Genomic DNA, 48,846 nt, shown 5'->3' with positions numbered 1-48,846 from the left:
GGTGCAGCTCGTTGTGCGAGTGCTTCCACTGGTCGGCCGCCGCGTTCCTGCGCTGGCACCGGCCGAGCCGGTGGCCCGCAGGACGCCGGGGTCAGCGGTCGGTGCCGCGACCGCTGGTCGGGGCCACCTGCCCGCCACCGCCGCTACCGGCTGACGCAGCGGCGTCCGCGTCATCCCACAGCTGCAGCAGCAGGCGGTTGACCTCGTCCGGGCGCTGCTGATGCGGGGCATGGTCACCGCGGTAGCGGTGCGGTGATCTCCAAGCCCTTGTCGACTGCCGCGACGAAGCGATCCGCCTGCTCAGGGGCGACTTCATCGACCCAGGCGCGCAGCACCGTCAGGAACCCGATGAGGTCGTGCTGTGCTGCTCGCAGCAGGTCGGGCAGGGCCGACCGGTCGAGGTCGACGTACTGCCGGCTGTCTTCGGGCTGTGCGGGCTGCGGCTCGGGGCGGCGACGAAGGCGGAGGACGTCCAGGACCCCGCGACGCGGTGGCTGGCGTGTGATGCTTCCGTCGTCGGTCCAGACGCGCACCACGTCGCCGAGAAACTCGAACTCTGGGCTCGGGTAGTCCCCCAGGAACACACCGCGTCCGTCGAGCGTGTGGAGCCACTCGCGCCAGTCCCCGATGTCACAGCAGCAGCCGGGCTCCACGGTCACGCCCGTCGTCTGGTCCACCACGAGGAACCCGCCCGGGAGGTACAAGTGGTCGAGGTCGCTGAGGAGGCTCAGTGCCGCGGCCGGCGTTTCGCGGACCGGCACCTCGTCAACGGGACGACTGCCAAAAAGAATCGCCCACACCGCCATGCCCACCTCAGCCGGGGTCATCTGGCCGTGCAGGCGAAGCCACGCGGGATCAGGCGACGCGACCGGCCAGAGGTCGAACGGCACGACGTCCACCGCCACGGGGCTGGCAACTGGTTCCAGGGTTGGCACCGCGCCACGATATCGGCGCGGCGCGCCTGAACGCCCGTCGATGCCTGCTTGATGTGACGGCGAGACGGCCCGCCCTGGCAGGTCGGCGGCAGACAGTGAGGATGGCGGTGTTTCGTTGGGCAGCCATCGGCCCTGGACCGGGTGGCTACGGGTTGACACGATGTGCCCCGTGACTGAGGTAGAGGTTGAGGATCGTGACGATCGGGCATGGCCGAAGGGTGCGATGCCCGTCTCGCTCTTGGTTGGCCCGGCGGTGGTTGCGGCCGGTATCACCGTGACAGCAGCCTCCAATCACGTGGCGCTCGCAGCGGTGTGCCTGTTGGCTGGCCTGGTGGTCGGCTCATCATTGATCGTCATCGGGATCCGTCGGTGGCTCGGCGGTCAGGCGTTCCCGGCCGCGTGCGGCATGGTTTCGGGGTTGGTCGCCGTTGGTGGAATGATTCTCACCTGGAAAACGGGGTTCGTCGGGGCAGGCGGGGCACTCCTCTTGGGGCTTGGCGGCGGATGTCTCCTTGCCAATGTCTGGGCGATCCGATCCGCACGGCGGAACCGTCGGCGGTGAGAGCAGCGCCGTCGGGGTGCGGCCCTTCTGGTCCTGCACCTCGCGGCCCACTCCTTTGTAGGTATGCCCCCTCCCCGGAGAGGCCGGCGGGAGGTACGGTCCATCGCCATGAGCTATGACCTGATCTTCGTGCCCCGAAGCGACGACCAGTCCTGGGATGACGCGTTGGACGCGGCGGAGGAGGCCGACAGCGACGAGCGCCCGAGCGGCGAAGCCTGGGCCCGACTGGTGGCGGTGGCGCGGCAGGTGCTCGGTGAGGTTTCCGTCTTCGAGGGAACCCACCACTACGAGTTGACCCACGAACCGACTGGCATCCAGGTCAGCTACTTCGCAGAAGAAGCTGGCATCACGGTTCCCTACTGGTACCGAGGCGGAGCTGCCCAGGCGATCGTCAAGGCGATGTATCAACTGGGCGAAGCCGTCCAGGCGGTCACGGGCCTGCCCGGGTACGACCCTCAGCTGGAACTGCCACTGTCGGATGCCGTCGCGCAGCCGCAGCTCGCCGTCCGGATCTTCGACGAGGTCGCAGCGTCCTTCGCGGAACGAGGGATCTCCAGTCCCAGCAACGGCTGAGTGACCACCAGGGTGACGGGAATGGTGGCTGTGTGCCGCGCATCGAGCTGGCCACGGACGTTCAGGCAGTCCCGGAAACCGTCTTCGACGCCTGCCTCGACGTTGACCTGCACACCGAGTCCATGGGGACCAGCGCCGAACGGGCGATCGGCGGCGTGACGACCGGCCGGTTGGCGGCCGGTGATGCCGTCACGTGGGAGGCCAGGCACTTCGGCCTCCCCTGGCGGATGACCGTTCGGATCACTGACTACCGCCGGCCGCACGGCTTCACGGACGAGCAGGTCAGCGGCCCGTTCGGCCGGTGGCGCCACGAGCACAGCTTCACGCCGAACTCGGCCAAGTCCTCGACAACCATCATGCGCGACGTCATCGACTTCACCGCGCCGATGGGGCCCGTTGGCGGCCTCGTGGCGAGCCTCATCCTGCGGCCGTACCTGCAACGCCTCATCGCCCGCCGTAACGCCTATCTCGCTGCCAGCGTGGGTCCCCCCACATGACGACCTCGCTGCCGCGCGCGGCCGAGTGCCGGGTACGGGGCGGGAGCCGCCGTACCCGGCACTGTGCCGGGTTCCGTCATTCAGGCAGCACCGCGCTGCCCTTCAGGAAGTTCTTGCCGGTGCCGTCGGCACGGTAGTTGTTCTCCACGTTGCCGGCCGCGTCGACCGAGAACCAGTGGATCCTGGTCCCGGCGGGCACGGTCAGCGTCTCGCCGCCCTCGCGGATGCCGGCGGAGGCGTAGAGCGTGGACGCGTAGGTCGGCGTGCTGCCGTCGAGGGTGTAGAAGACCGCCGCCGGCTCGCTGACCGTGAACGTCACGTCCACCATGCCGGGCGTGGCGCTGCGGGTCACCGACAGGCCGCTCTTCGGCCGCTGGTGGTCGGTGTCGAAGTCCCGGGCCACCCGCATCAGCTCGACGAGACCGTTGGAGAACTCCATCGTCTCGGCGTGCGCCTCGTCCCAGGCCGGCTGGAAGGAGGTGCCGACCTCGAAGTTCCAGGCGTAGATGCCGTACTTGTACCAGAGCATGTCGCCGGAGTTGCCGGCCGCCGAGTACAGCACGTCGGAGATCGGGCCGGTGCGCGCCGGCGTCACCGCCATGTTGCGGTGCCGCTTGATCGCGGTGAGGATCTGCGACGAGGCGCCCCAGAAGAACGACTCCTGGGCCAGCGTCGGCCGCGGCGCCGAGATCCGGCCGGGAGTGGCGTACGCCCCCGGCGACCACATGAAGTAGTTGCCGGAGGAGTGCAGGTTCATCGAGAACTTGATGTTCTTGTGCTGGGCCAGCCAGTCGAGGTTCTTGTCCTCCGGCTCGGACAGCTCGCTGGGCCCGGCGTAGGTGCCGCTGGTGCAGCTGCTGGACGCGCCCGAGTATCCGTCGAAGAGGCTGTACTCGGTGTAGTTGCGGTTGTTGTCCACGCCCCACGAGTTGCGGCCGAGGGCGTCGGCCGCATCGGTCAGCGGGCAGTGGTTGGTCATGTTCTTCCGCTGCGAGGCGTAGTCGTAGAACGAGTAGTGGCCGCCGTCCGGGTTGATCGACGGGGCGATCCAGATGTCCAGGTTGTTGAGCAGCTGCTTGGTGTGGCCGTCGTGGCCGTAGTTGCGCAGCAGCCGCTCGGCGGTCTCGACGGCGACCAGCGGCGGCACCCACTCCCGGGCGTGCTCCTGGGCGTACGCGAGGACACCCATCTTCGACCCGTCGCGGTGCTTGCCGATCCGGATGGCGTACACCGGGTGCGGGTCGCGGGAGACGCTGGCCGGGGCCTTCAGGTTGTCGGTGAGCACCGTCCGGGCGGCGGCCGGGACCACACCGGCACCGGCGTCACCGCGATAGGTGTACGCCCGGACGAGCGAGCCGGCGTTGGCGTTGAGCGCCGCGACGACCTGGGTGGCCGTGCTGGTCACCGTGCCGCTGGCGTTGGTCGCCAGGCTGACCCTGATGTCCTTGCCGGTCATGGTCACCGACAGCGGCCGGCCGGCGGTACCCGGGTTGACCAGCTCGACGGAGATGCCGTTGCCGCCCTCGTGCCCCCACGCCAGCGAGTCGACCGCCACCCGGTTGGCGTTTGTGGTGCCGAGCACCGCCTGCGCCTTGCGGCGGTAGCCGTTCGTCTTGTACGGCAGCTCGACGACCTCGGCGATGTCCGGGAACTCGGCGGCGAGCTGCTGGACCCGCGCGTACAGCTCGGTCGGCGTCAGATAGCTGGTGACGAAGTCCTTCTGGTAGCCCGGGCCCTCCGGGTCGTCGGCCGGGATGGGCAGCCATTCCTTCACCTGGGCGACGGCCACGCCGCCGGTCGGGCTGGTGATCCGGATCCGGTCGGGTCGGGTCGTCACCGTCGAGGCGCCGCGATGGTAGAGGTAGACGCCGGCGTCCACGAAGCGGGAGATGGTCTGGGTGCCGCCCGAGCCCAGCTCCGTGCCAGGGCCGCTGTCCCGGACCACCGTGAGCGTGCTGGTCGAGGTCTGGCCCTGGGCCCACTTCGCCTCGACCGACAGGATCTGGCTGGTGCCGGAGGTGTAGTAGTCAGCGCGGATGATTTTGACGTCCGAGGTGTTCGGGGCGTCCAGCGTCGCGGTGAAGGCCCGGTTCTCCGCGAGGTGCGAGGCGATGGTCGCCTCGCGCTCCTCGATGCGGTCCGCGGAGTCGCCGGGCCGGAGGAGGACGTCGCCGAGCCGGTAGCCCCTGGCACGCAGGAACGCCACCTCGCTGGGCGTGACCACAGCGTGGACGACGATGCCCTGCTCGGTGCGCGAGACGTGGTGGTCGAGGTCGACCCCGGTCGCGACGAGCTCGTCCAGCTCGGCACTGCCGTCGACCAGGACCTCCACCACGCTCGCTGCCTCGTCGGGGAGCCGGTTCAGCTCGACGCTCTCGCCGGCCCCCTCCTCGGCTGCGGGGACGGCGGTGGCCGGACTGACGAGCAGCAGGGCGGACACGGCCGCGACCGCGACCACGGGTGCCCGCCAGCGGCGGCCACCGGAATTGGGCATTCGCATTTCTTCCCTTTCTGTCGGTGGTGACGGAAACCTCGTGCCTCGACGGTTGGCGGAATCGAGGTCGGGTGCTCGGGGCGTGTGCTGGGACCGAACGGATGAGGGGTTGACGACATCGAGGCCGGCGCGGCGCCGGGCCCGGTGGCCGGCGTCCGAATTCACATCGGCAGACATCCAGAAGCGTGACTGTCCACGGGTTGGCCAATCCTGGACCCACCCAGCAGGCTTTGTCAACGATCGGGGTTTCCTCAATGGACCGGTCCGGGCCGGAATCGCGGAAATGTGTGGCGATCAGTGGCCCGACGGCGGTGACGACCGTGCGACAGGCGTAGGAGTCGAAGGCGGCCATCTTCCACAGGTGTCCGATGACCGGACGGAGGGTCGATTCGTAGGTTCGGTGCGACCGTCCCGGCGGTGCCCGTGTCCGTCCGGATGAGGGATCAAGATGCTGGTCGACGGCTGGTGTGGGGAGTGAGGAGCACGGATGCGAAGAGGGAGACTGGCCTGGCGGGCCTCGGTGGTGGCCATGGCGGTGGTGGCCACCGGCCTGCCGGCGAGCGGCGCGCTGGCCCGGCCGGGCGCCGACGAGCGACCCGTATTAGCGATCGACAATGGCGTCACCCAGCCGGTGTTCGGATATGCCGACGCCGTCCGGGAGCGGATTTTCGTCACCTCGGACGTCGACACGGACGGTGACGGAAAGCTGGATGTCGTGGCCATGGACATCATGCGCCCGAAGGCCAGTGAAAACGGGTTGAAGGTTCCTGTGGTGATGGACGCCAGCCCGTACTACTCGACGGTTTGCCGGGGCAACGAAAGTGAATGCAAGGCGGACGTCGACGGCGACGGGCTGAACGACAAATGGCCGCTCTTCTATGACAACTACTTCGTCCCGCGCGGCTACGCGGTGATTCTGCTCGACATGATCGGCACCAACAACTCGACCGGGTGCCCGGTCACCGGCGGCCGGGCCGACAACATCAGCGCGCCGACCGCCATCGACTGGCTCAACGGGCGCCGGCGCGGCTTCGACGCCGCCGGGCGGGAGGTCGTCGCCGACTGGCACAACGGCCGGACGGGCATGATCGGCAAGTCGTACGACGGCACCCTGGCCAACGCCGCGGCGGCGACCGGAGTCGACGGGCTGGCCACCATCGTGCCGATCTCGGCCATCTCGAGCTGGTACGACTACTCGCGCAGCAACGGCCTGGTCACCCGGGCGAACAACTACTCGGGCAGCCTCGCCAACACGGTCACCAACCCGGCCCGCCGGGCGTACTGCGCGCCGGTGCGGACGGCCCTCGGGCAGGGCGGCGACGACACCACCGGGGACTACAACGACTTCTGGGCGGAGCGCGACTACGTGCCGCACGCCGACCAGGTCAAGGCGAGCGTCTTCGTCGTACACGGGATCAACGACGACAACGTTCGCGCGGACCACTTCAGCAAGTGGTGGGAGGCGCTGGGCGCGCAGGGTGTGTCGCGCAAGCTCTGGATGACCGGCACCGGCCACGTCGACCCGTTCGACTTCCGTCGGGCGCGGTGGGTCGACACCCTGCACCGCTGGTTCGACTACTGGCTCCAGGGCATCGACAACGGGATCATGCGGGAGCCGGCCGTCGACATCGAGCGGGCGCCGGACGTCTGGGAGACGGCCAGCACCTGGCCGCTGCCGAACGCCCAGCCGACCCAGGTGTTCCTGCGGGCCGGGAGCAACGGTGCCCCCGGCGGCCTCTCGGTCCGGTCCGGTCCCGGCAACGCCAAGGCGACCTTCCAGGACACGCCCACGATGACCCAGGCCAACGCCATCCGGCACCCGTCGGACCCGGCGGCGAACACCGCCAACCGGCTGGTGTTCCTCTCCGCGCCGCTGGCGGCGCCCCTGCACATCTCGGGCACCCCGATCGTCCGGATCAACGCCACCGTCGACGGCGAGGACACCAGCTTCGCCGGCCTGCTCGTCGACTACAGCACCCGCGAGCGGTTCAGTACCGCCGGTGACGGGGTCCGCACGGTGACCGAGGAGGACTGCTGGGGTGAGACGGCCACCTGGGGTGGCCTGGCCGAGGACGCCTGCTACCGCAAGGTGGAGAAGAACGTCGCCAGCAACCCGCAGGAGCTGGTGACCAAGGGCATCATCGACGGCCTCAACCTGGATTCGCTGTCGGTGTCGACGCCGCTGGTGCCCGGGCAGAAGACCGAGGTCGACCTGAGCCTGCTGCCGGAGGACTACGTCTTCGCGGCCGGCAGCCAGATCGGGGTGGTCCTGCTCGGCTCGTACTCCGGCTACAGCAGCCGGGCCAAGCAGAGCCGGGCCAACATCACCGTCCACTTCGACCGTAGCCGGATCACCCTCCCGGTGGTCGGCGGTCGGCAGGCGGCGGTGGCGGCCGGCCTGTAGGAGATCGCGGGGGAGGGGCGCCGGACCGCCGGCGCCCCTCCCCCGGCACTACCCGGGCTGGTACTGGCCGGTCAGCCGGCCGAGCTTCAGCGCCAGGTGCAGGCAGAGCCGCTCGTTGCCGTCCTTCAGATCGGTGTCGGCGAGCAGTTCCACCCGCTGCAACCGGTAGTACAGCGTCGTCCGGTGCAACCGCAGCCGTTCCGCGGTCGCGTGGGCGTTGCCGGCCAGGTCGAGGTAGGTCTCCAGGGTTTCGAGCAGCACCTGCTGGGCCTCGTCGCCGAGCAGCCGGCCCAATCCCGGATGTACCCGCGCGACGTCCAGGTGCCGGGTGTCGACGCCCGACAGCAGCCGGTAGATCCCCAGATCGGACCAGCAGACGACCGGGCCCAGGGCGGGCAGCTGGGCGCCCACCCGGGTCGCCTGGAACGCCTCCTGGTAAGACAGCAGGCTCTCGTACAGCCGGGGTCGCGGGTCGCCGACGCCGAGGACCGTGCGCGCCACCGAGGAGAGGCCCCGGATGGACCCGCGCAGCGCCTGATCGAGGTGGGCGCCCACCTCCTCCGCGGGCACCCGGCCGGCACTCCGCCCCCCGCAGAGCAGCAGCACCCCGTGGTCGTGCCGGACCAGGTGCAGCGTCTCGCGCGACCCGACCCACTGCCGGGTGGCGACGAGGGCGTGCTCCAGGGCGAGCCGGGCGGCGTCGTCGAGCACGTCGTCCGGGGCCACGACGAGATGGGCGACCAGGGCGGTGACCTGGCCGTCGGTGGCGACCAGGCCGTCGGTCAGCAGCGATCGTACGGCCTCGCGCCGGGCCTCCGGGGACTCGACGAGGAGCGTCCGCGTCGCCTCCGCCTCCCGCTGCGAGGTCAGCTCGCCGAGCAGGTTCTCCCGGTAGAGCGCCAGCGACAGGTCCGGCATCGCCTCGGTCACCACGGAGATGTCATCGTCGGTCATCCCCTCGGCCTCGTCGATGAACCACACGAAGCCCAGCAGCAGGTCCTGGTGCCGGATCGGCACGCACACCCGGGGCAGCAGGTCCAGTTCCGGGGAGGCCGGGGTACGCACCGGCTGCCGGGCCTCCATGATCCCGATCTCCCGCGCCCAGGCGATCACCTCCGGGGTGGTGTGCCGGCGCAGGATCGAGCTGCGGCGCACCCCGTCGATCACCCCGCTGTGCTCGCTGTAGACGACGACCCGCTGGCGCCGGTCCTCGATCAGCGCCGGCCGTTTGACCCGCGCGGCGATCCGGTCGACGATGCGTTGCAGTTCCATGCGCATGCGCTTCTCCCGGAGCCAGCCCGGACCCCGCGAGGTCTTCGCTTGGCTCGGACTGGAAATGTGCTGGTAGGACGGTTGGCCTACCTTCGATGATGTTGGCTCGGTGGTCAATCCCCGTAACCTCACCGCAACATCCGTACCCGGTTGAGCCTCGGCGGTTTCGGCATATGTCGGAAGACCGCAGCGGGTCACCCTCCTAACGTGTGCGGGTGCCGGCCCGAAGGGCCAGGGCGTGCCGCCTGTCGGCGGATACGTCCGCGAGCGGAGTGTCGGGGGAAGGGAACAACGTCGTGGCCGCAACCAGGCCCTGGCAGGGCGTCATCGCCGCCGTCCCCACGCCGTTCCGGGCCGACCTCTCGGTCGACTACGACCGGCTCCAGGAGCACGTTCGCTGGCTCGCCGACGAGGGCTGCCAGGGAGTGACGCCGTGCGGCTCGCTGGGGGAGTACCGGTCGTTGTCCGACGGCGAGCGTGCCGACGTGGTCCGGGCCGTCGTCGAGGCCGCGCCGAGCGGCTGCGCGGTCGTGCCGGGCGTCGGCGGGTACGGCAGCCGGCAGGCCCGGCACTGGGCCGAGCAGGCCCGGGACGCGGGCGCGCAGGCGGTGCTCGCCCCGCCGCCGATCGGATACCCGGGCGGCGCCGCCGAGGTCGTCGCCCACTACCGCGAGGTGGCCGCGGTCGGGCTGCCGGTGGTGGTGTACGCCGACCCGGCCGAGACGCCGGTGGACCTGACGCCGGAGCTGCTCGCCCGCGTCGCCGAGACCGACGGGGTGGTCGCGGTGCGGGAGCGTGACGTACGCCGGCTGCACCACGTCCGCGACCTGTGCCCCCACCTCGACGTGCTGGTCGGGGCCGATGACCTGCTGCTGGAGTTGACCGTGTGCGGGGCGACCGGGTGGATCGCGCACTGCGCCAACGCCCTGCCCCGGTTCTGCCGACGACTGCAGCAGCTGTGCGCCGCCCGCGACCTGGCGGCGGCGCTGCCGCTCTACGCCCAGCTGCACCCCCTGCTCAGCTGGGACTCCCGGCCCGAAGTGGTCCAGGCCGTCAAGCTGACGATGGGGCTGGTCGGCCGGTACGGCGGCCCGTGCCGGCCGCCTCGCGGCCCGTTGCCGCCCGAGACCGAGGCACGGGTGCATCGGGACCTGCGGCGGGCGCTGCGGGCCGCCGCCGACGGGTAGCCGCGCCGGGGCCCGGCGACAAGTGTCCTGCACGTGTCGGAAGTGGCGGGTCCACCTGCCGACATCTGCACGGTGACCACCGAGCCGGCCGGCTCCTAGATTCGGATCGGGCGTGATCATGCCGGACGGCGAGTCCGCCCGGCTCGAATCGCCCGCCTTCAACCCCCGAGTGAAAGGTGATTCGATGCACCTTCTGCCCACCCGGCGTGCGGCGTGGCGTTCGGTGCTGGCTGCCGCGGTCACGGCCGTCCTGGTCGCCGCCGGCTCCGCCGGGCCGGCCTCCGCCGCACCGGGCGATCAGCCGGACGGGCCCGCCCCGTTCCATGCGATCGACCCGCAGCACTGGCAGAACCCGGACACGATGACCTGGGACGACTACAAGCCGGTACCGAACAAGAACTGGGCCGACCCCACCGTGCGCGGGTCGGTCCGCAACTTCAACATCGCGCTGGTCACGCTCGACTACCCGGACCAGCCGTTCGTCATCACCCAGGCGGCGAAGTCCTCGGTCTTCGGCAACCCGCAGGCGAGCGCGGCGAACGTGCCGCGGGAGCGTGTCGCCCAGTTCTACACCGAGTTCCTCAACAAGCCCAACGAGCTGAACCGGGGACACACCCTGCACGAGTACTGGATGCAGGACTCCAACGGCCGCTACGGCGTGGACCTCACCGGTTTCGGCCCGTTCAAGATGCCGTCGAAGTCGTACCAGTACGGCATCGACAACAGCTTCAACCCCGGCGCCTGCCCGTCGGGGGAGGCGTGCAGCCGGAACATCCGTACCGACGGGCTGGGCGCCTGGCGCGCGGCGGTCGGCGAGGAGGTGGCCAACAGCTACGAACTGGTCTTCATCCTCTCGGCCGGCCAGGACGAGTCCTCGACCTGGCAGGAGTTCGGCCAGATGATGTTCCAGAACAAGGAGGACGTGCCGGACGCGTGGGGCCCGCCGGACCCCAACCTGCCCAACTACGCCAAGACCCGGTACGTCGACTGGACGTCCTGGAAGGCCGCGGCCACCATCTGGCCGAACGCGGGCGGTGGCTCATCCACCCAGGCGGAGAGCTCGGGCATGGGCGTGTACGCGCACGAGCTGACCCACCTGCTGAGCATCGGGGACAACTACAACAACCCGTACGGGGTCCCGCTGCGCCGCGCGTACACCGGCATCTGGAGCATGATGTCGCGTGGCTCCTTCAACGGTCCGGGCGGGCCGCACACCCGCTGGCAGATCCCACCGGTCAACGGCGGCTCGATGGGCTCGCTGCACATGCTGCGGGACAAACTGAAGATCAAGCTGCTCGGTGAGGAGCACGTGCTGCGGCTGTCCCGGGAGGGGCTCGCCACCTCCGGCCTGGTGGTCGCCGACGTCACCGCCCGCGCGGTGGACGCCGGGGACGGCCTGACCGGCATCAACATCGCGATGAACCAGGACCGCTCCCCGGCGTGCAACGTCAACACCGACCCGCTCTGCGACGGCGGCCGGTACAACAACTACACCGTCGAGGTCGTCGACCGGATGGGCGCGGACTCGTTCACCCCGGACAGCGGTGTGCTGCTCAGCAAGACCAAGAACGCCGACAGCGCGCCGTTCGTGTGGGTGATCGACGCGAATCCGCAGGACATCGACATGGTGGACTTCTACCAGCCGAACGGCACCCCGCAGAAGATCACCATGGGCGACTACCGGCAGCTGTCCGACGCGCTGTTCCACGCCGGCGCCAACTCCGGCAGCGAGTACGAGTACGTGGACGAGGCCAACCGGCTGCACTTCTACGTGCTCAACCTCCGCCGGGACGCCGACGGCGTGCTGTCGTACACGGTGGCGGTCCGGTCGCTGGACGGCATCGGCCCGAGCGAGCACGGCGTGGCCCTCTCCAAGGGCTCCCTGATCACCCGGGGCAAGCCGGCCGGCAAGGGCGCGTTCTGCACGTTCGACCTGACCAACACCGGGACGTACGTGGCGGGCGAGCAGTCGCACCCGGAGGACGCCAGCGCGTACCTGAAGTCCGACGTGTACCGGCTCTCGGCGACCGTGGCCGGCAAGGGTTGGCGGGTGGAGGTGCCCAACGAGCTGGCCACGGCCCAGTTCGGCGCCACCACCCCGGTCGACGTCTCCGTCGGCGCGACCGGCGACGCGGCGGCGACCACCCTGGTGACGCTCACCGCCACCTCGGAGAGCGACCCGAGCAAGACCGTGACCAGCCAGTGCCGGGTCGAACGACCCCGCGCGCTGATCAGCTGACCCACGAGACGGCCCGGGGCGGTGGGGGACCCTTCGCCCCATCGCCCCGGGCTCCGTCCCGACGATCTGGGAGGACCGATGAGACGCCTGCTGGCCCTGCTGTGGCTGCCGTCGCTGCTCGCCGGCGCGCTGACCGCCTGCGGCGGCGCCGAGGAGGCCCGGTCGGCGATGACCGTGCGGGTGCTCGTGCGCGACATCAACATCCGGCCGGAGGGCGTGGCGTGCGCCGGCACCGGCCCCTACACCCACTTCCACAATCGGGCGCCGTTCCAGGTGATCGACGCCGCCGGCCGCACCCTCGCCGAGGGCTCGCTGTCGTCGGGCACGTCCGTGGCGACCTTCGAGGAGGACCTGGAGGTGGCGCGCGTCCCGACGTACTGCGAGTTCGCCGTGCCGGTCAACCTGGTCGCCCGGGACACCTACCGGCTGGTCGTCGACGGCCACCCGCCGATCGACCTGACCCCGAACAGCAGCGAGGGGCCCGCGCTGGTCGCGGTGGTGCCGTCGTGACCCGCGGGTACGCCGCCCGGCTGGTCGCCGGGATGCTGACGCTCCTCGCGCTGCTCTCCCCGGCCGCCTGCTCCGACGACGCGCCGGCGCGGCCGGAGCCGGTCTCCGGTGGGGCCGGGGTACTGCCCGGCCCGGTGCCGGCGGGTCTCGCGCTGCGGCCGGCCCCGTCCGGTGTGCCGCGTGCGCCGGCCGTCACCGGCCCGCTCACCGACGGGAGCGCGGTCGCCTTCGCCGACCTGTGGGCCGACCGTCCGGTCGTGCTGGTCTTCTTCAGCTCCTGGTGCACCCTCTGCGCGCAGCGACAGGACGCGCTGAGCGAACTGGCCCGCACCCACCGGGACCGGGTCGTCTTCGTCGGGGTGGCCACCGAGGACAAACCGCAGGATGTGCAGCAGTACCTGCGGGAACACCGGGTGGAGTATCCGGTGGTGGTCGACGGCGACGGCGCGATCTGGCAGGCGTACGCGGTCCGCGAGCCACCGGCCGTGGTGATGATCGCCAAGGGCGGCGCGCTGCTGCGCGGCTGGCCGGGCGGGGTCGACGCGCCGACCCTCGACGGCAAGCTCCGCGAGCTGGTTCTTGCCTCCTGACCGGCGCCGGTGGCCGCGCCGGTCAGGGGCGCGGCGCGACCGGACGGCCGCGTCGTCAGCCGGGCTCGTCGAGCGTTCGGCGCTGCGGGTAGACGGTCTCGCCCCGGGCCAGCATGGCGACGAACTGCGCGATCCGGCGCTGCCGGGTCTCGGCCCGCTTGGCGGTGGCGAGCCGGTGCAGGACGGCGTACCGGTTCCGGGCGGTGAGGATGTCGAACATGGCCCGGGCCCGGGGCTCGGCGGCCAGCGCGGCGGCCAGGTCCTCGGGCACCTCCGCCGTCGACTGCCCCGCGTACGCGGCCTCCCAGCGGCCGTCGGCCTTGGCGCGTTCCACCTCGGCGAGCCCGGCCGGGTGCATGCGGCCCTCGGCGAGCAGCCTGGCGACGATGCCGACGTTCCGCGCCGACCAGGGGCTACGCGCTCGGCGCGGCGTGAACCGCTGGCGGTAGGTGTGCTCGTCCCGGCGCTTCACCTGGCCGTCGATCCAGCCGTGGCAGAGGGCCTCGTCGAGCGCCTGGTCGTAGTCGAGGGTGGTCGGGCCGGCGCTGCCGCGCTTCGCCAGCACCAGCCACACGCCCTTCGGGTCGGCGTGGTGTGCGCCGAGCCACCGCCGCCAGGCGTCCGCATCCGCGACGATCAGCTCGGGCGGTTCACCGGGCGGTGACCCGGCGCGGTCCCCGGCGGTCACCGCGGTCTCCGGGTCCGTGACGGCGACAGGGTCGGCAACGGGCTCAGCGAGGGCGACCAGGTCGGCGTCGGTGTCGGCCGGTCGCTCGGGCTCGGGCTGGGGGTGGGGCTGGGGTGCGACGGCGTCGCGGTGGGCGTCGGCCGAGGGGAGAGCGTCGGGGACGAGCTGGGCGGCGCCGGCCGGTCCGTGGTGGGCGGCGGGGTGTCGCCCGGGAACTTCGGCTCGTCGAACCGGTACTTGTCCGGGTCGAGCTTCAAGGCCGCGGTCGCCTGCTCCATGAACTGTCGCCAGATCGGCCCGGGGCCGGTGGACCCGTACACCTCGTAGCTGCCGTCGCTGGTCTTCAGCGGCTTGCCGTCGGTGGTGCCGAGCCAGACCGCGGCCGCGAGGGCGCCGGTCCACCCGACCATCCAGGTGTGCACGTTCTGCGTGGTGCTCTGCCCCGCCTGCCAGGTGCCGGTTTTGCCGGCGGAGTCCCAGCCGTTGTCCAGCTTGGCGGCCTTCACCCGGCGCAGGGTCCAGTCGAGCTGGTTGATCGCCTCCTCGTCCAGGCCGAGGTCGGTCTGCGCCAGCTGCTCGGTGTAGATCTTGTCCTCGCCCTTGGTCACCGAGCGGACGAAGTGCGCCTCGGCTCGCTTCCCGCCGGCCGCGAAGGTCGCCATGCCGTTCGCGTGGTCCTGCACGGTGATGCCGTACTGGCCGATCCCGACCTCGGTGGAGAAGCGCTTGGCGGCCTCCGCGGCCGGCTTGTCGCGCAGGTCCACCCGTTGCGGCTGCGGGTTGCCCTGCTCGGTCGCCCACATCGAGTCGACCCCGGCCCGCTTCGCCATGTCGATGACCTTGGCGATGCCCAGCTTCTCGGTGAGCTCGAAGTAGGTGACGTTCAGCGAGGCGACGGTCGCCTCCCAGAGCGCGCAGTCCGGCTGGCAGGCGGCGTGCTCGGCGTTGCGGATCGGGCCGGCCGGGCTGCCCTTGGTGCGCCCCGACTCGGGAAACTCCTTGGTCTCCGGCGAGTCGAAGTGCCGCTTCACCGAGATCTCGTCCTTCACCGCAGCGGCCAGGTCGTACACCTTGAACGACGACCCGGGCGGATGCTGGCCGAATCCGCGGGCCTGGCCGTTCTCGTCGTAGTACCAGCCGGCGTAGTCGGCGCCGGTGCCGCTGTCGCCGCCGTAGTAGCCGAGCACCCGGCCGGTGCCCGGCTCCACCGCCACCAGCGCGGCCTGCCAGTTCTTCGGCTGGTCGCGGACCGCCTCCGGCGCGGTGTCGCGGCGGATGTCGGCGGCCGCCTCGGCCGCCTCCTGGACCCGCTTGTCGACGGTCGTGACGATCTTGTAGCCACCGTCGCGGATGACCTCGTCCGGCTTGCCCTGGAACTGTTCGGTCTGGCGCAGCTCGCTGAGCACGTGGTTGACCACGAGGCCGGTGGGCCGGTCGAGCCCGGACCGGCCGGCGTTGGGGTCGATCGGCTTGACCGTGTCCGGGTACGCCAGGTTCGCCGCCTGCTCGGGCGTCAGGTAGCCCAGCTTCACCATGCCGTCGCGGATGTAGTTCCAGCGGTCGATCGAGTTCTGCCGGGCCCTGGCGTTGCGTCGCGGATCGTAACCGGGCGAACCCTCCGGGTCCGCCGGGTCGGCTTCCGGCTGCTTCACCATCGCGCAGAGCACCATCGCCTCGGCTTGGGTCAGCTGCTGGGACGGCGGCGCGTCGCGACGTACCGTCTTGCCGAAGTAGGTCTGCGCGGCCGCCTCGATCCCGTAGGCACCGCGGCCGAACGGGACCGTGTTGAGGTAGAAGCCGAGGATCTCCTCCTTGCTGTACTTGTCGTCCAGCTTCCAGGCGATGACCGCCTCACGCAGCTTCCGCGAGTAGGTGACCCCGCGCAGGTCGGCGGCGACCCGCGCGTACTGCTGGGTGATGGTGGAGGCGCCCTGCCGCTGCCCGCCGGTGAGGTTCGACCAGGCGGCGCGGAGCACGCCGCTGAAGTCGATGCCCTTGTTGGTCCAGAAGGTGCGGTCCTCGGCCGCCACGATGGCCTGCTTAGCCGAGTCGTTCATCTGGTCGTACGGGACGATCGTGCGGTTCTCCTCGCCCAGCTTCGCCATCGGGGTGCGGCCGTCGGCGTAGTAGACGGTCGTCGACTCGGGAAGTTTGAGGTCGGTGGGCGTGGGCACGCTGTCGAAGTAGTAGCCGCCGGCCACCAGGCCGGTGCCGGCCAGCAGCGCGAAGACCGCCAGGAAGATCAGGAAACGCTGCCGTCGGCGCTTCCGCCCCCGAGTCGGGGCGGTGGCAGCGCCGGCGGCGTCGTTGTCATCGGTTGGAAGCATCCGCACCCGTTACCCTCCGACTGTTCGGCCGAATCGTGTCCCTACTCGGCCTGCCACCGTAGTAGACCTGCGCAGACGCCGCCCGAGGCTTGCCGGGTTCGGGGTGGTTTCCGCCACCGCCGAGACATTGACAGCCGCATCTGGACGGGGCATCGTCGGACCAGCCTCGGGAACGCTCCCATCGGTCGTTCCCCTGTCCGAGCAGGAGCGATGACGTGGCCCTGACATCCTCGAGGCGGCGTGCCGCCACCGCCCTCGCCGCCGTCGCCGTGGCTCTCGCCGCGGCCGCCGCCGTCCCGGCCGAACCGGCCCGAGCCGGCATCCGCGACGCCGTCACCTTCTACACCCCGCGCCCCGACCACGGCGCCGTCCGGCAGATCGCCGCCCTGACCGCCGCCGGGCAGTACCGCCAGGCGGCCGAGCTGGGCACCATGATCGGTACGCCCCAGGCCGTCTGGGTGACCGGCGGCTCGGGGCAGGCGCTGACCCGGTCCGTGCAGGCCGAGGTCAAGCGGGCGACGGGCAAGAAGACGGTGCCCGTGCTGGTCGCGTACAACATCCCGTTCCGCGACTGCTCCCAGTACTCGGCCGGCGGGGCCACCTCGGTCGCGGAGTACCGGGCCTGGATCGACGCCCTCGCCGCCGGCATCGGCGACCACGAGGTGGCGGTGATGCTGGAGCCGGACGGCCTCGGCATCATCCCCTGGTACACCACCATCAACGGCAGCCAGGAGTGGTGCCGCCCCGCCGAGGCGGACCCGGCCACCGCCGCCGCCGACCGCTTCGCCATGCTCAACTACGCGGTCGACACGCTGACGGCCCGGCCGCGCACCAGCGTCTACCTCGACGGCACGCACAGCGCCTGGCTGGGGGTCGGCGACCTCGCCGACCGGCTCGTCAAGGCCGGTGTCGGCAAGGCCGACGGATTCTTCCTCAACGTCTCCAACTACGAGACCACCGAGCGCCAGCTGAAGTACGGCAACTGGATCTCCAAGTGCGTCCACTACGGCACCCGGGGCCCGGAGTGGGCACGCGGGCACTTCGACTGGTGCGCCAGCCAGTACTACCCGGCCGACCCCGCCGACTTCAGCACCTGGGTTCGCACCGACGCCTGGTACGCCGAGAACGTCGGCGCCGTGCCGGCCGATCGGCTCGCCCACTTCGTCGTGGACACCAGCCGCAACGGGCAGGGGCCGTGGACCCCGCCGGCCGGGGTGAGCTGGCCCGACCCGCAGACCTGGTGCAACCCGCCGAACCGGGGCCTGGGCGCGCGTCCCACCACGGCCACCGGTGACCCGCTGGCCGACGCGTTCCTGTGGGTGAAGACGCCCGGCCAGTCCGACGGGGAGTGCGACCGGGGCACCGGCACCGGGCGCGACCCTGCCCGGGGCGGCATCGCCGACCCGGCCGCCGGCGCGTGGTTCGACCAGCAGGCTCTCGAACTCGTGACGTACGCGAACCCGCCGTTGCGCTGACGGCCCGGCCGGGGCGGTCCCTCGTCGCGGGGCCGCCCCGGCCGGTCCTCGGCGGTGGGTCGGTTCCGCCCTAGCGCAACGCCCAGCCGTTGGCACGGTCGTTGCGCCTCAGCTCGGTCGGGCGTGCCGGCCAGCGGATGTTGCCGCTGGAGCGGCCGGTCCAGAACGGCGACAGCCGCCACATCGGGTGGGTGGTCGTGCCGCCGGGCACCGGGAAGGGTTCCCGGTCGGTGTATCCGTGCTGGTGGAAGAGGTCCCGGTCCGCCTCGCTGAAGGCCTCCGCGTACGTCGGCAGGCCCAGCGTGTCCATCCAGCGCTGCGCCCCGGTGAGGACGGCGGCGGCGCGCCGCGCCCGGGACCGGCCCGGCGCGGCCAGCAGCGCGAGATGGTTGTGCGCCGCGACGGGACGCCGCGCGACGAGGGCCCGGTCGAGCAGGTCGAAACGGTCCCGGTGCTCGCCGCACGCCTCGGCGAGGCGGTCGGCGTATCGCGCCGGTGGTGGGATCGGCCGGTAGCGGTGGAACCAGACGGCCGCCGCCGATCCGTCCTGGAGCAGGAACGCGTCGCCGAAGAGCAGTGCGTGTTCGGTCCAGATCCGGGCCACGGCGGCGAGCACGGACGGCCGGCGCAGCTCGTCGGGGACGAGCCAGGCGCCGAGGGCGGTGGGGTGGAGGGCGTCGGCGACGAGATCGGCGATCCAGCCGATGTCGCCCCACCGCGCCCGGATGACGGGAGTGGTCACGCTCATGGGTAACTCCTGGTCACCATCGTGATGGATTACGTCGGGAAGGGCGCCGGCGCGGGGCGCGCGGGGCGCGGGCCACCAGGGGCCGTCAGGTCGACTGGGAGTACGTGAAGCCACGGTGCCGCCGCCGCGGACGGCGGCGTGCGGGCGCCGGTCAGGCGGGCCGGGTGCCCGGGCGGGGGGAACGGGAGCGGAGCACGTCGCCGTCGGACGGGTGGCAGCCGTGGCCGGACAGGACGGGTGCCGCCCAGGCGACGGCGGAGGCGTCGGCGAGGTGGCCCGGCAGGCCGCCGGACGGGACGATCTCACCACCACCCGGGATGTGCTGGACCGGTGCGGAATCGGCGTCCGACCGGAGCGGGCGCGACGCGCCCGGCCCGGTGCCGTTCGACGCGGACCAGCCCGCCGTGGCGTGCCGGCCGGTGGCCGCCCCGCCCCCGGCGGACCCCGCCCATCCCGGGGCGGCCGCCACCGACGGGCCGGCGGTGATGGCCGGCGGGGCGGGCGGCGGCGCTGGGGCCTGGTCGGCCGGCGGTGGGATCTGGTCGGCCGGGCCGGCCCCCGGATCGCTGGTCGGCGGTGGTGGGCCGGTGGGCGGGTCCAGCGGGTCGGTCACCGGCTCGAGCGGCTTCAGCACCGGATCGAGGGGCTGGAGTACCGGCTCCAGCACCTGCCAGACCGGAGACAGGACCGGGGCGAGCGGCTCGGTGACCGGAGCCAGGACGCCGGCTACCGGCGTGAGGATTCCGGTGCGGACCGGTTCGGTGACGGGCGTCAGGACGCCGGCTACCGGCGTGAGGATCCCGGGCTCGGTGACTGGGCGGGGCGTGTCGGCCGCCGGCGCGGACCCCCTGGCGGGCGTCGGCGGGTCGGTCCGCGGCGGCGCGACGATCGGGTCGGCGGGGCGGGTCACCGGGCCCCGGCCGGGCCTGGGCGCGGCCTCGGGGGTCGGCGGCCTGAGCCGCCGGTCGGCGCGCCGGCTGGGGCAGGCAGGTGCCCGCGGCGTCGTCCGCTTCGGCGTGACCCTGGTCGCTGGCGGGGCCGGCGGGGTGGGCTCGGCGGTGTCGCCCTCGGCCGGATCGGGTGCGGCTGGGGGCACCGCCGGCGGCGTGACCGGGTCGAGGACCGGGCGGAGGACGCCGGTGACCAGGTCGAGGGTGGCTTCGATGGAGACGACGGGTGGCCGGTCGGCGGCGTATGTGGTGGTGGCGGCGGTGGCCTCGTGGGCGGCCCACGCGGTGGTGGTGGCGGCGGCCTCGTGGGCGGCCCACGCCGCGAGCACTCCGCCGAGCAGGAGGCCGAGGCGCAGCGCGCTCCGCGTCAGCTTCCCGCTTCGTCGAGTCATCCCGGCACCCCTCCGACCGGCGGCCACGCCGACGATCAACGCCCGTACTGTACCGAAAGCAGTCGCTCGATCACAGCCTGCGGCTGATCGGAATCGGGCGCGTCGCGTCCGCCGAGGAGTGGCCGCGCCGGCCATCGGGTACCACCGGAGCCATGAGCACGAGCATGGTCGGCCGTTCCACCACCGCTGCCGCGTCCGCCCCGCCGGTCGGCACCGTCGCGGTCGTCGCCCACCGGAAGAAGATTCTCGGCGGCGGCCTCGACGAACTGCGGACCCACCTGACCGGAGCGGGGCTCGAACGGCTCCTCTGGTACGAGGTGCCGAAGAGCCGCAAGGCGCCGAAGCAGGTTCGCAAGGCGCTCGACAAGGGCACCGAGCTGGTCCTGGTCTGGGGCGGCGACGGGATGGTGCAACGTTGCGCGGACACCCTGGCCGGATCGGACGTGCCGATGGCCGTCCTGCCCGCCGGTACCGCCAACCTGTTCGCCACCAACCTCGGCATCCCGGCCGACCTGCCAGAGGCGGTCCGGATCGCGCTGTACGGCCGGCGGCGCCGGCTGGACCTGGGTCGGCTCAACGGGGAGCACTTCGCCGTGATGGCCGGCGCCGGCTTCGACGGGGAGCTGATCCGGGAGGCCGACCGCAAGCTCAAGGGCAGGCTGGGGCGCGTCGCGTACGTCTGGACCGGGCTGCGGCACGTCCGTGGCGAACTGGTCCGTACCCGGGTCCGGGTGGACGGCGCCGACTGGTTCGACGGTGAGGCCAGCTGCGTGCTGTTCGGCAACGTCGGCACGATCACCGGCGGCATCCCGGCCTTCGACGACGCCCGCCCGGACGACGGGGCCCTGGAGGTCGGCGTCTCCACCGCCAGCGGCGCGGTGGACTGGGCGCGCACCCTGGGCCGGATGGCCGCCGGACGGCCGGCGGACTCACCGTTCGTCCGCGTCACCCGCGGTCGCAAGGTTCGCGTGCGCTTCGCCGCGCCGAAGACGTACGAGCTGGACGGCGGCGCGCGAGGCACGGCCAGACGGTTGAAGGTGACCAGCGTTCCCGGGGCGCTGACCGTCTGCTGCCCCGCCTGACGAGCGCCGGCTCTGCCGCGCGGTCAGCCGCCGGGTCAGCCCGCGTACGGCCGCGGCGCACCCGATCCCGACGGCGAGCGAGGCGATCAGCGCCAGCTCCGGTGACCACGGCCCGATCAGCGGCATCACCTGCCAGTGGGTCAGGTAGATGTAGAGCGAACTGCCGGCCAGCACGGCGGCCGCCCGGTTGACGGTCGGCCGGCTGGGCAGCCGCGGCACCCAGACCAGCAGGGCGAAGCCGGCGACGACGAACGCCTCCCGGTACGGCTGGCCGAAGAACCCGGGCACGGTGAGCGCGGCGACGACGGTGACCACCACCCGCTGCCCGGTCCGGTCGGCTCGGGCGGCCGCCCAGCCGAGCGCGAAGAGCCAGCAGGTCACCACCGCGTCCGGCACGTTCCCGCGGGTGGCGAGGCCCGGCACGTCGTACCGGGCGACCAGGCCGAGGAGGGCGAGCGCCAGCGGCAGCCCGAACGGGTACCGGCGTTCGATCCGGTCCACCGCCGGCACGGCGATCAGCGCGGCGCCGGCGAGCAGGATGTAGACCAGCGCCTCGATGAACCAGAAGTGCCACTCGGTCGCCCCGTCATGCGGGCCGAGGAAGCTGTTGAGCAGCAGCAGATTGGTCAGCGTGTAGTCGCCGGTCACCGCGCCGGCCAGGGCGATCCAGGCCACCGACGGGAGCACGATCCGGCCGACCGCGCGTACGGCGGCGCGGACCCGCTCCCGCCGGGGCGCGGTGGTGAGCTGGAAGCGGGCGAAGTTGAACCCGGCGACGGCGAGCAGCAGATGGGCCCCGCCCTTGATCGTGAAGACCGGGATGTGCGAACCGACGATCGCCACGATCGCCAGTGCCCGCAATGCCACGCCGGTCTCCAGCACCCGGCGTCGGGCCGGCCGGTCCGACGCCGGTCGGACCAGGTCCCGGATGGGGACGGTGTGCCAGTCGGCGGGGAGATCGCCGAGGAGTTCCTGCAGGCGGACGGAGGCTTCGACGTAGGAGAGGGAGTCGCCGCCCAGGTCGACGAAGCTCTGGTCGGCGCTGACCTCGGGCTGGTCGAGCAGCTCGGCGTAGAGCCGGCAGAGCTGGTCCGGGTCAGCCCCGGAAGGCACGGCCGCGGCTGCCGGCGACGCGGCCAGGGCGCGGACCGCCCCCAGGTCCGGCTTGCCGTTGCCGAGCCGGGGCAGCTCGGCCAGCACGTGCGCGCGGACCACCCGGGCCGGCAGCCCCGCCGCGGCGGCGGCCAGGCGCCGCACCTGGTCGGGGTGGCGGGCGCCGGTCGCGGCCACCACCAGCTCGCGGTCCGTCCCGACGCAGTACGCCTCGACGCCCGCCCGGCGCAGCCGCTCCTCCACCCGCCGGGGGTCGACCCGCAGTCCGAAGATCTTCGTGAATTCGGCGACCCGCCCGACGATCTCGTAGAGGCCGTCCGGGCCGCGCCGGGCCACGTCCCCGGTGGACAGCTCCGTGACGGTGCGCCCGAGGGCCAGGTCGCCGGGCTGTTCGGCGTAGCCGAGCATCACGTTGGGGCCCGCGTAGACCAGCTCGCCGGTGTCCGGGTCGGGTCGGTCCGGCAGCGGGCACAGCCGGAACGACCCGCCGGGGATCGGCACCCCGATCGCCTCCGGCCGGCGCTCGGCCAGCTCCGGCGGCAGGTACGCCATCCGGGCGGTGGCCTCGGTCTGGCCGTACATGACGAAGAACCGCCAGCCGTGGCGGCGGCCGAGCGCGGCGTACCGGGCCACCCGGTCCGGGTCGAGCCGGCCGCCGGCCTGGGTGAGGTAGCGCAGGTGGGGCAGGCGCATCCGAGCGAAGCCGACCCGGTCCAGCAGGTCGAAGGTGTACGGCACGCCGGCCAGGGCGGTGCCGTGCGCGGCGCGGAACAGGTCCCAGAAGCAGCGCTCGGTGACCGAGAGCCCGGTGAGGATCAGCGCCGCCCCGCGCAGCAGATGGCTGTTCACCACGGACAGGCCGTAGCAGTAGTGCAGGGGCAGCGTGGTGGCGGCCCGGTCGGTGTCGCGGATGTCCAGGTACTCGGCGATCGCCTCGGCGTTGGCCTGGAGGTTCGCCGACGACAGCCGGACCAGCTTGGGGGAGCCGGTCGACCCGGAGGTGCTGAGCAGCAACGCCAGTTCGGGGTGCAGCTCGTGCCGGCTGCCGGGACGGCGCTCGTGCACCACGAGTTCCCCGTCCACCCGGTGGATCAGCACGTCGGGGTCGTACGCCCGGGTCAGCTCGGTGGTCGCGGCGTCGTGGTCTCCGGGCACCAGCAGCAGGGGATGCCCACCGGCCAGCGCCGCCAGGTACGCGACCAGCTCGTCGACCCGGTTCGCGCCGGCGAGCAGCACCAGCCGGCGGGCCGTGCCGAGCCGGGCGGCCAGCTCCGCGACCCGCTCGGCCAGCTCGGCGTAGCTGAGCCGGCCGTCGGCGGTGATCACTGCCGGCCGGTCGCCGTGCCCGGCCAGGGCGCGGACGAACGGCGCCGGCCCGCTGTCGGGAAGGACGCGCATGGCGGTCAGGTTAGGGGAGCCTCACCTAAATCCCAATGGGGGGTGGCTTGCATTGACGGGGGCGACTAAGGTAAGCCTTACCTGTGCGAAAGCGTCTCAGTCTCGTTCTGGCCAGCACCCTGGCCGGCCTGTTGTCCCTGACCGCCTGCGGCGGCTCCGACGGCGATCCGGGCAAGCCCGGCGACAAGCGGCTCACCGTCTACAGCGGCCGCAGCGAAGCCCTGGTCAAGCCGGTGCTGGAGAAGTTCGAGAAGGCCAGCGGCATCACGGTCGACGTCCGCTACGGCACGACCTCCCAGCTGGCCGCCCAGCTGCTCGAGGAGGGGAAGCGCAGCCCGGCCGACGTGTTCTTCGCCCAGGACGCGGGCGCGCTCGGCGCGGTCGGCAAGGCCGGGCTGTTCGCGGTGCTGCCCGCCGAGCAGCTCGACCGCGTCCCGGCCGCGTACCGGGACGCCAAGGGCCGGTGGGTCGGCGTCAGCGGCCGGTCCCGGGTCCTGGCCTACAACGCCGACCAGGTCACCGCCGCGGAGCTGCCGAAGACCGTGTTCGAGCTGACCGACCCCCGATGGCAGGGCAAGATCGGCGTCGCGCCCACCAACGGCTCGTTCCAGGCCTTCGTCACCGCCCTGCGGGTGCAGCACGGCGACGCCAAGGCGCGCGAGTTCCTCACCGGGCTCAAGGCCAACCAGCCGCAGATCCGGGAGGGCAACGTCCAGATCGTCGCCGACATCGACGCCGGCACCCTCGCGGTCGGCCTGGTCAACCACTACTACGTGTACGAGCTGGCCAAGGAGCGCGGCGGCAGCCCCGACGTGCTCAAGGCGAAGTTGCACTTCTTCCCCGACGGCGACACCGGCGGCCTGGTCAACGCGGCCGGCGTCGGCGTGCTGGAGCGGGCCGGCACCGACCCGGACGCCCGGGCGCTGATCGACTACCTGCTGGGCACCGAGGCGCAGAACTACTTCGCCTCGCAGACCTTCGAGTACCCCCTGGCGGCCGGGGTGCCCGCCGCGCCGGGCCTGCCGCAGCTCACCACCCTCGAGGCGCCGAAGATCGACCTCAACGACCTCGACACCCTCGAGGCCACCGTCACCATGATCAAGGAAGCGGGGCTGGCCTGAGCGCCGTCCTGGCCGGCGACCGTCGGGCACCCGCCCGGCGGTCGCCGCGCCGGCTGATCCGGCGCCCGGCGCTCACCGCCGCCTCGGCCGCCGCCGTCGCGGTCGCCCTGCTGCCGTTGGTCTACCTCGCCGTACGGGCCGTCGAGGCGGGCGCCGAACGCATCGTCGCCGAGCTGTTCACCGCGCGGGTCGCCGTGCTGGCCGGACGCAGCCTCGCCCTCGCCGCCGTGGTCACCGCCGCCTGCGTCCTGCTCGGCGTCGGCACCGCGCTCCTGGTGGCCCGCACCGACCTGCCCGGCCGGCGGGTCTTCGGCGTCCTCGCCGCGCTGCCGCTGGCCGTTCCGACCTACGTGGCCGGCTTCGCCTGGACCGCCACCGTCACCGGGTTCGAGGGCTTCTGGGCCGCCGCCCTGCTGCTCACCCTCTGCTCCTACCCGTACGTCTTCCTGCCCGCGGTCGCCGCGCTCAACCGGACCGACCCCGGCCAGGAGGAGGTGTCCCGGTCGCTCGGGAAGGGACCGTGGGCCACCCTGTCCGGGGTGACCCTGCGGCAGATCCGTCCGGCCGTCGCCGCCGGTGCGCTGCTGGTCGCCCTGTACGTGCTCAGCGACTTCGGCGCGGTCTCCATCGTCCGGGTCGACACCTTCACCCGGGCCATCTTCACCGCGTTCAACCTCGGCTTCGACCGCACCGGCGCGCTGGTGCTCTCCACCGTGCTGGTGGCGCTCACCGTGCTGCTGATCGGGGCCGAACTGGCCACCCGCACCCGCGACGCCCGGTACGCCAGCACCGCCGTCCGGCCGCCCGTGCGGCTGCGGCTGGCCCGGTGGCGTGGGCCGGCGCTGCTCGGCCTGCTCGCGGTGAACGGGCTCGCCCTCGGCGTACCGGTCGCCGGCCTGGCCCGGTGGCTCGCGGCCGGGGTGTCCCGGCCCGGCTCCCTGGCCGAGGTCGCGGCCGCGGCCGGCGCGTCGCTGTCGGTCTCCCTCGCCGGCGCCGCGCTGACCATGCTGCTCGCCCTGCCGCTGGGGCTGCTCACCGCGCGGGCGCCAGGACCGGTCGCCACCGTGCTGGACCGGCTCACCTACGTGGCGCATGCGCTGCCCGGCGTGGTGATCGGTCTCTCTCTGGTGTTCTTCGCGGTCAACGTGGCGTACCCGCTCTACCAGAGCGCCTGGTTGCTCGCCCTGGCGTACGCGACGCTCTTCCTGCCCCTGGCTGTCGGCGCGGTGGCCTCCGCCGCGGCGCAGAGCCCACCGGCCGTCGAGGAGGCCGCCCGGTCCCTCGGGCGCGGCCCGGTCACGGTGTTCCGCACGGTGACCCTGCCGCTGACCCTCCCCGGCATCGGCGCGGGCGCGGCCCTGACGTTCCTCACCTGCATGAAGGAGCTTCCGGCCACCCTGCTGCTGCGCCCGACCGGCATGGACACCCTGGCCACCGAGCTGTGGAGCCACACCAACACCGCGGCGTACGCGGCTGCCGCCCCGTACGCCGCGATCCTGGTGGCGCTCGCCGCCGTGCCGACCTGGCTGCTCGCCGTCCGAACCGGACTCACCGGAGGTGCCCGATGACCGAGAGCATGGTGAACCTGGCCGGGGTGATCAAGTCGTACGGCCCGGTGGCGGCGCTGGCCGGCGTCGACCTCGACGTCGCCCGCGGTGAGCTGCTCGCCGTGCTCGGCCCGTCCGGCTGCGGCAAGACCACCCTGCTGCGTTGCCTCGCCGGCTTCGAACGGGTCGACTCCGGCGTGGTCACCGTCGCCGGGCGGCGGCTCGCCGGTGACCGGGTCCACGTGCCGCCGCACCGCCGCCGGGTCGCCGTCGTACCGCAGGACGGCGCGCTCTTCCCGCACCTGTCCGTCGCGGACAACGTCGGCTACGGCCTGGACCGCACCGCGCGGCGCGGCGGCCGGGTCGAGGAGGTGCTGGCCCTGGTCGGCCTCGCCGGGTACGGCGGGCGGATGCCGCACCAGCTCTCCGGTGGCCAGCAGCAGCGGGTGGCGGTGGCTCGGGCCCTGGCCCCCCGCCCGCCCCTGGTGCTCCTCGACGAGCCGTTCAGCGCCCTCGACGCCCAGCTCCGCGCCGAGCTGCGCGCCGACGTCCGCCAGGCGCTGCGGGCCGACGGTGCGACCGCTGTGCTGGTCACCCACGACCAGGGGGAGGCGCTGTCCATGGCGGACGCCGTGGCGGTGATGAACGCCGGTCGGATCGTCCAGTGCGGCACCCCGGCCGAGGTGTACCGCAACCCGGCGGACCCGTGGGTGGCCGGGTTCGTCGGCGACGCGGTGCTGCTGCCGGCCACCGTCGACGCCGACGTGGCGGTCACCCCGCTCGGCCGGTTGCCGCTGCGTGGCCCGGCGACCGGGGGGTTCGCCACCGTGCTCATCCGCCCCGAACAGCTCCGGCTCGCCCCGACCGGCGGGTCGGCCGCGACCGTGGTCCGGCAGGACTTCCACGGGCACGACGCGCTGACCACCCTGCGGTTGGCCGACGGGACCGTGCTCACCGCGCGCACCCTCGACGAGGGCGTCGCGCTGCCCGCCGGCGCCGAGGTCGGCGTGACGGTGCGCGGGCCGGTCCGCGCGTACGCCGGGCCGGCCTGAGCAGCCGCCGGGGCGGTGGGCAGGATGCGGGGCATGGACGACGACGTGCGCGGGTACCTCGCCGAGCTGGTGGACCGGGCCCGGGCGGTGCTCGGCGACGACCTGGTCGGCGCGTACGCGGCCGGGTCGGTGGGGTTGGGCGCGTACCAGCCGGGACGCAGCGACGTGGACGTGGCGCTGGTGGTGGCCCGGCCGGTGGGCGGGCCGGCGAAGCGGGCGCTGGTGGACCGGCTGCGGCACGAGGCCCTGCCCTGCCCCGCCCGCGGCCTGGAACTGGTCGCCTACCGGCGGGACGTGGCCGCCTCCGGCACCCCGGAACCCGGCTTCGAGCTGGAGCTCAACACCGGGGCGACCATGCCGTTCCGCGCCACCTACGACCCGGCCGACCGGCCCGCTGCCGACGGCCGGTTCTGGTACGCCCTGGATCGCAGCATCGTGCGCCAGTCCGGGCTGAGCATGCTCGGCCCGCCCGCCGCCGACGTGTTCGTCGATCCCGCACCGGACGACCTGCGCGGGCTGCTGGTCACGGCGCTGCGCTGGTGGCTGGCGCTGCCGACCCCACCCGGGAACGGCCCGGCTCCCGGCGCGGAGGACGCGGTGCTGGGCGCCTGCCGCTCCCTGGTCCGCTGCCGGGACGGTGTCTGGCTGGGCAAGGTGGACGCCGGGCAGCGGCTCGCCGCGGGCCCGGCTCGGCCCGGTCCCGGTCGGGTCGGCCGCGAGGACGCCGATCTGATCCAGCGGGCGATCGCGGCCCGCCGGGGCGGTCCGCCGCCGAGCGGCGCTGAGGCCCGCGCGTTCCAGCACCGGATCCTCGACGAGATCGCCGACACCCATTGACGCGACTCGACGTCTCACTGTAAACAAGGCGTACTGATGAGTCGGGGAGGCCCTCATGCGACGTTCGGTACCCCTGGCCGCGCTCCTGCTCGCGCTCGCCACCACCACCCCGGCCGCCGCCGCGCCGCCACCCCGGCCGGCACCCGCGCCGCTGGCGGCCACCCCGATCCAGGTCTACGGCGCCTGGCACTGCGGCAACGACTACTGCAGCTGGGGCACGGCCCGCACGGTGGCCGAGTTCGACAGCCAGAACCACTGGTTGATCGACCGGGGCGACGGCCGGCCCTCGGTCAACCTCGTGGTGCTCAGGTTCGTCAACCCGCTCGACCTGCTGCACCAGACCACCGACGCCACCACCGTCGACGGCGTTCCGCGCGGCATGACCGCCGAGATCGTCGGCTGGTTCACCTCCCACGGCATCCGGGTCATGCTCTCCGTCGGCGGCATCACCTACACCGACGACTGGGACGCCGCCCTCGCCGAGAACCCCACCCTGCTCGGCCAGCGGGCCGCCGCGGTCGCCACCCGGCTCGGCGTCGGCATCGAGATCGACTACGAGCAGAACACCGATCCCAACCTCGCCGGCCTGCAGTCCTTCATCGACGCCTACCGGGCGGTCCATCCGTACGACGCCACCGGCGCCCGGCCCGAGGCCCGGCTCACCATCGACGTCGCCGCCGGCGACCGTTGGCTGATCGCCCTCAACCGCAAGGCCACCGCCGACTGGCTGCGTACCGACACCCCGATCCTCGACTACGCCAACGCGATGGTCGCCGCCCGGCCTGCCTCCGCCAGCACCTCGCAGGCGAGCTGGCAGGAGCACGTCGACGGCAAGCCGCAGTACAGTCCGCCGGTGCCGCCGCTCGCCCCGGCCAAGTTCACCGGCGGCGTGTACCTCGCGTACGGCGGCAAGCCGCTGCCGGAGTGCGTCGACTACGCCACCTCGGTGCAGAAGGCCGCCGCCCCGTACGTGCAGAGCGTCGCCCCCAAGGGCGCGGGCACCACCGCCGGCATGCTCGGCTTCATGTTCTGGGCGGCCGAACGCCCCGCCACCCGCGGCATCGGCACCGTGCCGCCGAACACCTGCGAACGTGGCGCCGGCGCCGGGGCGGCCGCGCTCGCCGTCCCGGTGCCCATGCCGGCCCTGCGGCAGAATTGAACCGTCGGCGACCACCGCTCGCCCTGGCCGGCCCGGCGTTGCCGCAGGTCCAGCGGGCACCTACGCTGTCTGCGACCACCAGACACAAAGGAGCGTCGGTGACCGAGCAGCCCCTGACCACCACCGCACGCGCCGACGCGCTGGACACCAGCGTCCCGCACTCGGCCCGCCTGTGGAACTACCTCCTCGGCGGCAAGGACAACTTCGCGGCCGACCGCCAGGCCGCCGAGCAGGTCCTCGCGTTCCTGCCGGAACTCGTCCAGTCGGCCCGGTTCAACCGCGAGTTCCTCGGCCGCGCGGTCCGTCATCTCGCCGGCGAGGCCGGTGTCCGGCAGTTCCTCGACGTCGGCACCGGGCTGCCCACCGCCAACAACACGCATGAGGTGGCCCAGGCCACGGCACCGGATTCGCGCATCGTCTACGTCGACAACGACCCGATGGTGCTGGTGCACGCCCGGGCGCTGCTGACCAGCAGCCCCGAGGGCGCCACCGACTACATCGAGGCGGATCTGCGCGACCCGGAGCTGATCCTGACCGAGGCCCGCCGGACGCTGGACTTCGACCAGCCGATCGCGGTCATGCTGCTGGGCGTCGTCAACTTCGTCGTCGACGACGAGGAGGCGATCCGCGTCGTCCGTCGGCTGGTCGACGCGGTGCCGGCCGGCAGCTACCTGGTCCTGTCGCACCCGACCCGGGAGGTCAACCCGGAGGCGGTCGACCGGGCGCTGGCGATGTGGAACGAGGGCGGCGCGGCACAGATGGCCGTCCGGACCCCGGCGGCGATCGCCCGTTACTTCGACGGGCTCGAGCTGCTCGAACCCGGTCTGGTCACCTGTTCCCAGTGGCGTCCGGACGGCAACGACACCACCCCGACCTCGGAGTACTGCGCGGTGGGCCGCAAGCGCGGCTGACGCGGGCCGGCCGCCCCGGCGTCGTGCCGGGGCGGCCGGGATCCATGTCAGTCCCGTACCCAGGTGAAGGTGACCCGTGCGCCGGCCGGCAGCCGGTCCAGGTCGTTCAGCTCCAGGACGCCGGCGACCGCGCCGAAGAGTTTGGCCTTGCGTAGCCGTAGCTGCCCCTGGGGAAGCTGGTAGCGGTAGAGCCCGTTGGCGGCGGTACGCCTGCTGTCCTGCACCGCGATCGTCCAGTCCCCGTCCTTCGCGTGCAGGCCGATCTCCTTGCGCCAGGTCAGGCCGGACCCCAGGGTCAGCACGAACTCCACCTCGTCGGCCGGCTTGGCGCCGGCCTCGATCCGGTAGTCGACCGCGTCGTGGTCACGGGTGATCAGCTGGCCCGCCGGCAGTTCGGACCAGGCCGGCAGGTGGGAGGTGGGCAGCGGATCGCCCACCGGCAACTTGGTCAGCGCGCCGTCCGGGACCACCCCGACCCGGTCCCAGCGCAGCCCGAGCGCGGTGAACGTGGTGGGGTCCGGCACGTGCCGCAGAACGCCGCCGGACACCAGATAGACCGGGTCCTTGTGCTCCTCGCGCAGCACGGTGCCGTCGGCCGGCACGGGTGCCAGGGCGCGCAGCGAGTCGCGCGGCACGACGCGGACGTCGGACCAGGTGAAGCCCAGCCGGGTCAGGGTGTCCGGGTCGGGGATGTGGAAGCCACGCCCGCCGTAGGTGACGTACACCTCGGGATGGTCGATCTCGCGGAGCAGGACCCGGTCGCCGGGGCGGTCGGCGAGGTACGACATGGAGCCGTCCGGCAGCTCGACCACCTCGGTCCAGCGCAGCCCCAGCCGATCGAACTCCTGCGGGCTGGTCACCCAAAACTTCGCCCCGCCGTGCACCACGTAGATGCGCGGGTCGGAGCGGTCGCTGAGCAGCTTGCCCTTGGCGAGGTACCAGGGCAGCCGGGGGGAGTAGCGCTCCACGAAGAAGCCCCGCCACTCGTCGCCGTTGCTCTGCCGCACCGCCCGGTCGGCCGGGTCGTACGCGGTCTTGAACTCCAGCACGTCCTCGCGGCGGCGGTACCGGTTGTCCCAGATGAAGATCCGGGTCCGGGTGGCATCCTGCTCGTAGCCGTACGCCACCACCTGGTGGTCGTTGCCGAAGCCGGCCGGATCCCGGGACTGGACCAGGCCGAGCGGCTGCGGCAGCCCCTGGTCGAGCAGTTGCTTGAGCTTGGGGAACTGTTCCTCCCGGGTCATCCGGGCCACGCCGATGCCGCCGAGTGTGGTCGGGTGGTCCGGGGTGCTCATGAACTGGGCGTACATGGTCCAGTTGTCGACGATGCTGGTGATCAGCCGGTCGTAGATGTAGTCGGCAACCGGATTGCCGTCGGGCGGGAGCGCGGCCGTGTCGGGCACCGGGAGGCGCTGGTGCCAGTGGTCCAACGCGGTGAACGCCATGCCGCCGCACCGGCCCTTGGTGTCCGTGATCGGCAGACCGGCGATCTTGATGTGGTTGACGAAGCCGTTGGTGAAGGCGAAGCCGTCCCGGGCCGGACGGAAGGACACGCGCATTCGATCTCCCTGTGCTGCTCAGTAGGTGACCTGGACGCCCATCTGCGCCCAGGTGAGCCGGCCGACGATGCCATCGTCGGTGAGCCCGCGCATCCGCTGGTACCAGCGGACTCCCGCGTCGGTGCGCTCGTCGAAGTCGACGCCCGCAGGGCCGCAGCGGCGGGCGCCGACGAAGCGCTTGACGAAGGCGACGTCGTCGCCGGTGCTGCCCCGCCGCACGGTGCGGGAGCCGGGCGCGCGCCGGGGCTGCGGCGGGGGAGGCGCGGTGGCCTTGCGCAGGGCGGCCAGGGTGGCCGGGCCGACGAGACCGTCCACCGTGAGCGCCCGGGTCCGCTGGAAGCTGCGGACCCAGGCGGCGGTCCGGGGACCGAACGCCCCGTCGACCGCGAGCGCGGCGCCGAGCCGGTTGGCCAGCGTCTGCAACTCCCGTACGTCGCTGCCGTGGCAGCCGTCCCGCAGCACCCGGTCGCCCAGCCGGGTCACCGCCGCGGTGGCGATGCCCCACGGCCGCTGGCTGTCCTCCAGGGCGCGCTGGTGGCTGACGCTGACATGCAGGTGCTTGTTGTGGGGGTTGGTGCCGGTGTAGCGGGCGGGGGCGAAGCCGCGGACGCGACTCCAGATCACCCGGTTGTAGATCACGTACTGGCAGGACGGGTGGGTCACGCAGTGGCGGACCACGAGCAGCGGGTCGATGCCGTCGACGTCCACGTCGATGGCGTTGACCGAGCGGTCGTCGCCGTCCGGATTGTGGTCGGAGCGGCGCGCCTGGTGGGCGGCGTCGCCGATCCAGCCGTCGGAGCCGCGGTCCCGGTGCGGCCACCGGGCGTTGATCTCCTCGCGTAGCACCCGCAGGGTGGGTGCCAGGTGGGCGCTCATGTCAGCGCTCCTCGTCCATGGCCAGGTCGTAGTCGACCTCGTCGCCGATCAGAGACTCCGGGTCGTCGTCCTCCTCGAAGACGGTCACCTGGTAGTCCGGGTCGACTGTGGCGGTGTCCATCACCGTGCCTCCGCTCTCCGTTCGGGCCGGCGCGGCGGCGTCCACGCCGGCGGGTCGCCCCGCCCTCGCCGGCCGCCGAGGCGTGCCGGCCAAGGCTGCGTCCACTGTCGAAAGTCCAGGTCACAGCGGCAAGGCCTGAGTCGGCTATCGGCGGCGCGGCGACCCGAGCGGCGGCCGATCCGCGCCGATCGAGCAGCGCCGCCGCCGACCGGACGGGCGGCGGCATGGGATCGGTGGAGCCGCCGGCTCCGTCGGGCGGTGCTGTCCCGGCCTGATCAGCGCGGCGGCCCACCGGTTCGGCCAGTCCGCCCACACCGCTCGGCGACCTGGTGGCGCTGCGCCGCCCGCGTCGCCCAGGCGCAGGCCCGGCCGCGTCGCACTGGCTGCCGGCTGTGGCGTGGACTGGTCAGGGCACCAGATCGGCCAGCGCGGCGCGCAGCGCGGCGGTCAGGTCCTCCCTGGACAGGCCGGCGGCGTCAGCGGGCAGCGCGGCGAGCACCCGCGCGGCCACCGCGTCGGCGAGCACATCGACGTCGGCGGGTACGGCCGGAGCGGGGTTGACGTCGGCGGGCACACCCGGGTCGGCGTCGGCGCGCGGTTCGGGCAGCCGGGCCAGCGCCGCCCGTACCGGTGCCGGGTCCGCGGCCTGCCGGGCGACGGCCTCGCCGATGGTGCGGACCGTCTGCACGATCTCGTTGAGCACCCCGAGGGTGGACATGCCCTTCGGGATGCCGCCGCCGACGTACTGCCAGGGCAGGGCGCGGAGCTGGAGTGCGACCGCCGGGTCCTTCAGCAGGGCGAGGAACCGTTTCGCGTCGGTGGCGCTGTCGTCGGCGGCCAGGCCCCAGGGGCGTTCGTCCCGTTCGGCCTGGTCGGTGGCGCGGATGCCCAGGTGCAGCCGGCCCGGGCCGGGGTCGGTGCCGGGGTACGGGCGTCGGGTCCACCCGTCGTCGGCGCGGGCGGCGGTGCCGCCGAGGATCCACTGGGCGGCGGACGGGTGGCGCTGGAACGCCGCCAGCAGCGCGTCGATGTCGACCCCGGTGACGTTCACGTCGAGCGCGTCGATCGTGTCCCGGCTGTTGGCCCGGTGGTCGGCGTGGTGCCTCGCGTCCACCAGGGTCCGGTCGGTGCCGGGCCAGCGGCGGGTGAGCTCGGCGCGCAGGGTCTCCAGCGCGGGGGCGAGCCGGCGGGGCGCGGCGGCCTCCCGCGCGATCAGGTCCCGCAGCGCCTGCTGCTCGGGCGCCCGCTGGGCGAGGTCGCCCTCATCCCGGTGGAAGTGCGTCCAGAGCTGGCAGCCGTTCGCCTTCGCCCAGGCATGCATCCGCCGGTACCAGTCGGCGCAGCGGCTGCCGTCGGCGTCGAGGTCGGTCGGGAAGCCGCCCGCCGTGGTGATCCGGGGGTGGTTGATCTCGGCGATGCCCCACGGCTTGCCGGTGGCTCTGGACAGCTCGACCATGATGGCCAGGGCTGCCGCCGGGTCCTCGTAGCCGGCCGGGCGGAACGGGTTGCGGGCCTTCGGGTCGTACGGGTACCAGTCACCGAGGACCAGGTCGACCGCGTCGGCCTCGTGTTCCGGCCACCAGGTGCGCCAGTCGTTCACCCGGCGGCCGGCGGCGTCGACCCGGCGTATCCATTGCAGGGTCCAGCAGACCGCGAGCCGCAACCGGCCGTCGTGCCGGGCCGGATGGTCGCCCACCTGGGTGCGGGTCCGGGTCCACGACCGGCGGAACACCGCCGGTGTGGGGTCGCCGCCGGTCTGCTGCTCCGGTTCGTGGTGCGGCACCAGGATCAGCCGGCCGGTCCGGCCGGTGGCCTGCCAGGCGGCGACGAACGCGGCGGCGTCCACGTCCGGGTCCTTGTGCGAGACGATCACGTCGGCGTCGGCGGGTGCCTGGGCCAGCCGGTGGCGGGGGTTCGTCCAGGCCGCCGCGGGCAGCCCGTCGCCGGGTGGGAAGAAGATCCGTACGCAGCTCGTGCCCGGGTAGGTGGTGAGCGTGCCGGTCAGGGTGTCGGTGGTGGGGCACCAGCCGGTGGGCATCATGCCGGCACCTCCACGGCGAGCTGCTCCAGATCGGCGCGGACGGCCTTGACCTCCCAGTAGAAGGCGTACGAGGCGGGCGAGCCGTCGAGCGTACGGACCCGGAAGGCGCCGTCGCGCACCCGGCCGGCGGCCAGCGGGGCGACCGGCTCGTCGTCCTCGAACAGCGGGGTGAGCTGCACGGTGCGGCCCTCCGGGCGGGTCAACGCCTCGAAGTACGTAGGCAGCTCGACCGTGGCGACGCCGCCGTCGAGCCGGCCCTCCCCCCGGTAGTAGACGCCGTTCTCCGGCCCCTCCAGTGCGGCGTGGATCAGCTGGCGGCGCTGCGTGGCGTCCGGCGCATCCAGCGGGTGGTCGATGGCGAACTGCTTGGACTTGCCCTTGATGACGCCGCTGCCGGCGTTCAGGCTGATGGTGTAGCCGCTGGACTCGTTGAGGCCGAGGTAGATGGCGCCGGAGGAGAACAGGTCGAAGGTGCTGATGCCGCCGCCGCTCCATGAGGCCAGCGGCGGCGTCGCCGGGCCGACCACGAGCTTGCCGTTGATCCTCACGTCGCCGCCGAACTCGCCGCGCTTCTGCACCCAGAGGCAGCCCGTGTCGGGTCCGCCTTCTACCGAGTGGCCGATATAGACCCCGCGGTCATTGAGCAGGTAGAGCCGCTCGGGGCCGTGGATGTGCAGGCGGCCACCCCCCATGATGAAGCCGTCGGCCGGCATGTTCATGTTTCCGCCCAGGCTGAGGCCGCCCTGGACGCTCAGGTCGCCGGTGCCGTTGGCGTCCCTGACCACGGTGACCCCGCCGGTGGCCCGGATGCCGAGGTTGCCCTCGGCGGTCACCGAAAGCCCGCCGCGCCCGCGCAGGGTCGCCGCCCGCAGCTCCCGTACCCCCAGGTCGGCGAACGGCTTGCTGCCCTCGGCGTAGGCCAGGTTGGGGCCGTCGCCGCTGCGGTCGACCAGCTCGAAGCCCTTGCCGGCGCGGAAGGACAGCTGGGCGTGCTGCACCCCGGGCCCCCAGAAGCCCAGCGCGGTGACCACCTGCCCGGCGCTCACCAGGGTGCCCTCCATGCTGCCCAGGTGCAGCATGCCGCCGCCGATGCGCAGCCGGTCGGCGCCGTACTGGGTGAACGCGATGAGGTCGTCGGGGTCGTTGTTGTTGGCGATCCGCAGGATCGTGTTCTCGCCGCCGTACGGCCAGTAGCGGATGTACGCCTCGTCACCGGCACCGCCGCCCGGGTCGGGGGGAAAGGTGATGCCGGCCTGCGGGCCGGCGCCGACCGCCGGCACGATCGCGCCGACCGGCACCCGCAGCCCGGCGACCTGTCGGCCGGTGCTCTGCACGGTCACCGTGCCACCGGTCCGGGTCACCTTGCCCAGCAGCACCGCGTGCGCAGTGTCGGTGGGGGCGGTGGCGCTGACCTTGACTAGCCCCTCCTCGGTCCACCGGGTCTCCGCGGCCACCCCGCCCTCGTCGCGCCGGTCGGTCAGGAACTCGTGGTACTCCACCCAGACGAAGAAGGTGCCGTCGCCGGGCAGCGTCGTCCGCCGGCTCTCCGGCAGCACGATGACGAGGCCGTCACCGTCGATCGCGACGCCCTGGCCGACGGTCACGTCGCTGCCGGTCGCGGTGAGTTCCAGGCCGCTGACCACGCCCATCGGCCGCAACAGCCGGGCGGCCAGGTTCTGCCGGGCCAGCAGGTAGTCCAACGCCTGGGTGAGGTCGTCGGCGCGCAGGTACTCGTAGTCGTAGTACCGGGGCCGCGCCATCGGCAGCGGCAGGTTCTTCTTCCAGATGATCGTCATGGGCGTACTCCGCTGTCTGTGTCAGTGGCGGGCGGGTGGTCAGCGCGGTTGGACGGTGTCGTAGCGCAGGCCGCTGGAGACCTCACCCGCACCGACGTGCCGGGCGCGGCCGAGCCAGAGATGCACCGAGCCGTCGGTCCACCGGGCCAGCTGCCACTGCCGCAGCACCCGGCTGCCGGCGCGCGGCACCTCCTCCTCGGGGAAGGCCAGCTCCACCAGCCGCCCGTCCCGCTCACGCCAGTCGAGCAGGCGGCTGTAGCCGGTCACCGCGATCGGCTCCCCGTTCCGTACGGGCTGTTGCAGCGGGACCCGGCGCAGCCGGACCACGTCGGGACGGTCCTGCGTGGGGCCGGGCAGCAGCGGCACCCAGTTCTCCGGCACGGTGGTGGCGAAGGCGTACGACAGCGCCGGCACGTCCGCGTCGGCCGGCGGTCGCGGCGGCACGGCCGCCCGGCCCACCTGGGCTGTGCGGTCGATCGGCCGGCCGGTGGCCCCGGTGACGGTGCGTTCGATCGCCCAGGCCAGGTTGGCGGTCTCGTCCCGGCCGAGGCGGACCTCCTCCACCGGGGCGGAGTCGAGGGTGGCGGCGGTGGTGGCGGGCAGGATCAGCACGTCGGCGGTCTCGCCGCCGGTGGCGCCGGCGGGCCGGAACAGGGCGGTGGACTCCGGGGCGGCCGGCACCAGCGTCTGCCCGCCGAACGTGTCGGTGACCAGCAGCGACCGGATCCGGGTGGCCGAGCCGACCGGCAGCTCCAGCGGCAGTAGGAAGTGGTCGTTGGCGTAGACCAGGCCGTACTCGACCACGAACATCCGGGCCAGGTCCCCGGTGCCGGCACCGATGCCCGCCAGGTTGACCCGGGCGTCCTCCAGCTCCCAGAACCGGGTGGACGGCATGCCGGCGTACGCCACCGGGGTGGGCAGCAGCACCTTCACCACGTCGTCGACGGCCGCCCGCGCCTCCAACGTGGTGCCCGGCTCGTGGTCGAAGTGGTACCAGTCCAGCCGGTTCCCGTCGTACTCGTGCGCGGTGAGCACCAGCTCGGCCCGGCCGTCGTGTGCGGCGACGGCGGCGTCGTACTCCATCCGCTCGCGCCGCCACGCCGACCCCTCCAGACCGGGGGCGCTGAACAGCGGGGTGAAGTCGGCCGGCGGCCACGGCGGCGCGGCCGGCCGGGACCCGCCGGGCGCCAGCACGCCCGGCAGTTGCAGCAGGTAGCCGGGGCGCGGCCCGGCGGGCCGGGGCGGCGCCCCCAGCCAGGCCAGCCAGTCGTCGACGACCTGCCGGACGGTGGCGAGCAGCGCGTCGGGCACCCCCACCTCGTGGCTGAACCGGTCCTCCGCGCAGGCGCGCAGCGCCAGCTCCCCGTGCGGCACCCGGCCGGCGGCGACGCGTAGGTAGCCGACGGTCTCCGGGTCGGCTGCCGACGCGGCGTCCGGCGGCGCGGCCGGCACGGGGTACGCGGAGCACACCGCCGGCGTCAGCTCGCCGGCGCCGGCGTCGGCGAGCAGCCGCAGCAACTGCTGCCCGCTTTCCACGGCGAAGCGCAGGTCACCGGCGGTCGCGGTGCCCTCCCGCTCCACCAGCGTCTCCCAGGGCACCCCGGCGGGCAGTCCCACCGCCCCCGCGTACGGGCCGGGCCGGTAGCGGGTGAAGCGGGCGACCTCGGCGTGCACCCGGGCGGCGACCGGCGACCCGCCGTCCTCGCCGGTGAACTCGCCGAGCTGCCACTGCCGGGCGAGCAGCCACAGCGGGTCGGCGACCCGGGCGTCCACGGCCGGTGCGAGGTCGGCCCGCCGGGTACGCGGCTCCAGCCGGGTCCAGGTGGTGACCGACGGCGAACCGGTCTCGGTCAGCAGCGGATCGACGGTGGTCAAGGTGCCTCCTGTCCGCCCTGCGGCGCGAGCGTCGCGTCCGGCACGAAGTCGGTGGTGGTCGTGGTCTCGGTCACGTTGGTCGGGAAGTAGAGGGCGGGCAGGAACTGCCCGGCTGCGCCGAGCGAGTCCACGTCCACGGCCCGGGCCAGGGCCAGGTCCAGCGCCTCCTCCAGCACCTGGGCGAGGCTTGCCGGCTGCCAGTTCGTCGCCCCCTGCGGCGCGAGACCCAGCAGCACCGCCTGTGGGGCGGCGGCACCGGGCGCGTCGTACTCGAAGGTGAGGCCGGTCTGCACCCGCCCGGCCGGCACCACCTCGGTCCACTCGTCGACCACCAGGCCGTGCACCGGCCGAGTCGGGTCGATCCCGCCGGGGGCGACCACCACCAGGGACAGCGGTTCGGTGCCGGGCTTGGGCGGCGCTTCGCCGACCCAGCGGTCGCCCGGCGCGTACGGCAGCTGCGCCACCCGGACCGTGGCGGGCAGCCGCACCACGCCCCCGGCGTCCAGCGCGTCGGCGGTGGTGAGCACCTCCTGCAGTCGGCCGACCGCCGGGCGGACCCGGCCGTAGCGGGACAGCCAGCGGCGTACCGGATGGGGTGAGCCACCCTGGAGCGCGTCGCTGGCGGCCAGGGCGGTGGCCAGCTGGGCCGGCTGCGGGGCGGTGGCCCGGGGGAGGACCGGCACGTCCGGGCCGAGCAGGGCCCGCAGACGGGCGATCTGCGCCTCCCGGCGGCGGGCCGGTGGCGCGTCCGGCCGGTCGAAGTCGGTGGCCGGTTCGCACCGGCAGCCGCCGGGCGGGCACGGGGTGCGGTCGTGCAGTTCGGCGATCACCCGGCAGTGCGCGGCGAGCCGGCGGTCCAGCTCGAAGCGGGCGGTGGTCGCGGTGTCGGCGACCGCGCCGGCGCTGCCCGCGCGTCGGGGCGGCGGCACCGCGCCGACCACGCCGAGGCCGGCGGCCACGGTGAGCAGGTCCCGCGCGGCCGTCTCGTCTCCGGCGGGCAGCGTGGCCAGTCCGGCAGCGGTACGCCGGGTCGACTGCCAGGTCTCGTCGGCCTGGGCCTTGGTGTTCCCGTCCACCTCCGGGGGAATCGACGGGTCGGTGCCGAGGTCGGCGGCGACCACCGGCCGGGACCGGCCGTACAGGTCGCGCAGCACGTTGACCGCGTGCAGGAACTCGGCGAGGCTGGCCCGGTCCAGCGGCCAGGCGGGGTCTCGGCCGTAGTCCAGCTCCAGCGTCCAGTCGTCGCCGACCTCGGTCGGCCGCAGCGGCCCCCAGGCGTCCAGGGTGATCCGCCGGTCCAGCTCGGCGTCGTCGGGGTGGCCGGGGTGCGGCGGCGCGGCGAGCAGGTCGACCGCCGGGGTCTGGATCCGGTCCAGGCTGGCCGGTTGCCAGCCGGTGGCGGTGACCCCGTCCGGGGCGTGCCAGCGGTATCGCCAGAAGACCCGGAACGAGGGCGGCAGCAGCACGGAGGTGAGCGCGTCCACGGCGGCGCCGGCGATGCGTGGGTGGTCGCCGCGGCCGGCCGGCCAGTCCCGCCGGAGCTCGGCGAAGCGCTCGTCGGCGTTGACCAGCAGCAGCACCCGGTGAGTGAGCGCCGTCCCGGTGGCCGGGGTACGGGTGACGTGCAGCTCGGGCGGGTTGGTGGCCGCCCCGGAGGCGGCGTCGACGGCGGCCGCGGCCCGGTTCAGGTCGCCCAGCGCGAGCTGGTGCACGCTCTCGGCGAGCAGGGTGTCGGCCACCGCGTCGACCGCCTCGGCCAGGTCGGCGAGGATCTCCGCGACGGCGGCGCGTTCGGCGGCCGGGCGGTTGCGCAGCCACTGGTTGAGCTGGCCGGCCTGGTGCAGCCGGTGCAGCTCCAGGCCGTCCACGGTGGCCGTCGACTCGACGGTGGTGGCGAGCGTGGCGCCGCCGTCGGCGGTGGGGTCGACCCGGTGCGCGCGGACCGGGGCGAGCGCGCGGAACGTCGGCAGGAGCTGGTCCCAGGGGCCGGCCGGGTGGTCGTGCAGGCCGCGTTCGAAGCGGTAGCCGAGCAGCGCCCCGAGGCTCTGCCCGGCGCGTACCCCGTCGAGGAGCTGCTCGGCGAGCCGGACCCGGCGGGAGGAGAGTTCCACCGCGAGACCCGGGTCGCCGCCGTGGCTGCGGGAGGCGCTGCGCAGCACCGCGGCGGTGACCGCCTGCGCCGGGGACGGGGCGTGCACGTGCCCGGCGTCGGCCGCGGCCAGCGGCAGCTTCGGCGGGGCCACCGACTCCGGGATGTCCGGCGGACGGTCCACCATGGCCGGTTTCGGTGCCGGCGCGAGGTCGACCAGCCAGCCGTAGCCGCCGACGTGCACCCCGGGCGCCCCGGCGGCGGTGAGCTGGGCCAGCCGCCGGGTGGCCAGCGAGGTGATCCAGGCGTCCAGCCGGTGGCTGGCCAGCCCGAGTGTCCCGGCCAGGTGCCGTTCCAGGTCGGCGGTGGGCAGCCCGGCTCCGAGGGCGTCGCGCAGCTTGGTCAGCGTGGCGCGGAAGGCCCGCAGGTCGGCGGTGGCGCGGACCTGCCGGGGATCGGCCGACGTGCCGGCCAGGTGGTCGCCGAGGCTGCTCGCGGTGTCGGGCACCGGTACGTCCAGCCGCCGCCGCAGCACTCGGGTGAGGTCGTGCGGGCGGATGTCCACCAGTTCCGGCTCGGGGATCTCCGCCGCCGCGGGCAGCCCCGCCTCGGCGGCGAAGGCGTGCGCGGCGGCCGAGTGCTCGGCGATCAGGGCGGCCCGCAGCAGCCGGTGGAACAGCGGCACCGGGCCGGCGCCGGGGTTGGCCGGGATCTCGTCGCCGCGCAGCCCGACCGCGGCCAGCGCGCTCAGGTACGCCCGGACCCGCTCGACGTCGGGGTGTCCGGGGCCGTCGAGCAGCGGGGTGCCCAGCGCGTACGCCTGCTTGGCGAAGACCGCGAGGGACAGCCGGGGGTCGGTGGGGCCGCCCAGCCCGATCGCGGCCAGCAGGTCCCGGGCCGGTTCGACCACCTGGTCGCGCCAGTCCGGGCCGAGGCCGAGCCGGGCGAAACGCCACAGCCAGCTGACGTACTCGTTGCCGAGCATGCTGCGGGCGCGCACCTCCAGCACCCGGGCGTCGGTGGCGAGGATCTCCAGCAGGGTGCCCTCCGGGTCGGCCAGCCCGGGCACGATCCGCGGGACGGGGGAGGGCAGCCAGACCCGCCGCCACAGGCTGTTCAGCAGCGTCACGGCCTTCGCCTCGCCCGCTCCGGCCGGCTGCCAGTCGCGCAGGCTGGCCACCGGCAGCAGCCCGTACGGCTGCCGACCGACCCGCAGGGTGGGCAGCGGCCCCTCGGCGTGCACGTGGGCGACGAAGTGCTCGCGCACCGCGGCCTGTTCGGCCGGGGTGGCGACCGGCAGCAGGTGTCGCAGCAGGCTGCCGAAGCTGGCCGGCCAGAGCAGCCGGCGGACCAGCCGGCCGGTCGGCCGATCGGCGGCGGTGGCGCCGGTGGCCCGGGCCAGCGCGGTCGGTGCGCCGGCCCGGGTCGGCTGCCGGCGGGCGGCGGTGAGCGCGTCGTGCCCGGTGGCGGTCAGCTCGAGACCGAGCGCGGTGGCGACCAGGACGGCGGCGCTCTCCGGCGCGGCCCCGGGGGCACTGTCCGCGGTGGTCACCGGCGCGCCGGTCGGGATGGCCGCCGGGGTGTCCGTGCCGGTGTTGTTGGTGGGGGTGTCGGGAGCGAGGAACGACAGCCCGTCGGTGGCGGCGTGCGCCTCCAGCAGCCGGGCCAGCGCCCGGGCCGACCCGGCCGGGCCGGTGGCGCTGTCCAGCCCGAAGACCAGCAGCCGTTCCACCGGCTCCGGCTGGCCCTTGGCGTCGACGGGGACGGTGACGGTGAGCGCCATGCCGGCGGCGACGGCGGTGGCGAAGTCGACCGTCCACCGCATCCCGTCGTCGACCGGCGGCGCCTCGTCGGAGAGCCGGTCGATGCTGCCGTCGCCGGTGGGCACCGGGCTGGGGCCGACGGGCAGGTCCCGGATGACCGGGCCGGACGTGCCGGTGAACAGCTTGCCGCTGGCGGTGCGCCCGACCGCGTACCACTGGGTGGGCAGCAGCCGGGCCCGGGCCGGCTCGCACCATGGGCCGGTGCGGGACAGCGGGTCGGGGAAGACCCCGGCGGCCGGCTCCAGCACGCGGGCGATCCAGGCCGCGCGGGTCGCGCCGAAGCGGCGCACCAGGTCGCTCCAGGCCGCCTCGTCCGGGGTGTCGGTCGGCCCTTCCGGCCGTCCGTCCCCCCAGTACGCCCGCCCGGCGACGACCTCCTCGTCGGTCAGCCCGAGCTCGTGGTCGTCGACGTGGATCTGGTCCGGGTAGACGCGGATCTTCAGGGTGGCGCCGGCGAACCGGGTCTCCAGGCGTACCGGCAGCATGACGGCCGGCGCGGCGGCGGTCAGCGTCCAGGGGGTTGCGGTGAGCGCGCCGGACAGCGGCGGCCGGTCGGCGTCGTACGCGGTGGTGCTCATCGTCGGCTCTCCGGCGTCGGTAGCAGGTCGCTGGCGTGGCGGGCCAGGAGGACGGGGCGTTGCAGCAACGCGAGGGCGGTGTCGGCGGCGTTGCGGCCCTGCTGGGCGGCGAAGACCACCGCGTCCGGCGGCGGCGGGTCCCCGGTGAGGTCCACCCCGAAGCGGGGCGCGGCCGGCTGCTCGCGCAGGATGAAGAAGTGCCCGGCCAGCCCGTCGGCCTGGCTGCCGGCACCGCGGGCCACGCCGGCGGTGCAGGGGAAGCCGAACAGCAGCAGGTCGGGGGAGAGCCAGGCGTTGAAGATGGGCAGCACGTCGGGCCCGGTCGGGGTGCGTTCCTGCGGGCCGGTCCAGGTGGCGGCCCGCATGGTGACGACGGTTGACGGGTAGCGGCGCAGCAACTCGCCGCGGATGACCAGCACCAACGACTGTTCCCCGGGCGCGCCGACCGCGGTGAGATGGCTGCCGAGCGGACCGTTGCGCCAGGCCGGGTCGGTCAGCGGGGGGATGTCGGTCAGCGGCGCACCCGCCGAGACCGCCCCGCGGACGTCCCAGAACTGCCGGAACCAGGTCTGCTTCGGGTCGGCGGGGAACTCCCGCCACAGCATCTCCCGGCTCATCTCATGGTTGAGCCCGACCAGGAACGCCTCGATGAACCTCGGGTTGGCGGCCAGCGCGGTCATCGTGTCCGGGGCCACCGCCGGCAGGTTCGGCACGACGTGCTCCTGGGAGAGCCCGCGCAGCAACTCGTAGGCGGGGACGTCGAAGGTGACCCCGGCGAGCAGCCGGCGCAGCGGGTCGCCGCTGTCCGGCAGGGCGTCGACCAGCTCGCCGTCGCCGAGGGTGAGCCCGGCCAGCACCTCGCCGGCCACCGCGGTCTCCGGGCGTACCGCCTCGCGGACCGCGGCGGCGGCGGTGGCCACGTCCACCGGGGCGGGGCGGTGGTCGCGGGCCAACGCCTGGGCGGGGGCGAGCCGGCCCTGGTGGCGGGCGGCGGCGGCCATGAAGTCGTCACCCATCTTCGCCCGGTCGGCGACCAGGTCGGCGCGCAGGTCGGCCACGGCGACGGTGCAGCCCTTGGCACCGGCGTCGGCCGCCCCGGTCACGGTGACCGCGGGGCTCCAGTCCACCGGCACACCGTCCGGGTCGAGGTCGAAGGCGACCCGGTACGCGAGGGTGGCGCCGGTGCGCCGGGCGACCACCAGGTCGGGGCGGCGGGTGCCGGTGATGTCGGCCACCGCCACGCCGGCCCCGTCCGCGCGGGCGGTCGCCGTCTCGTCCGGCACCGCCCGGGGCGCGGTCCACCCGCCGGCCACAAGGCCGCGCCGGTTGACGCCCCGCCCGGTGAGGTAGCGGGCCACCGGCGCGCCGCCGACCGTCCCGGTGGCGAAGACCAGCAGGTCGGGCACCTGGTCGCCGGTCATGTCGACCACGTCGATCCCCACGGCGGTGAACCGGTCGAGCAGCATCGGGGTGGGCAGCGAGTCGGTCCAGCCGTTGGTGGCCGTCCCGGCATCGTCGAGCCGCCAGCCGACCCGGTAGTACACCCGGTTGTCGGCGCGGCCGGGCCGGTCCACCGCGTACGCGACGACCAGCTCGGGGCGGCCGTCGCCGTCGAGGTCGGCGAGGGCCACGTCGAGCCCGGCGACGTCCGCGCTGACCGGGTCCGGCAGCTCGTACGGGCCGGTCCAGCCGCCGGTCGCCCGGCCGTTCGCGTCGGCGTCCCGGCCGATCCAGTACGCGATCCGGCAGGTGCCGGCCACGGTCCCGGGCAGCAGCGCGGCGGTGACCAGGGTGGGCCGTCCGGCCGGCAGAACGGCGGCCAGGCTGGTGGCGGTGGCCCGGGCGATCACCGGGATCGGCGGGCCGTCCGTCGCGGCGGTCAGCGCCGGCTCCTGCACCGCGCCGTCGTCACCGATGTGGTGGGCGACCTGGGTGCGGGGCCGGCTGCCGGTGCCCTGCACGACGGTGTGGGTGAACAGCAGCGAGGCGAGCAGCCCCACCTTCGGCGCGAAGCGCACGTCGGCGGGGGCGGGCGCGTCGACCGGCCCCGCACCGCGCGGGTCGGCCGGCGTGCCGTGGTCGACCCAGCCGGCCGGACGCGGGTAGCCCCAGCGGTACGAGGTGAGCCGGCCGTCGGCGGTGATCGCGAAGAGCTCCCCGTCCCGGGAGTCGCCGACCAGCGGCCCGGGCCGGTGCGCGCCGAGCCCGCCGGCCGGGACCTGGGTGGTCTCCGGCCGCCATCCCCAGAGGTAGCGTTCCTGCCCGTCGTGGTACCACAGATGGCGGACCATCAGGCGTACGTCGGCGGGGTTGGCGGGATTCGCGGCGAGGGTGACGATGCCCGGTTCCTCGTCGTTGCCGAACGGTGCCGCCTCCTGGGCCAGCGACACCACCCGGCGGCCCTCCGGCACCGGATCGTGCGAGAAGGTCGTCCCGTCCGCGTACAGCGACACCAGCTGCCCGGTCGGCGTGACGTACTCGATGCCGTACTGCCCGTTGGGATAGCGGTGTTCGGCGGCCGGGGAGCCCCAGGCGGCCGGCCCGCCGAACTGACGCCACTGCTGTCCGTTGTGGGCGAACAGCCGGTTGGTGCTGGTGGCGACCAGCACGCCGACGAACGACGGCCGGGGGGTGCCCCAGAGCCGCTCGTTGCCGCTGACCGGGCTGCCCAGCGAACTCCACGACCGGTTCGCCGGGTCGAAGCGCCACAGCGCTGCGTCGCCGCCGAGCACGTACAGCACCGAGCCGCCGACCACCGGCCGGCTGTGCACGCCGGTGGGCGGGGCGCCGCAGTCCGTCCACACCCACCGGTCGCCGTCCCAGCCGCGTTCGTACAGCCGGCTGTTCCGGGTCCGGACGTACACCCGGCCGGGGGGTAGGACGGCGCCGGAGGTCGCCACGGCGGTGCCCGGCGGGGTGCCGTGGTCCTGCCAGACCCAGCGGTCGGGGCCGAACCGGCGCCGCTCGAACAGCCGGCCGTCGGCCGCCCCGACGAAGAACCGGTCGCCGGTGAGCAGGTCGCCGCCGTTGGTGACGACCCGGGTCACCGGGTCGTCGGCGGTCAGGGCGGCGGCGCGGGCCGTCCGGGTGGTCAGCCCGCTGGTCCCGGTGTGCCACCAGCCGTTCGCGGCGGCCTGCTCGATCACCTCGCTGGTCAGGTCGCCCACGCCGCGGCCGTCGCTGACCAGGGTGTCCAGCACCGCGCCGCCGGCCGGCACCCGGGCGGGCGGCACCGCGCTCGCACCGCCGGCCAGCCGGGACAGCGCGGTGGCCGCGGCGTCGTAGTCCACCCGGCGGGCCAGCGGTCCGCGGGGGCGTAGCAGCCGCCGGACCGGGGCCGACGTCGCCGCCTTCGCGCCCGGGTTGGCGTCCAGCCGCCGGTCCAGCGGGCCGGCGGCACCGGCGGTGAGCCCGCGGGCCGGCAGGTCGACCAGGTCGTGCACCGGTTGGGTCAGCGCGACGAGCCGGTCGTCGTCGACCGCCGCGCCGGGGGCGTCCGGGTCGACCCGGCGGGCGTAGAGCGCGGTGGCGGTGTCCCGGGCCGCCTGGCCGCGGCGCAACTGCTCGTTGGCCTCGCGGATCTCGGCGGCCCGCTGCCAGGCCGCCGCCGCCAGGTCCTCCTGGTGCCGCTGCACCACCTGGGTGCCGAGGGCCGCCGCGGCCCGGTAGCGGGGGTCCAGGTTCAGCCCGGCCAGCCAGCGTGGCTCCGCGCCGGGGGCGGGCAGCTGGTCCTCCTGGGTGTGGATGTCGCCGTACAGCGGCGGGGTGAGCCGGTCCGCGGCGTGCCGCAGCAGCCCGGTCAGGGCGGTCTGCCAGGCGGCCCGGACGTCCTCGGCCCAGTTGGTCGGGGTCATCCCGGGCGCGGCGAGCGCGCCCTCGAAGCCCAGCACCGAACGGCCCTCGACGCCCTCGTCGGGCTGCTGCGGCAGGCCGCCACCGGGCGCGGCGATGTCCACCGGTTGCCGGCCGACGTCGGCGGGCAGCGGCCGGGCCCGCAGCCGGCGGGCGAGCGACTCGAAGTCGCCGTCCGGTCCGGTGCGGAACGTCCAGTGGTGGTAGACGGGCAGCAGCACCGCGTCGTCCGGGCCGGGGTGCGCCGATCCGGGCCCCCAGGCCGGTGCGAGCGGGCCGGCCTCGTCGACCGGCTCACCGAGGCCGGCGCGGACCCCGGCCTCGAAGGCGGGGACCACGGCGGCCAGGTAGTCGGCGCCGGTGGCGAGCCGGCGCGGGCAGAGCAGCCGGGACAGGGTACGTTCCGGCGCGGTCCCGATCACCTCGGCGACGTCCTCGTCCTCGGTGGTGACCAGCACCTGGGCGTGCGCCCAGGCCCACGAGTCGGCCAGCACGGGCAGTTGCCGCACGGTGGTGGCGAGGCGGGGCAGCGCCTGCCCCGCCTCGGTCCGCAGTTCCCCGCCACCGTCCACGGGCACGACGACCAGGACCAGCCAGGGGCGGAGCGCGCCTCGCGCGTCGGGCCGCGCCGGGGTGTAGAGCCAGGGCAGGTCGGGCCGGTCGAACTCGACGGCCGCGAACAGCGAGACCTCGACGTTCTCCGCGCCCGGGGCCGGAAAGCTGCGGATGATCTCCTGCGGGTCGATGCCGACGACGTCGCCGGGGCCGTGCAGCACGGCGGTGGAGGTGGCGGTGATCTCGCGGGTCTGGTCGGTGGCGGTCTCGGTGCCCAGGGCGGTGACGGTGAGTTCGACCGTGGCCCGGGCGCGCGGCAGCGCCCCGGCCAGCGGGTCGGTGTCGGGGACCACGCGGGCGACGCCGTCGCGTACCCAGGGCAGGAAGCGCAGGCCACCCATGTCAGCGGACCTCCAGCTCGGCGGGGACGATCCGGGGCTGCGGCACCCGGACCCGGGGGCGGCGCAGGGTCCCGGCGCGCCGGGACGGGGACCGTTCGGTGGTGTCGACGCCGCGGCGCGGCGCGGGGACGCCGGCCCCGCCCGGCCGGGCCGGGACGGCGCCGGCCGCTCGCGGGCCGGCCGGACGGTGTGGTGCGGGTTCGGCGGCGGGAGCGCCCTCCGCCGGGTGGCGTGGCGTGGTGCCGGCGGCGAGGCCGCCGTCGCCGGGGCCGGCGTCGGCCACGGCGAGCGCGGGGCCGGTGAAGCGGGCCGGGCCGGAGCGGCGGGTGCCGGCGAAGGCGGCCGGCGCGGTGGCCGCGAACCGGGCCAGCAGGTCGCCGCCGCGGGCCGCGGCGAGGCCGCGGGCGGCCGGCAGCGGGCGTCCGGCCGCGTCCGGGTCGTCGATGACGATCCGGTCGTACGCCGAGTCGTCGCTCAGCGGGGCGAACGCGGTCAGCGCGGTCTCCGGCAGGGCGGTGCCGTCGGGCAGCGCCACCGTGCGGCCGGCCCCGAGGCGGACGAAGCCGGGGGTGGTGAGCTGCTCCACCGGCGACAGGTCGCGGAACTGGCCGGGGGCGAAGTCGTCCTCGACCACGTCGCCGAGGCGGCCCGCGATCCGGTCGTCGCCGGCACCGACGTTCACCCCGGTCAGGGTGAACCGGTTCGGGCCCTTGATCCTGGAGGTGCCCATCCGCGACAGGTCGGTGTCCAGCGGCAGCACGTTCTCCCGTACCGCCAGCAGGGCGCCGGGTTGCAGCAGCATCGGGCCGGTCCAGCCGGCCAGGTCGCGCAGGGTCACCGGCTCCCCGGCGGTGAGCGCGGGCCGGGCCTCCCAGGCGTCCGGGGCGGACAGCGCCCGCTGCAGCGCCTCGCCCGCGTCGACGTACGTCGGCTCGTCCGCGGCGGCGACCTCCCCGTCGGTCCAGGAGAACTTCGCCGACACCTCCCAGCACAGGAACTTGATCCGGGCCTCGCCCCAGGCCCGCCACGGGCCGGGGCCGCTGATCCCGATCAGCAGGTTGACCGCCAGCAGTTCCTTGTCCTTGAACTTCAGCGACACCGTCGCGCCGATCTCGGCGGTGAACCAGAACGGCTTGAACTGGAACATCACGTCCAGCCAGGCCCGGCCGTCGATGACGAACCCGCCGCCCTCGAAGTGCAGTTTCAGCTCGGCCCCG

At 74.0% G+C, this 48,846-nt stretch carries 31 protein-coding genes and 1 pseudogene; 16 read left to right on the top strand and 16 right to left on the bottom strand.

What is annotated here, in order from left to right; genetic code table 11:
* Nucleotides 1-233: 233 nt before the first annotated feature.
* Nucleotides 234-935, bottom strand: coding sequence for a hypothetical protein (locus tag ABZ570_RS20465; RefSeq protein ID WP_358065673.1), 702 nt, complete (start codon nucleotides 933-935; stop codon nucleotides 234-236).
* A 169-nt stretch (nucleotides 936-1,104) separates the two neighbouring features.
* Between ABZ570_RS20465 and ABZ570_RS20460 the strand changes: the two genes are divergently transcribed.
* From ABZ570_RS20460 to ABZ570_RS20450, 3 genes are all read left to right on the top strand, one after another.
* Nucleotides 1,105-1,497, top strand: a complete 393-nt coding sequence (locus ABZ570_RS20460; protein WP_358065670.1) for a hypothetical protein — start codon at nucleotides 1,105-1,107, stop codon at nucleotides 1,495-1,497.
* A gap of 108 nt (nucleotides 1,498-1,605) precedes the next feature.
* A complete protein-coding gene (locus ABZ570_RS20455; protein WP_358065667.1) occupies nucleotides 1,606-2,070 on the top strand; it encodes a hypothetical protein in 465 nt (154 codons plus the stop codon).
* A 32-nt stretch (nucleotides 2,071-2,102) separates the two neighbouring features.
* Entirely contained in the window at nucleotides 2,103-2,567 is a 465-nt protein-coding gene (locus ABZ570_RS20450) for an SRPBCC family protein (protein ID WP_358065664.1), read from the top strand.
* A 76-nt stretch (nucleotides 2,568-2,643) separates the two neighbouring features.
* Here ABZ570_RS20450 and ABZ570_RS20445 read toward each other — a convergent pair whose 3' ends face one another.
* Nucleotides 2,644-5,061: a M14 family metallopeptidase gene (locus ABZ570_RS20445; RefSeq protein WP_358065661.1), complete on the bottom strand. Its 2,418-nt coding sequence runs from the start codon at nucleotides 5,059-5,061 to the stop codon at nucleotides 2,644-2,646.
* 487 nt (nucleotides 5,062-5,548) lie between these two features.
* On the opposite strand from ABZ570_RS20445, the gene ABZ570_RS20440 reads away from it, so the two are divergent.
* Nucleotides 5,549-7,465 (top strand): Xaa-Pro dipeptidyl-peptidase, encoded by a 1,917-nt coding sequence (locus ABZ570_RS20440; RefSeq protein WP_358065658.1) that lies wholly within the window; start codon nucleotides 5,549-5,551, stop codon nucleotides 7,463-7,465.
* 48 nt (nucleotides 7,466-7,513) lie between these two features.
* Here the strand turns inward: ABZ570_RS20440 and ABZ570_RS20435 are convergent, their stop codons facing one another.
* On the bottom strand, nucleotides 7,514-8,743 hold the full coding sequence (locus ABZ570_RS20435) for a helix-turn-helix domain-containing protein (protein ID WP_358065655.1): 1,230 nt from the start codon (nucleotides 8,741-8,743) through the stop codon (nucleotides 7,514-7,516).
* A gap of 290 nt (nucleotides 8,744-9,033) precedes the next feature.
* Here ABZ570_RS20435 and ABZ570_RS20430 point away from each other — a divergent pair, with 290 nt between their 5' ends.
* The 4 genes from ABZ570_RS20430 (at nucleotide 9,034) to ABZ570_RS20415 (ending at nucleotide 13,263) form a co-directional block, all read left to right on the top strand.
* Nucleotides 9,034-9,924: a dihydrodipicolinate synthase family protein gene (locus ABZ570_RS20430; RefSeq protein WP_358065652.1), complete on the top strand. Its 891-nt coding sequence runs from the start codon at nucleotides 9,034-9,036 to the stop codon at nucleotides 9,922-9,924.
* A gap of 184 nt (nucleotides 9,925-10,108) precedes the next feature.
* Entirely contained in the window at nucleotides 10,109-12,163 is a 2,055-nt protein-coding gene (locus ABZ570_RS20425) for a M6 family metalloprotease domain-containing protein (protein ID WP_358065649.1), read from the top strand.
* Between the two features lie 78 nt (nucleotides 12,164-12,241).
* Nucleotides 12,242-12,673, top strand: a complete 432-nt coding sequence (locus ABZ570_RS20420; protein ID WP_358065646.1) for a hypothetical protein — start codon at nucleotides 12,242-12,244, stop codon at nucleotides 12,671-12,673.
* Nucleotides 12,670-13,263: a TlpA disulfide reductase family protein gene (locus ABZ570_RS20415; RefSeq protein WP_358065643.1), complete on the top strand. Its 594-nt coding sequence runs from the start codon at nucleotides 12,670-12,672 to the stop codon at nucleotides 13,261-13,263. The genes ABZ570_RS20420 and ABZ570_RS20415 overlap by 4 nt, the downstream gene beginning before the upstream one ends.
* Nucleotides 13,264-13,318: 55 nt before the next feature.
* On the opposite strand, the gene ABZ570_RS20410 is transcribed toward ABZ570_RS20415, so the two are convergent.
* Nucleotides 13,319-13,951 carry a YdeI/OmpD-associated family protein gene (locus ABZ570_RS20410; RefSeq protein ID WP_358065640.1) on the bottom strand — a complete coding sequence of 211 codons (633 nt, stop codon included), beginning with the start codon at nucleotides 13,949-13,951 and terminating at the stop codon, nucleotides 13,319-13,321.
* Nucleotides 13,948-16,278: a transglycosylase domain-containing protein gene (locus tag ABZ570_RS20405; RefSeq protein WP_358065637.1), complete on the bottom strand. Its 2,331-nt coding sequence runs from the start codon at nucleotides 16,276-16,278 to the stop codon at nucleotides 13,948-13,950. Before ABZ570_RS20405 ends, ABZ570_RS20410 begins: the two co-directional genes overlap by 4 nt.
* Before the next feature lie 215 nt (nucleotides 16,279-16,493).
* On the opposite strand from ABZ570_RS20405, the gene ABZ570_RS20400 reads away from it, so the two are divergent.
* Nucleotides 16,494-17,753, top strand: a complete 1,260-nt coding sequence (locus tag ABZ570_RS20400; RefSeq protein WP_358065634.1) for a glycoside hydrolase family 6 protein — start codon at nucleotides 16,494-16,496, stop codon at nucleotides 17,751-17,753.
* 70 nt (nucleotides 17,754-17,823) lie between these two features.
* On the opposite strand, the gene ABZ570_RS20395 is transcribed toward ABZ570_RS20400, so the two are convergent.
* Nucleotides 17,824-18,501, bottom strand: a complete 678-nt coding sequence (locus ABZ570_RS20395) for a hypothetical protein (RefSeq protein WP_358065631.1) — start codon at nucleotides 18,499-18,501, stop codon at nucleotides 17,824-17,826.
* A 151-nt stretch (nucleotides 18,502-18,652) separates the two neighbouring features.
* Nucleotides 18,653-19,843, bottom strand: a complete 1,191-nt coding sequence (locus ABZ570_RS20390) for a hypothetical protein (protein WP_358065629.1) — start codon at nucleotides 19,841-19,843, stop codon at nucleotides 18,653-18,655.
* A 152-nt stretch (nucleotides 19,844-19,995) separates the two neighbouring features.
* Here ABZ570_RS20390 and ABZ570_RS20385 point away from each other — a divergent pair, with 152 nt between their 5' ends.
* The gene (locus tag ABZ570_RS20385; protein WP_358065626.1) at nucleotides 19,996-20,925 is read left to right on the top strand and encodes a diacylglycerol kinase family protein; all 930 of its coding nucleotides are present in this window, start codon (nucleotides 19,996-19,998) and stop codon (nucleotides 20,923-20,925) included.
* Between the two features lie 63 nt (nucleotides 20,926-20,988).
* On the opposite strand, the pseudogene ABZ570_RS20380 reads toward ABZ570_RS20385, so the two are convergent.
* Nucleotides 20,989-23,436, bottom strand: a pseudogene (locus tag ABZ570_RS20380) (AMP-binding protein); the annotation flags it as partial.
* 107 nt (nucleotides 23,437-23,543) lie between these two features.
* Between ABZ570_RS20380 and ABZ570_RS20375 the strand changes: the two are divergent.
* The 6 genes from ABZ570_RS20375 to ABZ570_RS20350 all read left to right on the top strand — a co-directional run bounded on the left by ABZ570_RS20375 (nucleotide 23,544) and on the right by ABZ570_RS20350 (nucleotide 30,063).
* A complete protein-coding gene (locus ABZ570_RS20375) occupies nucleotides 23,544-24,557 on the top strand; it encodes an iron ABC transporter substrate-binding protein (RefSeq protein ID WP_358065679.1) in 1,014 nt (337 codons plus the stop codon).
* Nucleotides 24,558-24,610: 53 nt separating this feature from the next.
* Entirely contained in the window at nucleotides 24,611-26,125 is a 1,515-nt protein-coding gene (locus ABZ570_RS20370; RefSeq protein WP_358065676.1) for an iron ABC transporter permease, read from the top strand.
* Nucleotides 26,122-27,156 carry an ABC transporter ATP-binding protein gene (locus ABZ570_RS20365; protein WP_358065623.1) on the top strand — a complete coding sequence of 345 codons (1,035 nt, stop codon included), beginning with the start codon at nucleotides 26,122-26,124 and terminating at the stop codon, nucleotides 27,154-27,156. Before ABZ570_RS20370 ends, ABZ570_RS20365 begins: the two co-directional genes overlap by 4 nt.
* Nucleotides 27,157-27,189: 33 nt before the next feature.
* Nucleotides 27,190-27,993: a nucleotidyltransferase domain-containing protein gene (locus ABZ570_RS20360; RefSeq protein ID WP_358065620.1), complete on the top strand. Its 804-nt coding sequence runs from the start codon at nucleotides 27,190-27,192 to the stop codon at nucleotides 27,991-27,993.
* A gap of 55 nt (nucleotides 27,994-28,048) precedes the next feature.
* Nucleotides 28,049-29,152: a hypothetical protein gene (locus ABZ570_RS20355; RefSeq protein ID WP_358065617.1), complete on the top strand. Its 1,104-nt coding sequence runs from the start codon at nucleotides 28,049-28,051 to the stop codon at nucleotides 29,150-29,152.
* A gap of 98 nt (nucleotides 29,153-29,250) precedes the next feature.
* Nucleotides 29,251-30,063, top strand: coding sequence for an SAM-dependent methyltransferase (locus ABZ570_RS20350; RefSeq protein ID WP_358065615.1), 813 nt, complete (start codon nucleotides 29,251-29,253; stop codon nucleotides 30,061-30,063).
* Nucleotides 30,064-30,110: 47 nt separating this feature from the next.
* On the opposite strand, the gene ABZ570_RS20345 is transcribed toward ABZ570_RS20350, so the two are convergent.
* The 8 genes from ABZ570_RS20345 to ABZ570_RS20310 form a co-directional block, all read right to left on the bottom strand.
* The gene (locus tag ABZ570_RS20345; protein ID WP_358065612.1) at nucleotides 30,111-31,622 is read right to left on the bottom strand and encodes a hypothetical protein; all 1,512 of its coding nucleotides are present in this window, start codon (nucleotides 31,620-31,622) and stop codon (nucleotides 30,111-30,113) included.
* 18 nt (nucleotides 31,623-31,640) lie between these two features.
* The gene (locus tag ABZ570_RS20340) at nucleotides 31,641-32,498 is read right to left on the bottom strand and encodes a peptidoglycan-binding protein (protein WP_358065609.1); all 858 of its coding nucleotides are present in this window, start codon (nucleotides 32,496-32,498) and stop codon (nucleotides 31,641-31,643) included.
* 527 nt (nucleotides 32,499-33,025) lie between these two features.
* Entirely contained in the window at nucleotides 33,026-34,660 is a 1,635-nt protein-coding gene (locus tag ABZ570_RS20335) for a hypothetical protein (RefSeq protein ID WP_358065606.1), read from the bottom strand.
* Nucleotides 34,657-36,456: a hypothetical protein gene (locus ABZ570_RS20330; RefSeq protein WP_358065603.1), complete on the bottom strand. Its 1,800-nt coding sequence runs from the start codon at nucleotides 36,454-36,456 to the stop codon at nucleotides 34,657-34,659. Before ABZ570_RS20330 ends, ABZ570_RS20335 begins: the two co-directional genes overlap by 4 nt.
* 39 nt (nucleotides 36,457-36,495) lie before the next feature.
* Nucleotides 36,496-38,331, bottom strand: coding sequence for a hypothetical protein (locus ABZ570_RS20325; protein WP_358065600.1), 1,836 nt, complete (start codon nucleotides 38,329-38,331; stop codon nucleotides 36,496-36,498).
* The gene (locus ABZ570_RS20320) at nucleotides 38,328-42,821 is read right to left on the bottom strand and encodes a hypothetical protein (protein ID WP_358065597.1); all 4,494 of its coding nucleotides are present in this window, start codon (nucleotides 42,819-42,821) and stop codon (nucleotides 38,328-38,330) included. Before ABZ570_RS20320 ends, ABZ570_RS20325 begins: the two co-directional genes overlap by 4 nt.
* Nucleotides 42,818-47,629 (bottom strand): hypothetical protein, encoded by a 4,812-nt coding sequence (locus ABZ570_RS20315; RefSeq protein ID WP_358065594.1) that lies wholly within the window; start codon nucleotides 47,627-47,629, stop codon nucleotides 42,818-42,820. Before ABZ570_RS20315 ends, ABZ570_RS20320 begins: the two co-directional genes overlap by 4 nt.
* 1 nt (nucleotide 47,630) lies before the next feature.
* On the bottom strand, nucleotides 47,631-48,846 hold a 1,216-nt coding region (locus ABZ570_RS20310), incomplete at its 5' end, for a DUF6603 domain-containing protein (protein WP_358065591.1).

It is taken from the genome of Micromonospora sp. NPDC007271, assembly GCF_040634005.1.
GTDB lineage: Bacteria > Actinomycetota > Actinomycetes > Mycobacteriales > Micromonosporaceae > Micromonospora.
The sequence above is the reverse complement of the archived record's forward strand: the minus strand, read 5'-3'. Positions and strand labels throughout refer to the sequence as shown.

Excerpts from the sequence above, each read along its gene's own strand:
- ABZ570_RS20455 (WP_358065667.1), top strand. The coding sequence starts at position 1,606 with ATGAGCTATGACCTGATCTTCGTGCCCCGAAGCGACGACCAGTCCTGG.
- ABZ570_RS20445 (WP_358065661.1), bottom strand. The coding sequence starts at position 5,061 with ATGCCCAATTCCGGTGGCCGCCGCTGGCGGGCACCCGTGGTCGCGGTC.
- ABZ570_RS20440 (WP_358065658.1), top strand. The coding sequence starts at position 5,549 with ATGCGAAGAGGGAGACTGGCCTGGCGGGCCTCGGTGGTGGCCATGGCG.
- ABZ570_RS20435 (WP_358065655.1), bottom strand. The coding sequence starts at position 8,743 with ATGCGCATGGAACTGCAACGCATCGTCGACCGGATCGCCGCGCGGGTC.
- ABZ570_RS20425 (WP_358065649.1), top strand. The coding sequence starts at position 10,109 with ATGCACCTTCTGCCCACCCGGCGTGCGGCGTGGCGTTCGGTGCTGGCT.
- ABZ570_RS20420 (WP_358065646.1), top strand. The coding sequence starts at position 12,242 with ATGAGACGCCTGCTGGCCCTGCTGTGGCTGCCGTCGCTGCTCGCCGGC.
- ABZ570_RS20405 (WP_358065637.1), bottom strand. The coding sequence starts at position 16,278 with ATGCTTCCAACCGATGACAACGACGCCGCCGGCGCTGCCACCGCCCCG.
- ABZ570_RS20395 (WP_358065631.1), bottom strand. The coding sequence starts at position 18,501 with ATGAGCGTGACCACTCCCGTCATCCGGGCGCGGTGGGGCGACATCGGC.
- ABZ570_RS20390 (WP_358065629.1), bottom strand. The coding sequence starts at position 19,843 with ATGACTCGACGAAGCGGGAAGCTGACGCGGAGCGCGCTGCGCCTCGGC.
- ABZ570_RS20385 (WP_358065626.1), top strand. The coding sequence starts at position 19,996 with ATGAGCACGAGCATGGTCGGCCGTTCCACCACCGCTGCCGCGTCCGCC.
- ABZ570_RS20365 (WP_358065623.1), top strand. The coding sequence starts at position 26,122 with ATGACCGAGAGCATGGTGAACCTGGCCGGGGTGATCAAGTCGTACGGC.
- ABZ570_RS20360 (WP_358065620.1), top strand. The coding sequence starts at position 27,190 with ATGGACGACGACGTGCGCGGGTACCTCGCCGAGCTGGTGGACCGGGCC.
- ABZ570_RS20355 (WP_358065617.1), top strand. The coding sequence starts at position 28,049 with ATGCGACGTTCGGTACCCCTGGCCGCGCTCCTGCTCGCGCTCGCCACC.
- ABZ570_RS20345 (WP_358065612.1), bottom strand. The coding sequence starts at position 31,622 with ATGCGCGTGTCCTTCCGTCCGGCCCGGGACGGCTTCGCCTTCACCAAC.
- ABZ570_RS20340 (WP_358065609.1), bottom strand. The coding sequence starts at position 32,498 with ATGAGCGCCCACCTGGCACCCACCCTGCGGGTGCTACGCGAGGAGATC.
- ABZ570_RS20335 (WP_358065606.1), bottom strand. The coding sequence starts at position 34,660 with ATGATGCCCACCGGCTGGTGCCCCACCACCGACACCCTGACCGGCACG.
- ABZ570_RS20330 (WP_358065603.1), bottom strand. The coding sequence starts at position 36,456 with ATGACGATCATCTGGAAGAAGAACCTGCCGCTGCCGATGGCGCGGCCC.
- ABZ570_RS20320 (WP_358065597.1), bottom strand. The coding sequence starts at position 42,821 with ATGAGCACCACCGCGTACGACGCCGACCGGCCGCCGCTGTCCGGCGCG.
- ABZ570_RS20315 (WP_358065594.1), bottom strand. The coding sequence starts at position 47,629 with ATGGGTGGCCTGCGCTTCCTGCCCTGGGTACGCGACGGCGTCGCCCGC.